This window comes from Pseudarthrobacter sp. fls2-241-R2A-168, assembly GCF_030209335.1.
Lineage (GTDB): Bacteria > Actinomycetota > Actinomycetes > Actinomycetales > Micrococcaceae > Arthrobacter.
The window spans coordinates 54989-111477 of sequence record NZ_JARVSG010000011.1; the positions used below are offsets into that span (position 1 = coordinate 54989).

A 56489-nucleotide genomic window follows, 5' to 3' on the forward strand; every position below is an offset into this window, starting at 1 on the left:
TCGGCGGCGTGGCCCAGGGCGGGGGAATCACCCTGATCTTCATCGCCATCATCAAGCTCGCCCGCGACCAGGTTGCCGCCGGCCGGATGTCCGCCACCGTCCAGGGGCTGGGCTATTGCTTCGGTGCCGTGGCTCCTCCGCTGGTGGGTTACGTGCACGACGTCTCGGGTTCCTGGACACCGGCCCTGTTGGTCATCCTGGCATCGGTGCTGACGTTCTTCGTCGCGTCCACCCTGTCCGTACGGCGGGTGCCGAAGGGGCGCTGAGCACAGCACGCCGCCGTCGTACGCCCCTCCCAGTCCCCGGACGCTCTCTCACTTAATGCTGCTTAACGGCGGACGCTCTCTCACTAAACGTGGCTTAACCGCGGACGCTCTCTCACTTTCTTCTGGAAAGTGAGAGAGCGTGGCTGGATTTCTTGCGTTAAGTGAGAGAGCGTCCGGGGTGCCGCGGCGGGTAGGGCCTTCCGGCGCCGGACTCGCCTAAAGATGCTCCGTCGCCGGGCCGGCCCTCCGGATTTCGGAGGGGCCTGTTGCGAAGGGCGTGCCGGCCCGGCAGACGGAAGTCTTGTTTCCTTGCTTGCCGCTCAGGCCGCGGCCAGCTCCTCCACAGTGGCCTTTTCACGGGCTTCGGTGAGGTAGCGGGCGTAGGCGGGGAGGGTGAGGAAGGACGGGAAGTCGTGGCCGAGGGTGACTTCTTCGAAGATGTCGCGGGCGTCTTCGAAGCGGTCGCCGTCGAAGCGTTCGAGCCGGGCGAATTCTTCGTCGAGGAGTTCTTCGATCCAGTGGTGGGTGATGATTTCGCCGTGGTCGGTGATGGCCCGGGCGTAGATCCATTGCCAGAGCTGGGAGCGGGAGATTTCGGCGGTGGCGGCGTCTTCCATGAGGTTGTGGATGGCGACGGCGCCGTTGCCGCGGAGCCAGGATTCGATGTAGCGGATCCCGACTTCGATGTTGTTCCGGATGCCCTGTTCGGTGATGGTGCCCTGGGTGGCGGCCACGTTGATCAGGGCCCGGTCGTCCGGGGTGACGTCTTCGCGGGTGCGGTCCAGCTGGTTGGGCTTCTCGCCCAGGATGGAGTCGAATACGTCGCGGCAGACCGGAACGAGGTCGGGGTGCGCCACCCAGGAGCCGTCGAAGCCGTCGTTGGCCTCACGGGTTTTGTCCGCGCGGACCTTCTCGAACGCGTTGGCGTTGGCTTCGGGGTCTTTGCGGTTGGGGACGGCTGCTGCCATGCCGCCGATGGCCATGGCGCCGCGTTTGTGGCAGGCCCGGACGAGCTGTTCGGTGTAGGCGCGCATGAAGGGGGCGGTCATGGTTACCTGGCCGCGGTCCGGGAGGACGAAGCGGGGGCCGCGGGTGCGGAAGTTCTTGATCAGGGAGAAGATGTAGTCCCAGCGGCCGGCGTTCAGGCCGGAGGCGTGGTCGCGCAGTTCGTAGAGGATTTCCTCCATTTCGAAGGCTGCGGTGATGGTTTCGATCAGCACGGTGGCGCGGATGGTGCCCTGCGGGATGCCGAGCAGGTCCTGGGCGAGGATGAAGATGTCGTTCCAGAGCCGGGCTTCGAGGTGGTTCTCGATCTTGGGCAGGTAGAAGTACGGGCCCTTGCCCTGGGCCAGGAGGCGGCGGGCGTTGTGGAAGAAGAACAGGCCGAAGTCCACGATGCCGCCGGCGATCGGGGCACCGTCGATGAGCATGTGCTTTTCGGGCAGGTGCCAGCCGCGGGGGCGGACCACGATGGTGGGCAGCTCGCCGGCGGGACGGAGCTTGTATTCCTTGCCCTCAGGGGAGGTGAAGTCGATCCGGCGTTCCAGGGCGTCGGTGAGGTTCAGCTGGCCCTTGATCACATTGCGCCAGGTGGGGGTGGAGGAGTCCTCCATGTCAGCCAGCCAGACCTTGGCGCCGGAGTTCAGGGCGTTGATGGTCATCTTCTTGTCCACCGGCCCGGTGATCTCCACGCGGCGGTCCTCCAGCCCGGGCGCCGGGGGAGCAACCCGCCAGGACGGGTCGTTGCGGATGTCCTCGGTCTCCCGCAGGAACCGGGGATCCTGCCCGCCCGCAATGTCAGCCCGCCGGGCCCGCCGGGCCTGCAACAGCTCCTGCCGGCGCTCAGCAGTAGCCCGGTGCAACCTGGCAACGAACTCGAGAGCGTCCGGGGTAAGAACCTCGTCCTGCCGGCAAATCGGCTGCGCCGTCAGGGTAATTCCGTTGATAGTGAAGCTGTCAGTAAAGCTGTTCATTTCAGTCTCCTTAAAGACGAAAAGGGAAGTTCGACGGCGGGTGGTGACGTACCTGAATAGGCGGTGAACCGGGCATCCGGCAGCGTGCGTAAAAGGGGCCCTATGACCGGCTTCGTCCTCGCTCAGCGAGGTAAGAAGCCGGCCATGGGGAATAGCACGCCGAGGATCGTCCGGTTCGCCGGCGGAGGGGTTTGGGCGAACTCAACCACCGGCCGCCGTCGGGAATTTAGTGGAATTGGCCCTCTTCGGTCGATCCGACCAGGGCGAGGGTGGATGCGTTCGGGTTGAGCGCGGTGGAGATGGTGTCGAAGTAGCCGGTGCCGACTTCGCGCTGGTGCTTGGTTGCGGTGTAGCCGCGGGTTTCGGAGGCGAATTCCTTTTCCTGGAGTTCGACGTAGGCGCTCATGCCTTCGCGGGCGTAGCCGTGGGCGAGGTCGAACATCGAGTAGTTCAGGGCGTGGAAGCCGGCCAGGGTGATGAACTGGAAGGTGAAGCCCATGGCGCCGAGTTCGCGCTGGAACTTGGCGATGGTGGCGTCGTCCAGGTGCTTGCGCCAGTTGAAGGACGGTGAGCAGTTGTAGGAGAGCATCTGGTCGGGGAACTCGGCCTTGACCGCTTCGGCGAATTTGCGTGCCAGCTCCAGGTCCGGGGTGCCGGTTTCCATCCAGATCAGGTCCGAGTACGGGGCGTAGGCCTTGGCGCGGGCGATGCAGGGTTCGATGCCGTTGCGGACCTTGTAGAAGCCCTCGGCGGTACGCTCACCGGTGATGAATTCCTGGTCGCGCTCGTCCACGTCCGAGGTGATCAGTGTTGCTGCCTCGGCGTCGGTGCGGGCGATGACCACGGAGGGGGTGCCCGCGACGTCGGCCGCCAGGCGGGCGGCGTTCAGGGTCCGGACGTGCTGCTGGGTGGGGATCAGGACCTTGCCGCCGAGGTGGCCGCACTTCTTTTCCGAGGCGAGCTGGTCCTCCCAGTGAACACCCGAGGCGCCGGCCTGGATCATGGATTTCATGAGTTCGTAGGCGTTCAGCGGCCCGCCAAAGCCAGCCTCGGCGTCGGCGACGATCGGCACCAGCCAGTCTTCAACGGTCTGGACACCCTCGGAGAATTCGATCTGGTCGGCCCGGAGCAGGGCGTTGTTGATCCGGCGCACCACGGTGGGGACGGAGTTGGCGGGGTAGAGGGACTGGTCCGGGTAGGTGTGGCCGGAGTTGTTGGCGTCCGCGGCGACCTGCCAGCCGGAAAGGTAGATGGCCCGGAGTCCGGCTTTGACCTGCTGGACCGCCTGGTTGCCGGTCAGGGCGCCCAGCGCGTTGGTGTACTTGCCTTCCTTGTGCTCCTCGGTGAGCTGCTTCCACAGCTTCTCGGCACCGCGGCGGGCCAGGGTGTGTTCTTCGGAGACGCGGCCGCGGAGGCGGACGACGTCGGAAGCTGAGTAGTCCCGGGTCACACCTTCCCAGCGGGGGTTGGCGGCCCACTCGAGCTCCAGGGCCGAGGCCTGCTGTTCGGGCGTCTGCTGGGTGGGCTCAAATGCTGCAGTCATCGTTGATCTCCTTGATTGAGCTCCGGATGGAGTAGGTGGGAACCGCGTCGTTGGGGTTCCCACCGGCTTTCCGGTGCGGTGTTTCTTTCCGTGAACACCACTTTTCAGCACTTTCACCCCCCTTTCTAGATAAAAAGTGTGGAAAGAAACGCAGTTCTTCCCGTATTCTTCAGAAATGTCACCTTCAAGCTGGAACAGGGACGTTTCCCAGCAGCCGTCCACCGCAGCACCGGAACTGGACGTCATTTCCCTAGGCCGCCGCGTCCGCCATCTGCGCAAACAAACCGGGCTCACGCTCGATGACCTGAGCGCCGCCGTCGGCACCGCGCCCAGCCAGCTCAGCCTGATCGAAAACGGCAAGCGCGAGCCCAAGCTCACCCTGCTTCAACACCTTGCGGCAGCGCTCAATGTCAGCATCGATCAACTGCTGGGGGCCGAACCTCCCAGCCGCCGGGCGGCGCTGGAAATCGAGCTTGAGCGATACCAGCGCGGGCCCCTTTATGAATCCCTGAACCTGCCCAAAATCCGCATCAGCTCGCGGCTTCCGCTCGATGTGCTGGAAGCCCAGGTGGGGCTGCTGCAGGAGCTCGAACGCAAGATGAACGAGCAGGTGGCCACTCCGGAAGAAGCCCGCCGGGCCAACGGCGAACTGCGGGCGATGATGCGGGAGCGGGGCAACTACTTTCCGGAGTACGAGGCCGAAGCGCAGAAGGTCCTCAAGGAGGTGGGTTACACCACCGGGCCGCTGAGCCAGCACGTGATCGCGGACATCGCGGCGCACCTCGGTTTTACCCTCCATCACGTGGGTGATTTGCCTCATTCGACGCGGTCAGTCACAGATTTGAAGAACCGCAGAATTTACCTGACCCAGAGCCAGCGGCAGGACCACGACCCCCGCTCGGTGCTGCTCCAGGCCCTGGGCCACTACGTTCTGGGGCATGAGACGCCCCGGAACTACGGTGATTTCCTCGCTCAGCGGGTGGCCACCAACTATTTCGCAGCCGCCCTGCTCCTGCCCGAGCAGGCAACCGTGGAATTTTTGCAAAAAGCGAAGACGGCGAAGGAAATCGCGGTCGAGGACATCCGGGACGCGTTCGCCGTTTCCTACGAAACCGCGGCCCACCGGTTCACCAACCTGGCCACCAAACATCTTGGGATCACCACCCATTTCCAGAAGACGCACCAGAGCGGGATCATCTACAAGGCCTACGAGAACGACGGCGTGAACTTTCCGCAGGACCACACCGGCGCCATCGAGGGGCAGCCGTCCTGCAAGGCCTGGACGTCCCGGGCAGTGTTCGACGTGCCGGATAAGTTCAGCGCTTACAGCCAGTACACGGACACTCCGTCCGGCACGTACTGGTGCACCGCCCGCACCGAACGGTCGCCGAGCGGCGAGTTTTCGTTGAGCATCGGCGTTCCCTACCAGCACGTGAAGTGGTTCCGCGGGCGGGAGACGACGGCGCGGGCTACGTCAAACTGCCCGGATCCCACCTGCTGCAAGCGCCCGCCTGAGTCCTTGACGTCCGAATGGGCCGGAAACGCCTGGCCGTCAGCCCGCGCCCACTCGCACCTGCTGGCCGCCATGCCGCCGGGCGCCTTCCCGGGCGTGGACGAAACCGAGGTGTACAGCTTCCTGCAGGCGCACTCCCGGAGTTAAGCGATACGGCGTCCCGCAGGCGTGGCTACTTAACGCTTTCCCCCGCAAGGCGAAACGGGGAGATTACGTCCTCGAAAATAGCAGCGCGAAGGACTGCCCGGGCCTCCAGATAGGCAGCTTGGCTGCCCGACCAGCGTTCCGAATCCCTGAGGAATCGCAGGAAGTCATAGAGGGTTGTTGCCACCAGGACGGCACATTTTTGGTGGACCACAAACAACGCTGCCATCATTTCGAGCAACCATTCAGGATCCATAGCTGTCACTGTGGTCGGACGTCGGATTGAAAGCGCATAGACCTTATGGAACCCGGTCAGCTGTTCTAGGACGAGCCTAAAATCGTTTTTACCCTCGTGCTGTCGATACCACCTGTGGAAATCTGGCAGCAGGGAGTCAAGTTCCTGCATGATCACGCTACGGGCCACGGTGTTGACACGGCTTCCTTCGTCTTTCTTGATCTTTGCCGTGTTCGTACGTGCCGCCAACCGGCGGTGCTTCCTGGTCACATTGATCCTCACCTTGCTTGTTGCGTCGGTCAGACCAAACGCTAGTGAGGAAGCGCCGCGGGCTGCCATGCACTGAAGGCCGTATGTGGATAGCTGCCGGAAGCGCAATCGGGGACCTGATTCAAACGTCGCATAGATCTTGCTGTTTGCGGATGTGATGCAAGAGTGATGGGGCGTCTGCCCGATTGATGCAGGAGGTGATGGGCGTCTGCGGGTGTGGGGCAGGAAGCGATGGGGCGTTGGGTTACCCGTGGAGCTCCCGGTACGCGGCGGCTGCTCCGGGGTGAAGGGGCAAACCTGCGGTGTTGATCAGGGATTCCGGGCTGAGGAACTGGACACCCAGGCTGGACTGGGGAATGAGCTCCTCCGCGCGATTGACCAACAGCTCCACAGTCCGCTTTACGGCGGTGTCCGCCAGATCGCTACGGCACAGCAGCAGGTTGGTCACCCCCACCGTCCAGACGGCGGGAAGCCCCTCGTACGCCCCGGCCGGGATGAGCACCCGGTCGTAAAAGGCGCCGTACTGGCCACGCAGCACTGGCAGCAGCACCGAGAGATCCAGGAAATTCAGCCCCACGTCGTGGTGGGCGGCTGCGATGGCGGCGGTGGGAACACCTCCCGACCAGAACAAGGCATCCACTGATCCCTCCCGCAGTGCTGACAACCCGTCATTGAGTCCCAGGTTCAGGACGGTCACCGCTTGTCCTCCACCGCCGGCGGCACCTTCACCGGCGTTGACGGAAGTGAGCCGGGCTGCTTCGAGAAGGCGCGGTGTTGTCAGGGACGTTCCGGACCCCGGCTCACCCACAGCCACCGTCCTGCCGGCCAGGTCGGAGATGGCGCGAAGACCGCTCGCCTGCCGCACCGCACAGTGGACGTAGTTTTCGTAGACCCTTCCCAAAGCGGTGATTCCTGCCTCGGATGCACTCTTCCCCGCTGCCCGTTGGGCAGCGGCATCAGCGAGGGCGACGGCGAACGTGGCCCGCCCGCTCATAAGGTGCGCGAGGTTGTCCAGGCTTCCGCCCGTCTGGAGGGCAGTGGCTTGCCGGGCCACCCCGTTGCGTTGCAGCGAGGCGGCAAGCAGGGTAGCGAACTCGAGGTAGAAACCGCCCGGCTCGCCACCAGCCACAACTAAAGAATCCACCCGGTCTTCCGGAGTGCAGGCGCTCAAAGCCGGCAATAGAATCCCCGCCGCTGCGGCCCCCACACCGGCCAGGATCCCACGCCTGGACAGGGAGGGTGCAATCAGAGGGGAAGAAGGCTCACCCATGCGGGCCCGCCTGCCGGTTGGTGTTCCCGCTTGGAACGTCGCCGGCGTGTGGAAATTCGAGGCAGGCACGCAGGCCGTGGGGCTCCGCCGTAGCCAATACAAGACGTCCGCCATTCGCCACGGCCAGCTTCTCCACGATGGTCATGCCCAGGCCGTTGCCGCTCAAAGTCCTGTGCCGGGGCGAGCGCCAAAACCGCTGCATGGCCGCTGACCTTTCCTCGGATGAAAGCCCCGGCCCGTCGTCGGACACTTCAATCACCACGGTGTTGCCGCGTGCGCGCACAGAAACTTTGATAGCGGCGCGGCCGGCGTATTTGATGGCGTTGTTCAACAGTTCGCCAACCATCTGCGCCAGGTCGTCCGGGCGGCAGGCGATGAGTGCCGGCTGTTGGGGCGGGCTCCCAAGCACAATGGCGGCGCCGGCCCGCTGGGCAGCGGGTCCTGCCCGTTCGGCTTCCCCCTGCAGGACGGGGAAGGGGTCAATGGGAGTCCGGTCCCCAGCGGAGGGAACTCCAGACGGGGTGCCGGCCGAGTCCTCGAAGGCCCGGTGCTCCGCCGCGGCAAGTTTCAACACGCCGTCCAGGATCTCCTCCACACGTTCAAGCTCCGTGACCACTGCGGCAGCAGCAGCCCGGTCCTTGGTTGTCTTCAGTTCCAACTGCAGCAGGTCGATCCGCAGCCGCAGCGCTCCCACTGGGTTGCGGAGCTCATGGGAGGTGTCCGCGATGAGCTGGCGCTGGGCTTCGAGGCTGTCGCTGACACTCTGCGCCATGGAGGTGAAGGACCGGCTCAGCTGCCTCAACTCGGGCGGGCCTTCCTCCGGCAGTTGACCGCTCCGGCCGGTCGTTTCAAGCTCGGCGACGGCGGCATTAAGCCGGTGCACCGGGCGCAGCACCCAGCGGGTCACCCGTTCTGCGGCGATGAGGAGCAGGGCCGCGAGGGCGGCTGCAGCCAGCCCGACGGCGAGCCAGCGTTCGCGCAGTTTCTGGCGGGCAGCGTCCTGGTTGACTTCCAGGACCGCCGCCCCGAGCACTTGGCTGGCACTTCCGAAGGAACGGGAGATCACCGCCGAACCGGTGCCGAAGGGTTGAACCGGCGCCAGCGTGGTGTCACTCAGGTTCAGGCTTGCCCTGGCCAGGGCGTCCCGTACGTCGGCCCGGTCCTCGCTGAGGCCGCCGGAGCGCAGGGTGCCTTGCTGCAGCCGGATCAGGACGCCTTCCCCATAGAGCTCGGAGTACCGGTCCATCTCAGCCTGCAGCTGGGTGGCCTCGCCGCCGTCGGCCCCGGCGTCGAAAGCGACCTGGGCGAGCCGGTTCAGGGAAGCGGCCCGGTTGATTTGAAGCTCCTGGGTAAGTTCCCTGCCGGCCGACGCCAGGATGGTGTTGGACGCGATGAGGACCAGTAGGACGGACAGGACGCTCAGGATCCCGAGGACGCGGAGCCTCACGCAGAATCCGCCTCGATGCGGTAGCCCACGCCCCGGACGTTGATGATGAAGCCCGGAAGTCCAAGCTTGGCGCGGAGGCCGGTCAGATGAACATCCAGGGCACGGGAGGAGGCGACGAACGCATCACCCCACAGCGAGTCCAGGATCTGCTCCCGCGTCACCACTGAACCTGCATGGCTGGCCAGGAGTGCGAGCAGGTCGAATTCCGTGGCCGTCAGGGGAAGGTCTTCCTTGGCGAGGACAGCCACCCGGCGTTCGAGGTCCACTTCCAGTTCGCCCAGCGTGATGAGGCGCTGCCGGGTGTCCTGCGACCTGGCCGCCCGGCGGGTCACAGCCTCAATGCGGGCGAGCAGCTCCACCAGCTTGACCGGTTTGACCAGGTAGTCGTCGGCTCCGGAGCGCAGGCCCAGCACCACGCTGCGTTCGTCGTCGCGCGCGGTCAGGATCAGGATGGGAACATCGGTGACCTGCCGCAGCTTGCGCAGGACTTCCAGCCCGTCCATGTCCGGGAGTCCCAGGTCCAGCAAGATAACTCCGAACCGCCGGTGCCCGAGGAGCGCGTCCGCGCCGCGGGACACCCTGCTGGAGGTGTGCCCGGCAGAAACCACCGCCGCTTCGAGGGCGGATGCCATGGCGTCGTCATCCTCGACGATGAGCACATCCATAGCCAGTTCCTGTTCCCTTTCGAGCGGCACGATGTCGCGGCTCCCCGGACGACTGTCCCGCACCACTCTGCCTGCCCTTGGCAGATTACCCCTTCCACCGGTTCTCCGCCGCGCGCGCAGGAGCCATCCGGCACCACGGCAAAAAGGAACGAATACCTAAGGAAGTGTTAGGAATTCCGTTTTCGCTTGGGCTGTGCCGTGGCTCACGCATAGCTTGGATGAGGTCCTCAAGCTTTGCGAGGGGACGAACAACCTCAAGGAGGAACCATGAGCAACGCTGCCATGGACAGCACAAAAATCAGGCCGGAGCGGACAGCGGGGACCGCGCAGCCAAGGAAGGTTCAGCGATGAGCAGCCAGCAAACCGCAGCAGTCAGCGAATCGGCACAGACCCGGCGCGCCGTGGGCAACATTCTGAAGGGCTCCGCGGGCAACCTGGTGGAGTGGTACGACCTCTACGTCTACACAGTCTTCGCCGCCTACTTCCAGGCGCACTTCTTCAACTCTAAGGACGAACTCCAGGCCGGCCTTGAAGCCATGGCCGTTTTCTCGACGTCCTTCCTGATGCGCCCCATCGGTGCCTGGTTCTTCGGCCGGTACGCGGACCGGAAGGGCCGCAAGGCAGCACTGACGCTCAGCGTGACCCTGATGTCTGCCGGTTCCTTCGCTATCGCCGTCCTCCCCACCCAGGACGTGATCGGGCTCTGGGCGATGATCCTGCTGGTCCTCATCCGCGTTATCCAGGGATTCTCCGTGGGCGGCGAGTACGGCACCAGCGCCACATACATGTCGGAAGCGGCCACCAGCAAACGCCGCGGGTTCTTCTCCAGCTTCCAGTACGTCACCCTGGTGGGTGGCCAGATGCTGGCACTGCTGGTCCTGGTGATTTTGCAGAACGCCATGCCCAAGGGTGATCTCACCGAATGGGGCTGGCGCATCCCGTTCGCTATCGGCGGCGTGGCAGCGCTGGTGGTCCTGTGGCTGCGGCGCTCCATGGAAGAAACCGTGTCGGCCGAGCAGATCCAGGCCGCCAAGGCCCCGGCCGCCGGGGAAGCACAGCCTGGCACCATGAAGCTGCTGTTCACCCAGTACTGGAAGCCACTGCTGATCTGCATCGGCATCACCCTCGGCGGCACCGTAGCTTTCTACACGTACACCAACTTCATCCTGAAGTTCATGAACGATACCTCAGGCATCGCCAAGACCGACACCTCCGTGATCAACTTCTGGGCCCTGTTCATCTTCATGCTGCTGCAGCCCGTCTACGGCATCATCTCGGACAAGGTTGGCCGCAAACCCCTGCTGCTCTGGTTCGGCATCACCGGCGTGCTGTTCACCTGGCCGCTGCTGTCCACGTTGGCCGGCACCAAGGATCCGTTCACCGCGTTCCTGCTCATGATGGGCGGACTGCTGATCGTGGGCGGCTACACTTCCATCAACGCACTGGTGAAGGCCGAGCTGTTCCCGGCCTCCATCCGTGCCCTGGGCGTGGGCCTGGGCTATGCGATCGCCAACTCGCTCTTCGGGGGCACCGTGCCGCTGATCGGCGCCGCCTTCCAGAAGGCGGAGCGGGAGGACCTGTTCTTCACCTACGTCACCGTTGCGATCGCCATCTCGCTGCTGGTCTACATCTTCGCGCTGAAGAACAAGAAGGCCACGCACCTGGATGACGAACAGGGCCACGCCTGGGACCAGGCGCCCACGGGCAGCGGCAAGGACAAGGACTCCCTCGGCGTGTGACGCCGGGAGAAGGAACAAAGACGGAAAAACAAAGGAGCGTACGACGGCGGGTGGGCACCCGCCGTCGTACGCCCACCACTGCAGGACGCTCTATCAGATCCTGCGGTAAATACCCGAACGCTCTATCACTCTCTTCAGGAAAGTGATGGAGCGTTCCGGGTTTTGCCGCGTTTAGTGATAGAGCGTTCCGGGGTTCCCCGCGTTAAGTGAGAGAGCGTCCTGTGGGGGACATCGCGGGGGCGTGAGACCTAAATGAGTGCAAAGCGTGACCCTACCGGCATGGTCCGCTGCCGTCGTCGCTGTTTCACTGGGATCAGGCGGATTACTGCCGTGTGATGCCGGGGGAGGCAACAGCCGTGAAGCATTTCCAGCGGGCAATGGCGTTTGGCGCCGTACTGGCCATGGCGGGTTGTGCTGCACCGGCGCCGCCGCAGTTGCTCAAGGCAGACGGCGTGGAGCGTGCCTCGGTGGACATCGCGGCCCTCAGGGATGAGGTGGCCAGTTTCCGGAATTCCGCCTTCACGCTGGGGGATGCCCTGCTGGCCAGCGGGGGAGAGTGCAACGTGGTTGCGTCGCCCGGCAGCCTGCTGATTGCCCTGGCCATGCTTCGCGCGGGCGCAACCGGGGAGGCTGCCGCGGAGATTGATGACGTGCTCGGCCTCCCGGCTGCCGCCCGGGACGAGGCCATGAACGCGTTGCTCGCCTCGTTGGAGGAGTACGACGGCGACCCGGGCTCAGTGGACGAGGAAAACCCGCCCGCCAAGCCCCTGATGCACACGGCGAACGGGTTGTTTGTGGACCGGAGCACTCCTACCGGGGAGGACTACCTGAAGACCTTGGCGAAGCACTACGGCACCGGCGTGTACCCCGTGGATTTCCCTGACGAAGCGGTCACGAAGCCGGCCATGGACGCCTGGGTCAACAGGAATACGGGCGGCCGGATCGAGAAGGCGCCCGCCAAGTACGACACCAGGAACACCTTCAGCCTCCTGAACGCCGTGTATTTTGCCGGCGCCTGGGAGACCCCCTTTGCTGCTGAGGCTACGTCCGATGCCCCGTTTGCCACGGCGCAGGGAACCGCCAGCGTGCCCATGATGCACGGCTCGCAGTACATGGCGTACGCCGAGGGTGCCGGCTGGCAGGCGGTGGACCTGCCGTATGGCGAGGGGTTTGTGATGCGGCTGGTTCTTCCCGCGAGGGGTTCCGACGGCGGTGCTGCCGCCATCAAGGCGGACCTGTTGGCCGCGGTGGCAGATGCCCTGGAAGCCGCAGATCCCGGGATGGTGGACATCGCGCTGCCCACTTGGGACCACAAGAGCAGCTTTGATTTACGGGAAGTGTTCGAGCACATGGGCCTGCGCAGAACCTTGGAAACCATCACGGATTTTGATGCAATCCAGCCGGGCATGGTGCTCACCCAGGCTGCGCAGGACGCGAACATTACCGTCGCGGAAAAGGGAACGGTGGCCGCGGCCGTCACCCAGATCAACGGCATGGCCACGAGTGCCCCGGCCGAGCCCGAAAGGTCCATCACCTTCGACCGGCCGTTCCACTACCAGATCGTGCACACGGACACTGGGCTGCCGCTGTTTATGGGAAAGGTCACCGACCCACGCTGATGGTTGCGCGGTTGATCGGTGCGGCGGGCCTGTGCGGCTTAGCGGCGGGACTTTTCCACTGCGCGGCGGACGATCGCGCCGTACGCCGCGAACAGCCGCGGCAGCACCACGTACACGGCCGCCGGGACAACCACCAGCGTGAGGGCCAGGGCACGGAGGACGGGGTGCCAGCTTTCCGTCACCGGTGCGCTCAACAGCATGCCCACGGCGACGAGGGGAAAGATGGCCAGCCACGTGATGACTGCCCGAACGTGGATGGACGGGGAGGGGACAGCAACCGGGACGGACGCGGGAGCGGCTGCTGTAGTGACGGCGGCGGGAGCGGCGGGATTGTTCACGGGAATCTCCAACTAGACGGTTGCTTTTGCTGGAATTGACAGTAGACCCCTGCCGGGCAAAGTGCAACTACCTAGTTGGAATCGCGTAGAATATCGTTATGGCCTGGGACACTGAACGCACCAAAGCGCTGCTGCTGGCTGCTGCCACCGAGGAATTCAGCGAAAAAGGGTTGGCCGGTGCCAGGGTGGACCGCATCGCGGCCGCCGCCGGCGTGAACAAGGAACGCATCTACCAGTACTTCGGCAAGAAGGACGATCTCTTTGACGCCGTCCTGGCCGCGGAACTGGTCCGGGTGATGACCGAAGTCCCCATCGAGGGGCATGGCGCTGCGGCTGTGGGAGAGTACGCGGCGAAGCTCTTTGACCGTCACACCAAGGACAGTGCGCTTGCGCGGCTGTTGTTCTGGGAAGGTCTGGAGCGCGGCCGCAACACAGTGGACCGTGCCACCCGGGCAGACCATTGTGCCGCCAAGGTGGACCAGATGCTCCGCGTCCTGACGGGCATCGACCGGACCGACGCTGCCGACCTTGTTATCACCATCGTGACGCTTTGCGACGGCTGGCCGGTGCTGCCGCAGATCGACGAACTGCTCGCCGGCGCCGCACCGGACCGGCTGGAACGTCGTCGGGCCTTCATCGCCCGGACTGCCACGCTCATCGCCGAAGCCCTCCTGGACGAGGCTCCGGTGGCGGCAGCCCGGCAATAGGGCAAGCAGCAGGGCAAGGGGGGATGCTAGCGCGGGCCGCCCTGCCACAGGGCATCAAACGGCGCACCGGAGGCCACGCGGTTCCGGATCCCGGCGGTAACAAACGCTTTCGCTGTCCGTGCCGCCTCCAGCGGCGCCGCGCCCTTGGCCAGTTCGGCGGTGACCGCGGCGGCCAAGGAACACCCTGCTCCGGACACCGCCACCTCGCCCACCTTCTCCGCGCGCAGCACCTCAAGGGTTTCACCGTCGTAGAAAACGTCGACGGCGTCCGGGCCTTCCAGCCGCACCCCGCCCTTGGCGAGCACGGCGGCACCGCTGAGCTCGTGGATACGCACGGCTGCTGCCTTCAGGGACTCCACGTCCGTGATCTCCAGGCCGGAGAGGGATTCCGCCTCGAAGTGGTTGGGCGTCACGAAGGTGGCCAGCGGAAGGATCTGTGCCTTCAGCGCCTGGTCGGTGTCCAGGGCGTGTCCCGGCTCCTGGCCCTTGCAGATCAGCACCGGGTCCAGCACCACGTTGCGGAACCCGCCCCCGTCCAGTGCGCCTGCCACAGTGCTGATGGTGGCCGGGCTGCCCAGCATCCCTATCTTCACCGTGTCCAGTACGGACGGTGCGCCCGACGACGGGCCGTACGCTGCCGTCGTTGCCTCCAGCTGGTCGGCGATCACCTGCTGGTCAACCGGCACGAAGCGGTGGTTCCAGCTGTCGTTCGGGTTTAAGGACACGATGCAGGTCAGGTTGGCAATGCCAAAGACCCCCAGCTCCTGGAAGGTCTTCAGGTCAGCCTGCGCACCGGCACCGCCGGTGGCTTCGGATCCCGCGATCGTCAGGGCGACGGCGGGAGCTGCTGCGGGGGACTGGACATCGGTGGAATCGGAAGTCATGGCACCATCCTGCCATCCGCCGTCGACCGTCCGCTTTGTGTGCCTGAACAGTGCCCCGGACAGTACCCGTTCAATGGGACAATGGGGCGGACAGTGCTAATACAGCCGGCCGCCCCATTCTCTCCGGGCCCCGAGCGAACCACTACGAACGGAACCCCATGCCCTCAGCCCCAGGCCAGAACGCCGCGCCCCAAACCACTCATGCCGGCAGCGGCGCCAGGTTCGCTTCCATCGGTTCCCCCTACTTCGGGATCATGCTGGCGGTGATGGCCGTGGTGCTGATCCTGTCCAACATCGGTGCTTCAAAGGGTGTGGCGATCGGCCCCATCATCACTGACGGTGGCTTCTTCCTGTTCCCGCTGGCGTACATCCTGGGCGACGTCATCAGCGAGGTCTACGGCTTCAAGGTGGCCCGCAAAGCCATCTTCACCACCTTCGCGCTGTCCGTGTTCGCGTCCCTCTGCTACTGGGTGATCATCGCACTGCCCGGCTTCGATGACGAGTACGGAATGTCCAAGCAGGCCGCGCTGGAAGGCGCCCTGGGCCCCGTTCCCCAGATTGTGCTCGCCTCGCTGCTGGCGTTCCTCGCCGGGCAGACCATCAACTCCTGGATCCTGGTGAAGATGAAGGCCCGCTCCGGGGAAAAGTCCTTGTGGGCGCGGCTGATGGGCTCGTCAGGTGCGGGCGAGTTCGTGGACACCCTGATCTTCTGCAGCATCGCCGCCTCCGTTATCGGCATCACCGACTTCGGCACGTTTGTGAACTACGTGGTGGTGGGCTTCGTGTACAAGACCCTGGTGGAGTTCATTTTTGTGCCGGTCACGTCCCTGGTGATCGGCTGGGTCAAGAAGCGTGAACCCAGCTACGGCGCGTAGCTAACCCTTGAGGGTGGCATCGAGCAGCGCCCGCAGCTCCCGGAAGTGACGTTCCGTCGCCTCGGCGTGGAAGGCCGAGGTGTCCGCCATGGAATAGCCGTGGGAGGCTCCGGGGTAGATCTCGTTCGACGCCTCAAGGCCGGCGGACTGGAGCGCCTCGCCCAGCCTGGCGACGGCGTCGGGAGCCATGCTTGGGTCATGGTCGGCGTGGCCGAACACAAACCGGGCGCGGGCCTGGGCAAGTCCGAGGTGGGGGCTGTCCGGGGCGTCGGTGGCCAGTCCCCCGCCATGGAATCCGGCGCATGCTGCCACCACATCCGGCCGCGCCGTTGCGGTGCGGACGGCCAGCCTGGCTCCCATGCAGTAGCCGAAGGCGCCGATCGGGCCCGGCGCTGCGCCGTCGAGCGCGCCAAGCGCCTTGACCCACGCGTCCACGTCAGCCACTGCTTTGTCCGCAGTGAGCCGACCGACCCTCGGGAAGGCGGCCTTGCCGGCGGTTTCCCTGCCGGCCGGGGTGGTCATGTCAGTGGTGGGGGCGAGCTCGGCGGCCTTGCCTTCGCGGTAGAAGACGTTCGGCGCCAGGACGATGTAGCCCCAATCGGCCACCCGCTGGGCCATGTCCTGGATGCGGGGGCGCAGGCCGAAGGCGTCCATGTAGAGGATGACGCCGGGGAAGGTGCCGGTGCCGGCGGAGGGCCGGGCCACGAGGGCCTCGGCGGTGCCAGCTGCGGCGGGAATTTCGATGGGCATGGGGTCAGGATATCGGAACCGGCGGGGGCATTACTCAGGAGTAATACTGGCCCAGCGTCTCGGCCTTGAACTCGAAGAAGGTGCCGGATTCGATGGCCAGCCGGGCGTCATCCACCATCTTCACCACAAACCGCTCGTTGTGGATGGAGATCAGGGTGGCGGAGAGCATCTCCTTGGCCTTGAACAGGTGGTGGATGTAGGCCCGCGAGTAATGCGTGCAGGTGTAGCAGTTGCAGCCGTCCTGGAGCGGGCCGAAATCGCGCTTGTACTTAGCGCCCGAGAGGTTGAAGCGGCCCTGCGGGGTGTAGAACGCCGAGTTCCTGGCCACGCGGGTGGGGGAGACACAGTCGAAGGTGTCGGCGCCGTTTTCGATGGCGGTGAAGATGTCGTCCGGCTCGGAGATGCCCAGCAGGTGGCGTGGTTTGTCCTCGGGCAGCTCCTCGTTGCACCACCGGACAATCGTTCCCAGGTTCTCTTTTTCCAGAGCCCCGCCGATGCCGAAGCCGTCAAACGGCATGGCGCCCAGGTCCCGGCACGCCTTCCGGCGCAAGTCCTCGTACTGAGCGCCCTGGATCACACCGAACAGGGCCTGGTACGGCTTCCCCACCCGCGAATCCGTCAGCCGGAAGTGCTCCGCGATGCACCGCTCCGCCCACAGCCGCGTGCGCTCCAGCGACTCCTCCTGGTAGCCCCGGGAATTCTGCAGGGTGGTCAACTCGTCAAAGGCAAACATGATGTCCGCGCCGATCTGGTGCTGCACCTGCATGGAGATTTCGGGGGAGAAGCGGTGCCTGTCCCCGTTCAGGTGCGATTTGAACCAGACGCCGTCGTCGTCGATGTGGGCCAGGCGCTCCTTGCCGGGGGCCACGGCGTCATCGGGCCCGGACGCATCAACGGACTTCATGTCGATGACTTTCTTGAACCCCGACCCCAGGCTCATCACCTGGAATCCGCCCGAGTCCGTGAACGTGGGCCCGGACCAGTTCATAAAGGCACCCAGGCCGCCGGCCTCATCGAGGATGTCCGCGCCCGGCTGCAGGTACAGGTGGTAAGCGTTGGCCAGCAGGGCCTGCGCGCCAAGGTCCGCCATGGATTCGGGCAGCACGGCCTTCACCGTGGCCTTGGTCCCCACAGCGATGAACGCGGGCGTCCGGATCTCACCATGGGGAGTGGTGATGGTACCGGTGCGGCCCAGGAATTCCCCGCCGTTGGCCGAAACCTGGGCTGCGGACGGCGGACACGCCTCCGCGAGGCGGGAACCGACGCGGAAACCGAACTCAGACTGCCGGGACAGCGCGGTTTCCCCGGCGGGGGCAGCCGCCGGGGCAGAAGGGGACGAAGCGGAAGCAGTGTTGGCTGGCACCGTACCAGTGTGCCAGCAAATGGGGCAGGCCCCTCAGCTCACCGGTTCCGCTGTGGGGTAGTTCTCAGCCCGCCAGGAGTCCCACGACGAACGGATCGCATCGACCCTGGCCGCGCCCAGGTCATAGGTGGAAATAACCACCAGGGACCCGCCGTCGGGCCGGACATCCGCAATCTTTGGCTGGTCAGCAACAATCAGCAGCCCGTCGCCGTGCTCCGCGTAGCTGTGGACGGTGAGCCCTACCTGATGGTTGCTCCGGTACCAGACCTTCCCGGAGATCTCCTCGCCGGTGGCCAAGGTCAGCGTGTACTCCTTGCCCGGGGCCGGAACGTCCGAAAGGCCAAGTTTTTCAATGGCGGAACCAGGGCCGCCGGGCACCTGGAGGAACAGGGTGTGGCGCTTGCCGTGCGGATGGCGCTCAAGGGCGAAGCGGAGTTGCTGCAGGAAGGTCAGCCAGCCCTGGGTGATGTCCTCATCCCAGGCAGCCCACTCCGAATTATGGTCCAGCGCTGCCCGGGTGATGCTGACGCGCGTCCCGTTCGGCTCAGGATGGAGCTCGAAGACGTCGCCGCCGTGGACTGTGAAGCTGGTGTGGTCCGGCGACTCCTCCTCGTCCCCTGAGAAGTAGATCTGCTTGATCTCGGCGTCAAGGTCCTCGGCCTGCCAGCCGTGCCATTGGGCAACCTTGGACGGTTCGCGCAGCATCGTCCAGACCTGCGGCGCGTCAGCATTGATCACAACGCTCAGATTGTTAGTCATAGCCCCGAATGTACAACCCCTGCCCGGCGCCGGGTAGGGGGTATTTGTCCACCCTGGAGTTCAGGAGCGGACGGCCTCAAGTTCGTTGCTGATGCGGCGCTCGAGCTCGCCGGGCAGGATGGTCTCGGAGCCTCCGTGTGCCCGCAGGAACAACAGGGATTCGAGCCGCAGCAGCCGCCATTCGCGCTCTGCCTCGTGGTTGGAGTTATCGATGGACCGGAAGATTTCCTTGTCGTACAGGTTGGGCTCGTTGAGCGAGCGCTGCCGCACCTTCGCGGCCATCCGGGCCTTGAAGGGGTCCGTTTCCTGGTTTTCCGGGGTGCGGAGCAGCTTTTCGTAGACCTCGGCCCGCGCTTCCTGGCCGTTCTGCCGGCAGATGTAGCTGGAGAGCGCCAGGGAGGCTTCCACGGAGGCCCACCGGCCGGGGTTCCCGTCATAGGGCAGCACGTTGAGCAGGTCCGCGACGGCCAGGGAACCGTCCGCGTCCTTGAGGGTGATGAAGAGTTCGTGGGCGAGGTCGCTAAGGTCTTTCAGGCAGCTGCCGGACTTGAAGTTAACCCCCTTCGCCAGCCGGTCGGCCAGCAGCAGCACACCTTCCGCGTCCGGGTGGGCTTCGGCCGTGGCTTCCACCACAGACTCCGGCGTCCCCTTCGGCGCCGGGATCAGGGCAAGTTCCTCCTCACCGGGGCCGGTGACCGCCGGCGGGACAGCAGGCAGGGGTGGCACGACGACGGCGGGAGCAGCAGGTGCCGCAGCCGCCCCTCCGCCGGGCTGCTCCAGCCCGGCCTCCTTAGCGGGTCCCGTTTCCCCGGCGGCGCCAACGGCCCCGGCAGTGCCCGCCACCACGGAGGGGGTGGCCTGCAGCGGAAGCTGCGTGACGCCGTCGAACGCTCCGTCCACCACAGTCACCGACGTGCCCACGGCGATGCGCAAGGTGCCTCCGCCGGACAGGCTGGCGAGGACCAGCGCGGGCGCGCCGAAATCGTCCTGCTCAAGCTCAACCTGGCGGATTTCCGCTGTCCGCTCACCGTCCGGCAGCAGGATGTGGCTGCCGGTGGTCAGAGATCCAGCCTGCTGTTCGCTGTAGTTCCGGGCGGCTGGTGTTTCGGTCATGGGAGTCCTTAGGTTCTCTTGCGGTCCGCCCTACAGTCTACAAAGGAGGGCGCCGGAAGTCGGGGACGCCGGGTGCTGCCGAGGGTGTCAGAACCCTACGCCCGCGAAGGCCAGCGCCTGCCGGATCAGGCCGCCGCGCCCGCCGCTGAACTCCATCTGTACGCCCGGGCTCAGGACTTCCTCGGGGGTCATCCAGGTCAGCTCCAGGGCGTCCTGGCGCGGTTCGCATTCGCCCGTTACAGGGATGACGTAGGCCAGGGACACGGCGTGTTGCCGCTCATCGGTGAAGCCGGTCTGGGACGGGGCAGGGAAGTACTCCGCCACCGTGAAGGGGACGGGGCTGATGGGCAGCTGCGGAAACGCCAGCGGGCCAAGGTCCTTTTCCATGTGCCGGAGAAGGGCTGCCCGGATGGTTTCGCGGTAGATGACGCGCCCGGACACCAGCGAACGGACCATGGTTCCGTCCTCGTCGGCCTGGAGCAGGGTTCCCACTTCGTTGACGAAACCCAGCGGATCGAGCCGGACCGGCACAGCCTCCACGTACACCATGGGCAGCCGCCCGCGCGCCTCAAAAAGGTCTTCTTCGGAGAGCCAGCCGGGATTCGGGTCAGGTGTGCGCACGTTCATGCTTAAGTTCTACCCCATGGGACGGCGCCCGGAGACCCACACCGCCCCCGGCACGTGGTCCGCGCCGGACCCGGCGTCCGGGTTGGCCACGTGGAGGGTGCTGCCAAAGGCCTCCTCCGTCACCGTTGCCTCAAACCCCGCGGAGGCGAGGCGGGCCCGCAATGGTTCCAGGCCGCCGTCGTACTCAAAACCCAGGCCGGACCGGGGCGTGCCCCCGGCCGGACGCACCAGAAGCACCCCTCCGTTTTTGGCCGTGAAGTCGGCGGTTTCGTCAGCGTCAGGCACCGGGCGGGGACGGGCGCCAATATGTTGCAGGGTCCGTGTTGCCGAGGCTGTGTCCTCCGTAAACCAGACCCCGACGACGGCCAGGGCCGGGTCAGCGTCGGCGCACTGGGCCGTGTGGACGGCTTTGTCGGCCAGGAAAGTGAATCCGTCCGGTGCTGTGATCCGGCAGGTTTCGCCGTGGCCCGCCGTGATGATTTCCGCGGGGGTGGTTCCAGCATCCCGGGCCGAGAGGTTGGTGCGGCGGGCGAACTCCGCAAGGTCACCCACCTCCACTGCGAATGCGGTGGTTCCGTCCTCGGCTGCTCCGTCCGGAACGGCGTGGAGGGCAAGGCGGCCCGAACCGGCGTCGAACACCTGCCAGCCGGGCTCATTTTCGGTGCGGACCATGCCCAACTCGGTGAGCAGCAGCTCCCAGACATCGGTCCTGGACGTGAAATGGAGCGGTCGGACACGCAGCATGGTCTTTCCTTTTGTTCGGTGAAGCGGGCGTAAGGCCATGGTGCCACGGCCGGTGTCTGCCGGGGAGGGGTTGTGCCGTCGCGGGTCACGGGCAGAATAGGGCCATGGCTGTTGAACTCGAGGAACTGCTGGTGCCGGACGCCGCCGCCTGGCGCGGCTGGCTGGAGGAAAACCACAAGACCAGCCGTGGTGTGTGGCTGGTCCTGCATAAAAAGGGCGGGCAGGTCACGGCGCTGGACTATGCGGCGGCGCTGGATGAGGCACTGTGCTTCGGCTGGATCGATGGCCAGAGCAAGAGCCGGGACAGCGAAACATCACTGCAGCGGATGACGCCGCGGGGGCCCAAAAGCCCGTGGTCTGCCCGGAATGTCGGCCATGTGGCCCGGCTGGACGCCGAGGGCCGGATGACAGACGCCGGCTGGGCAGCCGTGAATGCCGCCAAGGCGGACGGCCGCTGGGACAAGGCGTATGACGGGCAGGCCACGGCCGAGGTTCCAGCGGATCTGGCCGCCGCCATCGCCGCCGTTCCGGCCGCCCAGGCGATGTTCGATGTTCTCACCAAAACCAACCGCTTCGCCCTGATTTACCGGACCAACTCTGTCAAGCAGGCCGCCACCCGCGAACGGAAAATTGCCGGATTCGTGGAGATGCTGGCCCGCGGCGAGACGCCATACCCGCAGAAGAAGCGGCCGGCCGGGATGTAACAGTAATTGGGTCCTGGCGTGTGAACGCGTAGGGTTGATGGTTCACTTGCGCTGATGCCGCCTCCTCATCCGGGGGGCGGCATTTGTGTGTTCGGCGACGGAACGATACCCATGATCCGCAAACCCTTCAGAACTCCCCGCACTTTCCCGGGCCGGCCTTTGTGGTGGGCGGCCGCGGCGGCCGTTGCCGCTCTGGCGGTGGTCCTCTCCCTGGTCCTGTCCGGCAACGCCGGTTCCGGGGCAGGCGCCAAGGCCGGCCATGTCCTTGGCAGTGTCGCAGCTGCCCAGGCCGCTGCCCGGGAGCAGACGGGTGCCTACGCCTCGCTGTGGCTCAAGGGTAACGACCGGACGCTGGGGGAGCGCGGAAAGGACATACCGGCGGAGGGCGCGGAAGATGTGCGCAGCATTCAGTGCGGCAGCGGCTGGCTGGCCGGGGTACGGGTGGACGGCCAGGTTTTCCTGCGCAGCAGCACAGCCGACGCCGTGCGGCAGGATCCGGAAGCCGTGCAGCTTCCAGCGTGCATCCGTTCCGAGGCGCGGGACGCCCTGCTCGCGGACCTGGGTGAGGAGCGGACGTGGCCTGCGGCCGATGCGGCGCAACTGCAGGCTCCTGCCGCAAACCCGGGGTACCGCCCGGCCTACCACCTCACCCCCGAGCAGCGGTGGATGAACGATCCGCAGCGCCCGTTCTTCCTGGACGGCCAGTGGCATTACTACTACCTCTACAACGCCGACTACCCGGAAGGGAACGGCACCGAGTGGTTCCACGCCACCAGCGCGGACCTGGTGCACTGGAAGAACGAAGGCGTGGCCATCCCCAAGTTCCGTAACGGGCTGGGGGACATCGAAACCGGGTCAGCCATCGTCGACACCGAAGGTACCGCCGGCTTCGGCAAAGGCGCGGTGGTGGCGATCCTTACCCAGCAGCACGACGGCGTCCAGCGCCAGTCCATGTTCTACTCCACGGACAACGGGTACAGCTTCACCGGCTACGACGGGAATCCGGTAATGGAGAACCCCGGCGCGGAGCACTGGCGCGATCCGCGGATTGTGCGAGACGAAGCCAACAACCAGTGGCTGATGCTGCTCGCCGAGGGCCACAAAATCGGCTTCTACACTTCCCAGGACCTGAAGCAGTGGAAGTACGCATCCGGCTTTGAGCGCGAGGGCCTGGGCGTCCTCGAATGCCCGGACTTCTTCCAATTGGACATCGACGGTGATCCGGCACGGCGGACCTGGGTGCTGGCTGCCAGTGCCAACGGCGCCGCGGAAGGCCGGACCACCGGGCTGGCGTACTGGACGGGCAGCTGGGACGGCAAGGGATTCACGGCCGACGGTGGCCACCAGTGGCTCGACGCAGGATCTGACTTCTATGCCGCCGTCACCTGGGACGACCCGCGGCTGACCGACGGGCAGCGCAAGTCCTCCCGGCACGTGATCGGGTGGATGAACAACTGGGCCTACGCCCGCGAGCTGCCTACCAAGGACTGGTTCGGCGCGGCGTCAGTGGTGCGGGACATCCGTCTGGAGTCCGACGGCGGGCGGCCGGCTTTGGTGTCCACGCCCACCCCCGCCCTCAAATCCCTGGAGGGTGCCCCGACGCCGATTCCGGCGGGAATGCTCCGGGACGGGTCCGGCGAGGCGCTGTCCCTCCCGGCCAGCGGAGCGTTCAAGATGGATGTTGAACTGGCGAAGCCGGAATCGGGGAAAGGCGAAGCCCGTGTGCTCCTGCAAAGCGGCGGCAGGACCTATGCCACTGTTGGCTACGACTTTGCGACCGGCAAAGCTTTTGTTGCCAGGGACGGCGACGACGTTGCCGGCGTCCCGCGGCCTGATGCAGGCAGCGATAAGGCCGCGGGGCGCGACACGTACAGCCAGATCCAGGCGTCGGATGGCGGCCCGGGAAGTGGAGCCGTCCGCCTGACGGCCTACGTGGACAGGTCCTCGGTGGAAGTGTTTGTGGATGGCGGCAGGCAGAGCCTCACCTCGCTCGTCTTCCCGCCATCGGGCACCAAAGAGGTGCGCGTCACGGCGGCGGGCGGTCCCGTGAGCGTCAAAAGCGGCACAGTTACACCGCTCGCGGGAATCCGCTGAGGCGCAGCCCGGTCAGGGTTCGATGGGAAACGCCACGCCTTCGCCTACCACCCGGAGGCACAGCTCCATTCCGGGCCGGGCGATGGATGCGTTCCAGTGCCGGATGGTGATGATCTCGCCCCCGCCCGGGTACCGGTGGTCTGCACCGCCGGCAAGCTCGGGCGGAAGCGCCAGCTTCAGCCGCACCGTGGTTTCCGGGCCGAAGTAGTCCGTGTCCACCACAACGCCGCGGATGGGGCTGTCCTCGGCAATCCGGATCTGTTCGGGCCGGAGCATCAGCTGCACCCGGCCCTGGGCAGGCGGCCGGCGGACAGGGATCCCGCCCAGGGAACACGTGGCCAGGGAACCTTCCATCCAGGCGTCGAGGATGACGGCGTCTCCCAGAAACTCTGCGGTGGCACGGTCGGCCGGGCGGGTGTACACCACAAAGGGGTTGCCTGTCTGGGCAAGTTTCCCGCCGCGCATCACCGCCACCTGATCGGCGAAGGACAGGGCCTCGGCCTGGTCGTGGGTTACCAGGATGGTGGTGACGCCCGTTTCGGCCAGGACCTGGGCCACAGCTCTACGGGTGGCTACCCGGAGGCCGGCATCAAGGGCGGAAAACGGCTCATCGAGGAGCATCAGTTCGGGTTCGCGTGCCAGCGCGCGGGCAAGGGCCACCCGCTGCTGCTGCCCGCCGGAAAGCTGGTGCGGGCGGCGCTTCGCCATGTCCGGATCCAGGGACACCATCTCCAGCAGTTCACCCACCCTGCCGGCGACGCCGCGGCGGCCTCCGGAGAGCTTCGCCGGATCCAGTCCAAACGCGACGTTCTGGGCCACTGTCAGGTGCGGGAAGAGTGCCCCGTCCTGCGCCACATAGCCGATCTTCCGCTTATGTGCCGGCACCCAGACACCATCACCAGCCACTGTGCTGCCGTTCAGCGCGATGCTGCCGGCCAGCGGGTGCTCGAAGCCCGCTATCAGCCGCAGGAGCGTGGTTTTGCCCGAACCGGAGGGACCAACGATTGCCGTGGTTCCGCCCTTGGCCACCAAAAGGTTCACCCCCCGCAGGACGTCCTGCGAGCCGAAGTTCTTGGTGACACCGGCGATCTCAAGGTGTGTGTTGGTGCTGGCTGCCACAGACGGGGCGATCCTGGGCTCCGGCAGCCGTGAGGTGGATTGTGCTGTCACTGTCCGGCTACTTTCTTGGACTGTTGGAAAAGGAGGTACGTCATGGGTGCCGAGAGCAGGATCATCAGCAGCGCATAGGGCGCCGCTCCCGCGTAGTCGATCTCGCTGCTCTTGCTCCAGAACTCGGTGGCCAGGGTGCGCGTCCCGTTGGGGGACAGCAGCAGCGTGGCAGTGAGCTCGTTGGTGATGGCAAGGAAAACCAGGGCGGCGCCGCCGGCAGCGGCAGGTGCGGTCAACCGCAGGGTGACCCGAAGGAACGCGGCCAGCGGCGGCTTGCCAAGGGACTGCGCAGCCTCGTCCAGCTCCTTGGGTGCCTGGGCGAGCCCTGCCCGCAGGCTCACCAGGGCGCGCGGGAGGAACAACAGCACGTAGGCCGCCACCAGTACGCCGGCGGTCTGGTAGACGCCCGGAACCACGCGGATGCTGACGGTGACAAAGGCCAGGCCCACCACGATGCCAGGCATTGAGCTGGTGACGTAGTTGGAGAGCTCCAGGGACTTGCTGAACCAGCTCGGGTGGCGGACTGCGAGGTAAGCCATCGGAAACCCCACAACCGTGGTGGCGGCCGCGCCGGCAAGCCCGTAGGCCAGGGTTGTGGTGAGGGCGGGCAGGAACTCCGCAGCCGCCCATACGGGCGCGCCTCCCAGGGCAGTCCAGCGCAGGACGAAGAACAGGGGAAGCCCCACGGCGAGCAGGGTCAGCGCCAGCAGGAAGGCCTGGGCGGGAAGCTGGTATCCGCGCAGCGGCAGCCGCAGCGCCTTGGCCTGCGCCCCGGGCCCCACCCTGGCGTATCTGGCCGAGCCGCGGCTGCGGACTTCGGCCAGCAGCAGGAGCAGGCAAAAGAACACCAGGACGCTGGCCAGCATGTTGCCCGCGGCGCCGTTGAACGTGGACTGGTACTGCACCATGATCGCGGTGGTAAAGGTATCGAAGCGGATCATGGCGAATGCCCCGTACTCAGCCAGCAGGTGCAGCCCCACCAGCAGGGCGCCGCCGGTCATGGCGATGCGGAGCTGGGGGAGCACCACCCGGAAGAACGTGGCCCAGTTGCCCAGGCCCAGCGCCGCCGCCGACTGCTCGATGGCGGGGTCCAGCCGGCTCAGGGACGCGGCAGCGGGAATGTACACCAGGGGGAAGTAGGACAGCGTCGCAATGAGTACGCCGGAGCCCAGGCCGCCCAGGGACGGCACCGCCGAGACCCAGCCGTAGCTGTTGACGAAGGCCGGGATGGCCAGCGGCGCGGCCAGGAGCACTGCCCAGACCCGGTGCCCGCGCAGCGTTGTGCGTTCCACTAGCCAGGCGCCGGCCACCCCCAGGAGCAGGCACAGCGGCACCGTAATGACGGTGAGCAGCAGCGTGTTGAGCAGCAGTTCGAGCACCCTGGGCCGGAAAATCAGGCCGACGGCGGTGTCCCACCCGGTTGCCGCGGTCATGTACGCCACGTACCCCAGGGGCACGAGGGAGAAGAAGGCGATCAGTACGGCCAGGACGGACACCGCTGAAACGCCGAAAGGCGGGCGGGGCTGCTTGCCCCGGCCCGCCGTCGTCGTGCCCTTCCCTGATGGGGGAGCCGATAGATCGGTGCTCACGGTATTAGAGGAGTCCGGCCTTGGTCATCAGATCGGTGACCTTCGTGGAGTTCAGCTTGGCTGCATCAACCGTGGGGGCCTGCAGGTCCTTGATGGGAACCAGTTTGTCGTTGGCGGCAACCTCCGACGCAATGGCGTACTCGAAGGAGGTGCCGTTCTTCAGGACTTCCTGGCCCTTCTTGCCGGTGATGAACTTCAGGAACTGCTGGGCAGCTTCGGCGTTCTTGGAAGACTTCAGCACGCCGCCGCCGGAAACGGACAGGAAGGCGCCCGGGTCCTGGTTCTTGAAGTAGTACGGAGCGACGTTCTGCGAGTTCTCGCCGGTCTTGGCCTGGTCACCGTAGTAGTAGTAGTGGTAGATGAGGGCTGCATCCACTTCACCGGCGTTGACTGCCTTCATGGCCGTGCTGTTGCCCTTGTAGGCCTTGAAGTTTTCCTTCATGCCCTTGAGCCATTCCTCAGTGGCGGCCTCGCCCTTGAGTTCGAGCAGTGCCGAAACGATGGCCTGGAAGTCGGCGCCGGTGGGCGAAGCAGCCCACTTGCCCTTCCACTCCGGGTTGGCCAGGTCAAGCATGGACTTGGGGAGCTTGTCCTCGGTGAGCTTGTTCTTGTCGTACACCAGGACGGTGGAGCGGGCGGCGATGCCGGTCCACTTGCCGGTGGAGGGAACGAACTCTGCGGGGACCTGCTTGAGGGTTTCTTTGTCAACGTCGGCAAAGAGGCCCGCGTTTTCGACCTGCGTCATGGCGGGGGAGTTCTCAGTGAGGAACACATCCGCCGGCGACGCGGCGCCTTCCTGGATGATCTGGTTGGACAGCTCAGTGTCCGAACCCTGGCGCATGGTGACCTTGATGCCGGTCTCGGCCGTGAAGGCGTCGATCCATTCCTTGGTCAGGCTCTCATGCTGGGCGTTGTATACGGTGATGCCGCCCGACTCTGCTGCTTCGGATGTTCCATTGGCTGCGGGGGTGCCACTGCCGCCACAGGCGGACAGGCCGAGGGCGGCGCTGGCGGCGAGTGCGATGCCGGCCAGGGCGCGGTTGCGGATCTTCATTAAGGAGCTGCTTTCTGGGGAAAAGTCTCGGGGAACGAAGCCCCCATGGGCTTTCGGAGAAGATGCCCACGCAAGGAACTGTAGGGTAGGCAAACCTAAGAATATAGCCGGAAGGGGCTATTTGTGACGAGGCTCTCAAAAATTACGTGCCTATGGCGTGACTTAATTCCTGATTCTTGACTCCAGGGACGCGGCCGCTTCCAGCGTCATCCATGCCTGGAGCTGGGTGGACAGTTCCACGGCGATTCCGGGCGGGTACAACCGGTCCGCCGGCTGGTCCGCCTGCATCGAAAAAATGCTTGCAGCATGTCCGGGGCTGCCGGCCTCGGAGCTCTCCACAGGGCGCCGTCCGGTCCAAAAAGCAGCTGCCGTATTCCTGACCAGCCCGGCCGCTGCTTCCCGCGTACCCGCCGGGAGCCGGCTGTCTGCGGCAGCCAGGGCCAGGTACCGGCACAGGATCCCGGTGAAGAGCCCGCCGTCGCCCGTTCCTTCACAGCGAAGGACCGGCCCGGCCCCGCCTGATTCACCTGCCGGAACAGTCAGGCGGCGCTCCACCGCCGCCACCAGTGCAGCCGCCCTGGCAAGGTTCGCCTCACCGCCCAGCTCAAGGAGTGCGCCCAGGACCGGGCCCTGGTTGTAGGTGTAGACGGCCCGCTCGATCAGCACATTCCCGTCCGGGCCCAGCCGGGCGCCGTCAAGGTACAGGCCCTGCTCCTCGTCCAAGAGGGTCGCATTTAGCCAGTCCAGCAGCCGTTGCGCCTTCGCCGGCTGCCCCGTGCGGGCATAGAAGAGGGCCACGGGTGCGGTGGCCGGCGTGTTCTTGAAATCGCGTTTCTTGCTCCAAAAGGAACCGCCGCCCAGGTCATCAGTGCACGCCGCATCGAACTGAAGCGTGAGGGTCCTGCGGACGGCCTCGTTGCGCCGCCGCCCCGGCCGGCGCGTCTCCTCCGCGAGTGTGTCCAGCCGGAGGGTGGCCAGGGCAAGCCATGCCATGTCGTCGTAGTAGTTGTTGACGAACGTCAGGGCGTTGCGCAGCCGGATCCCGGTCACCATCCGGGAGGCGAGCCTTCCGGCGCTGGGATGCTCCGGGCCGTTGAACTTTGCGGCGGGGGTGGCGCCGTTGCCCAATTCCCGGCGGCCCGCATCCACCAGGCAGTCAACGTAGTGGGCCTGCCACCAGTAGTGCCAAGGCTGGAGCAGTTTGCCCTTCACGTCGTCGCGCCAGCCGGGAACGGGCCACTGGACGGCGCCAAGATGTGTGCCCGGCAAGAAGAACAGCCTTCTGCCAAAGAGTGCGGTGACTGACCGTGCGGCCTCGTTGGCCCTTTCGTGCCAGTCAACGGGAGTGGAAGCATCCGCGGAAGTCATGGCATCCACCCTAGCCGCGCCCACGGCAGGGCCGGGCAACGCCGGATGGTGCGTGGGCGGGGTAATTTCAGTTAACATTCACTAACTAACGCTACGTGGACTTCGGCCGGAGCGCGCGCACATCAAGGAGGATGTATGGACGTCACAGGCAGCGTTGCGCTGATCACGGGAGGTGCCTCGGGTCTGGGCGCAGCTACTGCCCGCAGGCTGTTCGGCGCCGGAGCCTCGGTGGTTCTTGTTGACCTTGCCTCCTCTGCCGGTGAAGCGTTTGCTTCCGGGCTGAAGGACGGGAAAGCCGGCAGCGGCGGGACGGATCAGTCCGCCGTCTTTGTACCTGCAGACGTCACCAACGAAACGCAGGTGCAGGCCGCCGTCGACGCCGCCCAGGAGCTGGGCCCGCTCCGCATCGTGGTGAACTGCGCCGGCATTGCCACGCCGGGCAAGGTGTTGGGCCGGGATGGCGTGCTTCCGCTGGAGGCGTTCAACCGGGTCATCCAGGTCAATCTCGTGGGGACGTTCAACGTGCTGCGGCTGGCAGCGGCAGCCATGGTGTCCACCGAGCCCGTCACCTCGGAACTGGGCGGACCCGAACGCGGCGTCATTATCAATACCGCCTCAGTAGCAGCTTTTGAAGGGCAGATCGGGCAGCCCGCCTACGCGGCCTCCAAAGGTGCCGTGGCGGCGATGACCTTGCCTATTGCACGGGAGCTGGCGCGCTCGCTGGTGCGGGTGGTCACCATCGCGCCGGGGATTTTCGAAACACCCATGATGGCGGGCCTGCCGCAGGAAGCCCAGGATTCGTTGGGCGCCCAGGTGCCGCACCCCTCGCGGCTGGGCAAGCCTGCCGAGTACGCGAACCTCGTGGCGCATATCGTGGACAACGCCATGCTGAACGGCGAAACCATCCGGCTGGACGGCGCCATCCGGATGGGACCGAAATGACCCTCCCTAAAACTGACGCGTTGCCGTCGGCGGATTTTTTCGCCGTCGAATCCCTGCTGAACCAGGCGGAGCGGGACAAGCTGGCTGAATTGCGGGAGTTCCTGGCCGCGGAAATCGCTCCCTATGCCGGCGACTGGTGGAACAAAGCGGAATTTCCCGCGCACATCCTGCCCAAACTCGCGGCCCTGCAGCTGAGCACCCCTGCGCAGCGGGGATACAGCCACCTGTTCGCCGGCCTGGTGATCGCCGAGATGACGCGGGTGGACACGTCCATTGCCACGTTCTTCCTGGTCCATCACGATCTCTTCGTTGAGTCGCTGTACGCCTTCGGCAGCCCCGGCCAGAAGCGGCGGCTGCTGGACGACGCCGCAAACCTGCGGATCACCGGCGCGTTCGCCCTCACCGAACCGAACCATGGTTCTGACGTGGCAGGCGGCATGGAGACGCGCGCCCGGCGGATTTCTTCCGCAACAGGCAGAACGGACGACGGCGGAGACACCTGGGTGCTGAACGGTGCCAAGCGGTGGATCGGCAACGGGACCTTCTGCGACTACATGCTGGTGTGGGCGCGCGACGAGGCGGACGGTTCGGTGCGGGGCTTCATTGTTGATGCCACCCTGCCAGGAGTTACCCGGACGCGGATCGAAAACAAGATCGCGCTGCGGACCGTGCAGAATGCCGACATCACCTTCGACGACGTCCGGGTAGCGGAGGCGGACCGCTTCGCCGCCATCAGCAGTTTCGATGACACCAACGAACTGCTGCGCGGCTCGCGCATCATGGTGGCCTGGCAGACGGTAGGCCAGCAGCTGGCGGCCTTCGACGTCGCCCGGCAGTACGCCGTGGAGCGCCAACAATTCGGCCGCCCGCTGGCACAGTTCCAGCTGGTCCAGCAGCAATTGGTGACCATGCTTGGCAATGCGGTGGCCAGCATGGGCATGATGGCCGGGCTTGCCAGGCTGCAGGATGCCGGCGCCGCGGACATGCCGCAGGTGGCGCTCGCCAAGTCCTACCTGAGCGCGCGGATGCGTGAGACCGTGGCCCTGGGCAGGTCAATCCTGGGCGGAAACGGCATTGTCACCGATTACCGGATGGCGAAGATCTTCTCGGACGCGGAGGCCATCTACACGTACGAGGGATCGTTCGAGATCAACACCTTGATCGTGGGGCGGGCCGTTACCGGACTTTCTGCCATCGTCTAGTCCTCACCGGGGTACGGCTGCATCTCGCCAGCCTCCACGCGGACGTCCAGCGAGTTGTTCTTCACCGGCATGGGGCAGGTCCCATAGGGCGTGAAGGCGCTGGGGTAGTTGATGGCCCGGTTGAAATCGAGGACCACGGATGCGTTTCCGGCTGCATCGTGCCGCGGCCGGGGCATGGTGAGCTTGCGCCAGTCGTCGGTGGTTTCGCCGTTGGTTTCGTCGTGGAACGTGACAGTCAGGGCCCCGAGCTTTTCCTCCTCAGCCTGCAGCCGCATTTCGTGCGGACTGCCCGGCACACGGAACACCACCTCGCCCACGGTGCGGTGGATGCCGTCCACCAGCGGGTTGGCAGTGGCGATCGGAACGTCCACGGGCTCCGGATAGGGCTCGAACCGGCCAGTAATTTCCCAGTCCGGGTTGTACGGGTAGGTGGGAACGCCCTGGAATTCGGTGAAAACGGGGGATTCTGAGTCCCTGGTGCGGATGGCGTAGCGGCCGCCCCGCATGGCCAGCTCAACCACCACCCGTGCGCCGTCCTTGCCGCCGAACTGGACCCACATCAGTGATTCTTCGTCGGCGAGTGACGCCGCTATGGTCCCAGCCATCGATTGCCCTGTCTCCACCAGCGTCAAACCGTCCGCGGGCACTGCGGTGAGTGACGCCGTCGTACCGTCCGTGGACCAGAGGCCGGGCACCAGTTCGACGGCGGCCGGAGAATCTTCAAGCCACTGGAAGGAGGTGAGGGTCAGCCAGCCGTGGCGGGCGGCCAGGGCCTTGTCTCGGTTGTCGCGGAAGCGCTGCCAGCGCTCCACCTTGGCGGCTGGAATGGTGTTCATGGTTCCCTTCGGAGGTTCGTTATGCCCCCGCTTCAACGGCGCTGTACCGGCTTTCATTCCGTAGAACGCGGCTCCTGGATGCCAACCCCGAGGCTGTCCGCACTGTTGAATAGTGGCGTGGACATCCTGGGAGCAATAAGCACTGACTGGCTCAAAGCCCTGACCTGGATCGCTGCCCTGGTGTGCGGGGCGGCGATGCTTGCCTGGCGGCGGCGCCGGCCGGACCAGGCGCTGCTGGCAGCCTTGCTGGTGTTTATCGCCGCGAGCGTGGGTGCCGGAATTTACGTCCTGAACCACGTGGGTGACCAGCGGTGGGGCAGCACCGGGCAGGAAGTCCGCCCGCCCAACCTGACGGAGGCCCCGGTGGTGGGGGACTTCCTGAAGCCGCTGCAAGGGGCCCTCGGGGACATGGCGGACGGCGTCAACGGCTTTATGGACTTCCAGTCCGCGCTTCCGGTGGCTCTCGGCTTTTTCGCGGCGGCCGGCTGGGCCTTTGCAGCGTGCGTGCCGGTGGGCCTGCTGGTCCTGGCAGCCAGCATGCGGGCGGCCAGGCGGCGTAATGCCGAACTTGCCGCCTATGGCAGCGAATTGGCGGATCTTCAGGCGGAACTTGAGCGCGTGAAGCGGCACGTAGGTTACCCCGCCGACGACATTATCTGAGACGGATTCCCCGGTGACGCCGCGCTGCGGGTAGCATCTTTAGCTAGTAACGTGGCTCACAGTATCCAGCGCAGTGTACGAGCCCGGTCCGAAACCCTCGAAAGATAGCTTCCATGGCTCACACTGCAGCACATCCCGAATCAGACCTTGCCTCCGAACTGAGGGCAGACGTCCGCCGTGTCTCCACCCTGCTGGGCGAATCCCTGGTCCGCCAGCACGGGCCTGAGCTCCTGGACCTGGTGGAGCAGGTCCGCCTCCTCACCAAGGAATCCAAGGAAGCCGCCCGCGGCGGCGCCGATGCCACCGGCCCCTGGAGCGCGCACGACGTCGTGGCCCAGGTCCGCGAGCTCCTCGGCTCCCTGCCCATCGAGCAGGCCACGGACCTGGTGCGTGCCTTCGCCTTCTACTTCCACCTCGCCAACGCCGCCGAGCAGGTCCACCGGGTGCGGGGCCTGCGGACCCGCGCGGAGAAGGACGGCTGGCTGGCCAAGACCGTCAACGAGATCGCTGCCCAGGCCGGGCCCAGCGTCCTTCAGGAAGTAGTGAACGGGCTTGATGTGCGGCCCATTTTCACCGCCCACCCCACCGAAGCCTCCCGCCGTTCGGTGCTGGACAAGATCCGCAAGCTTTCCGACGTCCTGGCCCAGCCCACGGCCGAAGGCACCACGGCCCGCCGCCGCCAGGACCGCCAGCTGGCTGAAATCATCGACCAGATGTGGCAGACCGACGAACTCCGTCAGGTCCGGCCCACCCCGGTGGATGAGGCCCGGAACGCCATCTACTACCTGGGCGGCATCCTCACCGACGCCATGCCCGAGATGCTGGCCGAATTCTCCGAACTGCTGGGCGAGCACGGCGTCAGCCTGGCGTCCAAGGAAGCCCCCATCCGGTTTGGGTCCTGGATCGGCGGCGACCGCGACGGCAATCCCAACGTCACCGCCGCAGTGACCCGGGAAATCCTGCAGATCCAGAACCAGCACGCGGTCCGGATCAGCATCGCCATGATCGACGAACTGATCTCCATCCTCTCCAACTCCACTGCGCTCGCCGGCGCGGACCAGCAACTGCTCGAGTCCATCGACGCGGACCTGAAAAAACTGCCGGGCCTGGACCGCCGTGTCCTTGAGCTGAACGCGCAGGAGCCCTACCGGCTGAAGCTCACCTGCATCAAGGCCAAACTCATCAACACCGGCAAGCGCGTGGCCGCAGACTCCAACCACGAGCACGGCCGGGACTACAACGGCACCGACGAACTCCTGGCGGACCTCGAACTGCTGGAACTCTCGCTCCGCAACCACTCGGCGTCGCTCGCCGCGGACGGTGCCCTGGCCCGCGTCCGCCGCGCCATCGCCTCCTTCGGCCTGCACCTGGCCACCCTGGACATCCGCGAACACGCCGACCACCACCACGACGCCGTGGGTCAGTTGATGGACCGGATCGGCGGCCCCGGCCTCCGTTACGCCGAACTGAGCCGTGAGGAACGCTTCGAGGTGCTCGGTTCCGAGCTTGCCTCCCGCCGTCCGCTGTCCGGCCACCCGATCAAGCTCGACGGCGCCGCTGACGGCACGTACGACGTCTTCCGCGAGATCCGCCGTGCCCTGCGCACGTACGGTCCGGATGTCATCGAGACGTACATCATCTCCATGACCCGCGGCGCGGACGACGTCCTCGCCGCCGCCGTCCTGGCGCGCGAAGCCGGCCTGGTGAACCTCTTCGGCGAAAAGCCCTACGCGAAGATCGGGTTCGCGCCGCTGCTGGAAACAGTGGAGGAGCTCCGCGCCTCGGCCGAGATCGTGGACCGGCTGCTGTCCGATCCGTCCTACCGGGAACTGGTGCGGCTGCGCGGGGACGTCCAGGAGATCATGCTGGGCTACTCGGACTCCAACAAGGAATCCGGCGTGATGACCAGCCAGTGGGAGATCCACAAGACCCAGCGGAAGCTGCGGGACGTGGCTGCCAAGCACGGCGTCCGCGTGCGCCTGTTCCACGGCCGCGGCGGATCCGTGGGCCGCGGCGGCGGACCCACCTACGACGCCATCCTGGCCCAGCCCAACGGCGTCCTGGAAGGCGAGATCAAGTTCACCGAGCAGGGCGAAGTCATCTCGGACAAGTACTCGCTGCCCGAACTGGCCCGCGAAAACCTTGAACTCAGCCTCGCCGCCGTGCTCCAGGGCTCGGCCCTGCACCGCGATCCCCGGACCTCCGCGGACCAGCGCGAACGGTACGGGCACGTCATGGAAACCATCTCCGATGCCGCCTTTGATCGGTACCGGAAGCTGATCGATGATCCGGACCTGCCCGCGTACTTTATGTCCTCCACCCCCGTGGAGCAGCTGGGATCGCTGAACATCGGCTCCCGCCCCTCAAAGCGCCCGGATTCCGGTGCGGGCCTCGGCGGCCTTCGTGCCATCCCGTGGGTTTTCGGCTGGACCCAGTCCCGTCAGATCGTGCCGGGATGGTTCGGCGTCGGCTCAGGGCTCAAGGCTGCCCGCGAGGCCGGCAACACCGCCCAACTGGTGGACATGTGGGAGAACTGGCACTTCTTCCGGTCGGTGCTCTCAAACGTGGAGATGACGCTGGCCAAGACGGACATGGACATTGCCGGATACTACGTGTCCACCCTGGTCCCGGAAGACCTGCACCACATCTTCCGGGCCATCCGGGAGGAGTACGAGCTGACCGTCGCCGAGGTCCAGAACCTCACCGGCGAGCGGCTGCTCCTGGACGCCCAGCCCACGCTCAAGCGCTCCCTCGAGATCCGCGACCAGTACCTGGATCCGATCAGCTACCTGCAGGTGGAACTCCTGCGCCGCGTGCGGGCCGAAAGCGGCACCATCAGCGAAGGCGAGATCGATGAACGCCTCCAGCGGGCCATGCTGATCACGGTCAACGGCGTCGCAGCAGGCCTCCGCAACACCGGGTAACCACCAACGCTCTCTCACTTGATGCGGCTTTTTCCTTATCCCTCTCTCACTCAGGAGAGAGGGATAAGGATTTCCCGACATTAAGTGAGAGAGGGTCTGGGTAGGGTTGAAGGCATGCCTTCGTTCCAGACCCGCCTGAAGATCACCGGGCTGCGCCCCGGCAACCCGCCCGAAGCCGTGATGGACGCGGCGGTGGAGGCGCTGGGAACACGGCACCACGTGGAGTCCAACCAGCTGCAGATTGCCGGCGGCGTGCCGCAGCTGAACCTGCGCTTCCTCGTGGAGGCGACCGAATACAGCGGCGAGAACCGCCAGGCGGTCGAGTCGGCAGCCATGATGCGCGACGCCGTCGAACGCGTTGCGCTGACAGGTTCCCTCACGGTCCTGCGGCGCAGCCGCGGCCGCTGGATGCCGCTTTAGAACCGCTACGGCAGGGGCGGCTCGGGTTCTTCGACGACGGGGGACCGGTTGCCGCGGCGCCGCGTAACAATAATTCCGACGACGACGCCGATCACCAGCCCCAGCGCCACCCCGATCAGGGAGCTGGCCCAGAACGGCAGGCCGGTGGCCGATCCGGTGAAGTAGCCCAGGCCCACCAGCCAGCATGCCCAGAACACGGCGCCGAGTCCGGCGCACAGGCTGAAGCCGCGGACGGAAACGTTGGCGATCCCGGCGGCAGCCGAGGTGGCCAGCCGTCCGCCGGGAATGAACCTGGCTCCGATAATGGCGCCGTAGGTGGAAGATCGCCCGGCCTTGGCCAGGGCTTCGTGGATCCCGGAATGGACGCGGCGGCCCCATCTCCAGCGGTCAAGGACGTGGCTCAGCCGGCGCCGGAACAGCTGGAACACCACCATGTCGCCCAGCCAGGAGGCCAGGGCAGACAGTGCGACCACCAGGAACACGTTGGCCCGGCCGTCGGCGGACAGCGCTCCGCCGGTGATCACCACCATTTCGGACGGGATGGGCGGGAAGATGGCGTCGCCCAGCACGACGGGGATGATCCAGAAATAGATGGCCGCCCCCCAGCTGTCAGCGCTGCCAAAGTCCATGGCCACAAGGTACCGCAGATTGGTCCTGCCGGGACCACAGTTAACCACAGCGGTGCGTCCACTGGGCCTTTCCGCAGGTCAGGCGCCCGCGGCCTCGCTGAGCTGCAGGCCGCTGCGGTACTCCACCGGTTTCCCGGACATCGGGTCCACAAACCGGATGCCCCGGGCCAGGAGCTGCAGGGGTTTGGTGTAGTCGTCCGGAGCTTTGTCCAGCAGGTCCGGGTAGAAGGCATCGTTGATGATGCCCAGCCCGAGCGAGGCCATGTGCACCCGCAGCTGGTGGGTCTTGCCGGTGTGCGGCTCCAGCCGGTACAGCGCGCGGCGGGGGTTATCAACCGGCCCGGCAGTGCCGGTGCCCGCGGCACGCGCTGCAGGGCCGACGTCGAACGTTGCCAGCTGCTCAATCCGCGTCTCCGCGTTGGGCTCGCCCTCGATCACTTCGGCGAGCAGGTAGCTGCGCGACTTGGTCATCCGGTTGCGTACCACCACGGGAAATTCGACGCCCGGGTACCCCTCCGCAGGCTCGGCTGCGGACACGCACTCGTATTCCTTCTGGACTTGGCGCTTCTCAAAAAGCACCTGGTACTTGCCCCGGGTGTCCGGGTTGGTGGAGAACAGCAGCACGCCTGCGGTCATGCGGTCCAGCCGGTGCATGGGAATCAGGTCCGGAAGAGCCAGTTGGTTGCGCAGCCGCACCAGGGCGGATTCCTGGATGTAGGTCCCGCCGGGGGTGGTGGGCAGGAAGTGCGGTTTGTCCACCACCAGGAGGTGTTCGTCCTGGTGCAGGATGGACAGCTCCACGGGGATGCGGGTCTCGGGCGGCAGGGTCCGGTAGTACCAGATGAAGGTGTGGTCCGTCAGGGGAGTACCCCGGTCCAGGGGAACGCCGCCCTCGCCGACAATCTCGCCGGCGTCGAACCTGTCTTCGATGCCCTGCGGATCGATGTGGCCCCAGCGGTGCATCATGTAGTCCATCGCGGTGTCCCAGGGCCCCTCACCGGGCAGGCGCAGGCGGGTCGCGTTCACGCCTTCGCGTACGGGGAGGGGGGATTGCATCACCGGACAATTCTACGTGGCGCGGCCCAATCATCGATCAGGCAACCGATAATAAAAAAGTTCTTGACAATAAAAGTTGTCGGTAGACACACTTGAAGCATGTTGGACATAGCAGTTATCGAGGACCCGGCTGCGGCAGAAGCTTCCCTGGATCCTGTGCGCACGCGGATCCTGCACGAGCTGTCCCATCCTGGGTCGGCAACGCAGATCGCGGTCAAGGTGGGGCTGCCCCGGCAGAAGGTCAACTACCACCTCAAGGCCCTCGAACGGCATGGCCTGGTGGAGCTGGTGGAGGAGCGTCGGAAGGGCAACGTGACCGAGCGGGTGCTTCAGGCCACCGCGGCCTCCTACCTGATTTCACCGCAGGCCCTGTCCTCGGTATCGCCGGATCCGCACCGGTTCTCAGACCGCTTCTCCGCCTTCTGGCTGCTGGCACTTGCCGGCCGGATGGTCCAGGAGATGGGCAAGCTGATCGCCGGCGCCGCCGCTGCCCGGCAAAAGCTGGCCACCTTCGCCATTGACGGCGAGATTACCTTCCGGACCGCAGCTGACCGCGCCGCCTTCGCAGAGGAGCTTGGCGTGGCGGTCACGCGGCTGGTGGACAAGTATCACGACGGCGGCGCCCGGCCAGGTGCCGGGGCGTCAGGCGGCAGGCGGCACCGGCTGGTGGTGGCACTGCATCCCGTCCTCAAGGCAACCACCCTAAAGACAACCAAGGAGACCCCGGAAAGCCCGGAAATCCCTACAGCAAAGGAGCAGGACAATGACTGACAAGCGCGAATTCGAAATCGTCTACGACACCGAGCTGCCCGGCACGCCGGAGCGGGTGTGGGAGGCGGTCACTGCCGGGACGCCGGCCTGGATGTTCCCCACGGACCAGTGGCCGGACGTCAAAACGGTCCAGGAATACCCGACCCACCTCGTGTCCCGGATGGACGGCCCGGACGGCTGGTTCAACCAGCTCGAGCACGTTTTGGAGCCCCTCGAGGGCGGCCGCGCCCGCCTCCACTACGTGCACAGCGGCATCTTCGGGGACAACTGGGACGGGCAGTACGACGGCGCCTCACGCCACACCGAGTTCTACCTGCACACCCTGGGCGAGTACCTGCAGTACTTCGACGGCCGCCCCGTGGTCTTCACGGATATCCAGGCGCCCGCGGAGTCGCAGGCTGCCGACGGTTTTGCCCAGCTGCGCCGGGCCCTGGGCGTGGAGTCCTCCGCCGCGGGGTCGGGCGTGGAGCTGGAGCTCGACGGCGTGGGCCGGCTGAGCGGCGAAGTGGACTTCTCCAACGAGCACTTCCTGGGGATCCGCACCTCGGACGCGCTCTACCGGTTCTTCGGCCGCAACGCCTTTGGTGCGCCGGTGGGAATGACCGTCCACGATTTCAGCGGGGCCGGCGACACTGAAACCACTGCCAAGGCCTGGGGCAACTTCCTGGAGAAGGTGTACGCCTAAACGGTTCTGGCGCGGCAGCGGCGCGTCTTGTACGGGCAGCGACGCGCAAATCAGATCGACTCGCAAAATACCTGGCGCGATGGTATATCCGCCGCGCCAGGTATTTTGCGTGTCGCGGACGAACAAGCCCCTCGGAAAGCAGTGCCGTCAGGCGGCCCAGCCACGGGCCATCGCGTCCAAGGCGGAGTTGTAGGCGGCGGCCCAGTCGGCGCCGGGCGGGCCAACCTGCGCCAGTTCCAGGCTCACCAGGCCGTGCACCTGGCCCCAGATGGCGAAAGCCACTACTTCCACAGGTTCAGCCCGCAGGGCGCCCGCCGCCTGGGCCGAAGCCACCGCTTCCATCAGGGGATCCATGGCCCCTGCTGAAACTTCAGGGCTCGGCTGGCAATCCACGTACGCGGCCAGTGCCCCGCCGAACATCAGCCGGTACAGCGCCGGGTGCTCAAGCGCCCACGCCCGGTAGGCAACGCCGAGGCCCTGCAGCCCCGCCGGGGCCGCGGCCACCTGGGAGTCCCGGAAGGACCCGAACCCGTGGTCCACCACGGCCGTGAGGAGCTGGGATTTCCCACCAAACAGCGAGTAGACGGCGGTGGTGGACGTCCGTGCGGTTGCTGCCACATCGCGCAGCGTCACCTTGGCGGGCCCGTCACGGTCCACCAGTTCAGCGGTGACAGCGAGCAGTTCCTGCCGCAGGGAATCGTTATGGATCACAGGTCTTGCCATGGGTCCCATTGTTTCATAACCTTGTTTCGTAACGTCGTTACAAAACAAGGTTATGAAACAAGCCCAAGGAGCCTGCCATGGCGCAGAGTGTTTTTCCGGGTCGGTACACCGCCGATCCAAGCCGGGACTCAGTGACGGTCTTCCTGATCGGTATGCGGGCCAACCGGTGGTGGAAGCTGGGAACAATCGGCAAGGTGGCGGGCGCCATGCCCCGCATGCTCCAGCATCTGGCCGCGGATCCGGCGTCCGGGATGCTGGGGTACCAGCAGTGGTTCGGCAGGACCACCATGCTGCTTAGCTACTGGGAGAGCCCGGAACACCTGCGGCAATTCGCCGCCGACAGGGAATCGCCGCACCTTGAACCCTGGCGCCGGTTCATGAAGGAGACTGCCGGAAGCGGTGATGTCGGCGTGTGGCACGAGACCTACCAGGTGCCTGTTGCCGGAATTGAAGTCATTTACAACGGGATGCCGCTCTTTGGCCTGGCCAAAGCGACGGCCCATGTTCCGGTGGGAGCCGGGACCAATACTGCCAAGCAACGCATGGGCCGGTTTGGCAGGCATCCGGGACCGGTCAGGCAATAGCCAGGTCGGGGGCCTTCTTGAGGCTCCGACGCAGCTGCGGGGCGGCGTCGAGCCGGTCCTGGGCTGACCGCAGTGCCAGGACTGCGGTTTCCAGCTTCCCGGGCGGAAGCGTGAACGGTACCCGGAGGTAGCGCTCGAAGGCGCCCCCGATCCCGAACCGCGGTCCGGCGGCCAGCCGGATGCCAAAGTCGGGAGCGATCACCGTCAGGGCGGTGCTGATGGGGGCGGGAAGTTTGCACCAGGCGGACAGTCCGCCCGAGGGGTAGAGCGTTTCCCACTCCGGCAAGTGTCCGGATAGGAGCTCCAGCAGGGCCGCCCGGTTCTCCCGGAGGGCGGCGAGCCGTGCCGGTAATGGTTCGTCCATGGCCCGGACCAGGTGGGCCGCCGCCAGCTGTTCCATCACCGGGCCGCCGAGGTCCAGGGAGGTCCGCGCCGCCGCGAACCTCTGGATCATGTCCCGCGAGGCCCTGATCCATCCCGTGCGCAGGCCGCCCCAGTGCGACTTGCTGAGTGTTCCGATGGTGACCACCGCCGGACTGAAAGCTGCAACGGGCGTGGTGGCTGCGCCGTCGAGATTCAGCTCCCGCAGGGTCTCATCCACTACCAGGGTGGTCCCGGCGGCCGCGGCAGCTTTGACCAGCTGGCGGCGCTGGAGGTCCGGCATCAGCTGGCCGGTGGGGTTGTGGAAATCGGGCACCACATACGCCAGCCTGGGCCGCTGCTGCGCCAGCGCCGCCTGGAGTCCGTGCATGTCCCAGGCAACCGTGGCCCTTCCCTCGGGTTTGCCGGCGATGGGCGCTGCGAAGGCTACCGGAACGGCACGGCACCCCGCTGCGCGGATGGCGTCCAGCGCGTTCGGATAGCTCGGGTGTTCCACCAGCACCCGGTCATGGCGGCCTGCCAGCGCGCGAAGCACTATGTTCAGGGCGTGCTGCGCTCCGGAGGTCACCAGGACCTGGTCCGCGGCAGTAGGGACACCGGCGGCCGTGTAACGTGCTGCCACCGCTTCCCGCAGGGGCAACAGGCCCATGGCGTCATAGCCGAAGCCCGGGAGCAGGGCGGGCAGTTCGGTCAGCGCTGCTGCGAACGCCCGATGGACCAGCTCGCCGCTGGCCGGCAAGGATGAATATGCCAGGTCGATCAGTCCTGGCGGTGCTGCCAGGCCGGGTGCGGCGAGTCCCGGCGCCAGTCCGGCGGCAGCAAGTCCGCCCGAATCGGGAGTATTCGGCAGGGGCCCCCTGGACATTGTGGTGCCGGCCGTCGCCGCGCGCGGAATCCTGGTCCGGCTCCTGCTGCCCTGCCCGCTGCTGAGGAATCCCTGGTCGCGGAGCAGGCCGTAGGCCGCCGTGACGGTGGTCCGGCTGACGGCCAGGGCTTCGGCGAGGGCTCGCTCGCTGGGCAGTGCCGTATCCAGCGCCACTCTTCCGTCCAGCACTAGAAGGCGTACGACGTCGGCCAGCTCGCGGTAGGCGGGCGCGGCGCCGAGGTTCCACGCGCCCAGGAGGCGGGCAAGGGCGGAGGCGGTCAGGGAAGACATCAGGCCAGTATCTCAGACTGGCTATGTATTTCAAGGCCAGTTGCTTGACAGTGTTAAGGGCATGTTGACCCGCAGACTCCTCCAGCTCTTTATTGGCCTCGCCATGTACGGCATTTCCCTTGCCATGTTCATCCGCGCCGGCCTTGGCCTCGACCCGTGGGACGTCTTCCACCAGGGCGTGGCGGGCAGGACGGGTCTTAGCATCGGGGCGGTGGTCATCATCGTGAGCTTCCTGGTGTTGCTGCTGTGGATTCCACTGCGCCAGTGGCCGGGGTTCGGCACGCTGTGCAATGCGGTTCTGGTGGGTGTCTTTGCAGACATCGGGCTCGCGGTGATTCCCGCCTTCTCCCACCTGGGCGGCCAGATCGGTATGCTCGCAGGCGCCGTCCTGCTCAATGCAATCGCCTCTGCCTGCTACATCGGCGCGCGGTTCGGTCCCGGTGCCCGTGACGGCCTGATGACCGGGCTGGCCCGGCGGACGGGCTGGTCGGTGAGGGTGTCCCGGACGTTGATCGAAGTTGTGGTTCTCGCTGCCGGCTGGTTCCTCGGTGGCTCGGTGGGGGTGGGCACTGTTGTCTACGCCCTTGCCATCGGTCCGCTGGTCCAGTTCCTGCTGCCGGTGTTTATGGTGCCTGCGGCGCTGCCGGCCCAGCCCGACCCACAGGAGGGCGTAGCCGCTGCCGCCGCAGCGGATGCCTCAGCGCCGCGCTAGGCTGGCGCCGGCTGGCAGCGCGGGCAGAAGTAGATGTCCCGTTCCTCCTCGCCGTTGGGTTTGCCGAGGGTGCCGCGCCGCACGGGGGTCCCGCATTTGAGGCAGGGCCGGTGCTCCCGGCCGTAGACCCAGTACCCCGGCCGCCCCGCCATCCTGCCCACCGGCATCCCTTTGGGGTTGAGGATGGTGACGCGCCGGCCGGGACCGAGGTTGACCTCGAGCAGCTGCTTCGCGTCGGTCATCAGGGTCCGGACGTCCTCCACGGCGGATACGGGTGCCGCCGGATGCACTCCGGACAGGAAACACGTTTCGCAGCGGTAGATGTTGCCTATGCCGGCGAGGTTGCGCTGGTCGAGCAGCGCCACTCCGATGGGGACGTCCGGAGCTGCCCGGACCCGGCGCTCTGCTTCGTCGAGGTCCCAGTCCGGGCCCAGCAGGTCCGGGCCGAGAAAACCGACAATGGAGTCTTCGTCTGCGGTGGCCACCACTTCGACGATCCCCAGCGAGAACCCGACGGCGTCCGCCACCGGGGTGCGCAGCACGCACCTGGCGGTGTAGCCCGGTTTCCGCCACTTGCCGCCGGGCGGGTAGACCTGCCAGGCGCCTTCCATTTTCAGGTGTGAGTGGATGGTGAGCTTTTTGTCCTCCGGGCTTACCACCCGCATGAGCAAGTGCTTGCCGCGGGGGACTACCTCGGCCACGGTCCAGCCGGCGAGGTTCAGGGTGGCGAAGCGGGGTACCCGGAAGTCAGAACTGATCAGCTTTTGCCCTGCCAGGGCCTGATGCAGCTGGTTGGCGGCGCGCCAGACGGAATCCCCCTCAGGCACGGATCCTCAGCCCCTTGGGTGTGGAGTAGGCCCCGGCCGCGCTGAGCGCGGCTGCAACGGGAGTATCCAGGATGTCGTGTCCGTTGACTTTCTCCATAATCAGCTTGTCCACGGCGCCGCGGGTCACCACCCCCACCAGTGCCGCGCCGGCCGCGGCAAGGATGTTTTCGTCGTCGCTGAAGGCGAGCAGCGTTTTGCCGCCCCGTTCCACGTACAGGACCAGCGCCCCGTCCACGAGCACCACCAGGGCGCCGGCCTTGCGTCCGGGACGGTGGCCGGTTCCGGCTTCGTCATGCTGGGCGGGCCAGGGGAGAGCCGCACCGTAAGGGTTGGCAGGATCGGTGGCGGCCAGGGCGAGGGCAACAGGTTCCGGCTTGGCGAGCTGGGTGTCCTCCGAATAGGAACGCAGCCGGTCCACGGTTGCGGGAACAGCGAACTGCGCCGCGCCGAGGTGTTCGATGAAGTAGCCGCGGCGGCACCGGCCGGCCTCCTCCAGCCGGGCAAGGACCTTGTACATCAGGCCGAATCCGCCCAGGATCTGTTCGGCCATCACCGAACCGCGGGTCACCACGCCGTAGCGGTCCAGCAGGAGCTCTGCGGTGGCGCGGGCGTGGATGGTGGCGTCCAGTTCGGGCTGCGGAAGGGCTGACCAGCGGCCCGCCGCCATGGGAGGGGTGGCTGCTGCCGTTGAGGACGCGCCATAGCGGCCGCTGCCCAGGCCGGCAGAACCCATTAACCCGGTGCCGTGTGAACGCCCCAGCCGGCTGAGACGGGGGGCCCGGGCACGGGGTGCGCGGGCTACCTGCCGGTGGGCGGTGTGGCCCCCGGCGATCAGTGCCCGCACCGGTGCAAAGGTGTCGCCGGTGATGCGGCCCGCCCATGCCAGATCCCACAGGGCGGTGACCACTTCCTGGTCGGTCAGGACGGAGTCCATGCCGCCGGCCACGTCTGTCAGCTGCCGGAAGAAGTAGCCGCCGCCGTTGTTGCGCAGGTGCTCCAGGAGCCGCAGCTGGGCGTCCCCGGGTTCGTAGTCGATGGCCGGGTTCAGGGTCAGTTCCGCCGAGTCGGCCAGGTGCAGGCTGATCCAGCCGTCATTTCCGGGCAAGGCTCCTGCCCCGGACCAGAGCACCTCGCCGGCGGCCATGAGCTCGTCGAGCATGGCGGGCTGGTAGTTGGATACCCGGCTGGCCAGGATGAGCGGCTCCCAGGCCGAGGCCGGAACAGGAACTCCAGAGAGCTGGTCGATGGCCGTGACGATGCCGTCCAGTCCCCGCAACGACGGCTGACCGCGGCCGCCGCCCGGGGTCCGGACGTGCTGCCAGGCCGGAAGGAACCGGCCGTAGGCGGACGCGTCCACCGGTTCCACCTCCGCGCGCAATGCTGCCAGCGACCGCCGCCGCAGCCTGCGGAGCACCTCAGCATCACACCACTCGCTGACGGGGGTGCGATTTTGTGTCTCGGGGTGCTGAGTCTCGGGGTGCTGCCCATCAGCGGCTGGTGCATCCAGGGCGGCCGGTACGTCGGGTGCCGCAGTTCCACCGCCGTGGGGCCGGAATTCGCCTTCCACCACCCGGCCGTCGGCGGCGAGGCGTTTCAGGGCAGTGCTGACCACGGCCACACCCAGGCCCAAGCGGGCTGCCGCTTCGTCCGCCGTAAAAGGTCCGTGCGTCCGGGCGTACCGGGAGACGAGGTCACCCAAAGGATCCGCCACGGGTTCAATGAACGCGAGCGGAACCCCCATGGGCAGGGGCACGCCGATGGCATCCCGGAGGCGGGCGGCATCCTCCACCGCGGCAAACCGTTCCACGCCGCCAATGTTCACCTTGATGGCGCGGTTGGCGCGCTGCAGGGCGACCAGGTGGGTGGTGGCTGTTTCCGTGCTGGCGTGGGCTGTGTCGGTTTGGGCAGGCTCGGTTTCGACAGGCTCAACCACCGGGGAGTCGGCAGGCTCGGTTTCGACAGGCTCAACCACCGCGGCCGGTTCCAGCCGGGCGGCAGCTTCCTCCGGCGCCAGCGGTCCAAGGAGCCGCAGCAGGTCCGCCACACCTTCGAGCCCGCGGGCCCGGCGGTCCGGCGCCAGGCGCTGCAACTCCCGCTCGGTGGCGTCGATTACCTTCGCGTCCAACAACTCCCGCAGTTCGACGCGGCCCAGCAGTTCGTTCAGCAGTGTGGAGTCCAGGGCCAGTGCTGCAGCCCGCCGCTCCGCGAGCGGCGAATCGCCCTCGTACAGGAACTGGGCAACGTATCCGAACAGGAGTGACTTTGCGAACGGTGACGGCTGGGTGGTGGTGGTCTGCACGATGCGCAGCTCACGCCGCTCCACGGACGCCGTGATGTCTTTCAGCGCGGGAAGATCGTAAACATCCTGCAGGCATTCGCGCACCGTTTCCAGGACGATGGGGAACGTAGGGTACTTCCGGGCCACATCCAGCAGCTGGGCGGACCGCTGCCGCTGCTGCCACAGCGGTTGCCGCTTGCCGGGAGTCTGCCGCGGCAGCAACAGGGCCCGCGCAGCACATTCACGGAAGCGCGAAGCGAAAAGTGCGCTGCCGCCAACTTCTGCGGTGACGATCTGTTCCAGTTCGTCGGGATCGAACAGGAACAGCTCGGCGCCGGGCGGCTCGTCCTCCATCATGGGCACCCGCAGCACGATCCCGTCGTCGGCTGCCATGGCCGACCCGTCCAGGCCATACCTCTGGTGCAGCCGCTGGCCCACCGCCAAAGCCCACGGCGCGTGGACGGGCATGCCGAAGGGACTGTGCAGGATCACCCGCCAGTCGCCCAGTTCGTCGTGGAACCGCTCCACCACCAGGGTGGTGTCGTTGGGGACCACCTCGGTGGCCTGTTTCTGTTCGCCCAGGTACTGGATGAGGTTGTTGGCGGCGAAGTCGTCCAGGCCGCTGGCCTTGCAGCGTTCGGTGGCGGGCCCGACGTCGGACGCTGACAGTTCGCGGACGAAGGCGCCCAGGGCGCGGCCGAGGTCCACGGGGCGGCCGAGGGAGTCGCCCTTCCAGAAGGGCAGCTTCCCGGGCTGGCCGAACGCGGGGGAGACCAGGACGCGGTCGTGCGTGATGTCCTCGATTTTCCAGCTGGTGGCACCGAGCGCGAAGATGTCGCCAACGCGGGATTCGTAGACCATCTCCTCATCCAGTTCCCCTACCCGCCGGCCGCCTTTGGGCGCAGGCGCGGGCTTGCCGTCCGTTGCGGGGGAGGCTGTTCCCTCCACCTCGGTGCCGATGATGTAGACGCCGAAGAGGCCGCGGTCCGGGATGGTGCCGCCGGACGTGACCGCCAGGCGCTGGGCCCCTGGCCTGCCTTCGATGGTGCCGGCGTTGCGGTCCCAGATGATCCTCGGGCGCAGCTCGGCAAACTCATCGGACGGGTAGCGGCCGGCCAGCAGGTCCAGTGTTGCTTCGAACGCGGACCTCGGAAGGGACGCAAAGGGGGCTGACCGGCGGACGGTGGCAAACCATTCTTCAACGTCGATGCTGCCCAGCGCCGTGGCGGCCACGGTTTGTTGGGCAAGGATGTCCAGGGGGTTGGCGGGGATGCTGAGGCGCTCGATCTTTCCGCTCAGCATCCGTTCCACGGTGATTGCCGTATGCACCAGGTCTGCCCGGTGCTTCGGGAAGAGGACGCCTTGGGAAACCTCGCCCACCTGGTGGCCGGCCCGGCCCACCCGCTGCAGTCCGCTGGCCACGGAAGGCGGCGATTCCACCTGCACCACCAGGTCCACGGCACCCATGTCGATGCCCAGTTCCAGGGATGACGTGGCCACCACGCAGCGCAGCCGGCCGGACTTGAGGTCGTCCTCGATCAAGGCACGCTGGTCTTTTGAAACGGAGCCGTGGTGGGCGCGCGCCAGCACCGGGTCCGATCCGGCCGAGCTTCCTGCCTGCGCCATCATGTGCGCCGGAGTGGCCGTGGACGCGGGAACGCCGGCCTGCTGCGGCTCGGGATCGTCCCAGCCGCCCCCGGCCGATACCAGCTGCCGTTCGGCGTAGATCTCGTTGAGCCGCGCCGTGAGCCGTTCGGACAGGCGGCGGGAGTTGGCAAAAACGATGGTGGACTGGTTGGCCAGCACCAGGTCGACAATTTTTTCCTCCACATGCGGCCAGATGGACGCCTGCGGCTGCAGTCCGGACGCCGGGCCGGAATCGAAGGCGCCGGCGGCACCCTGGAGGTCTGACATGTCCTCGACAGGGACGGAAACGGTGAGGTCCCAGTTCTTCTTCGCCGGCGGGGCAACGATTTCCACGGGTGCGGTCCCGGCCAGGAACTGGGCCACCAGTTCCCGCGGCTCAACGGTGGCGGAGAGCCCGATCCGCTGTGCCGGTTTGGGCAACAGGGCATCCAGCCGTTCCAGTGAGACGGCCAGGTGCGCGCCGCGCTTGGTTCCGGCCACGGCGTGGACCTCATCGATGATGATGGTGTCCACTTCGGTGAGGGTTTCGCGGGCCCGCGACGTGAGCATCAGGAACAGCGATTCCGGCGTGGTGATCAGAATGTCCGGCGGGTTGCTCAGCAACGCGCGCCGGTCCGCCGTGGTGGTGTCGCCGGAACGGACGCCCACGGTGATCAGCGGGGCGGGCAGCCCGAGCCGCTTGGCGGTCTGGGTGATGCCGATGAGCGGCGAGCGAAGGTTCCGCTCCACATCCACGCCGAGTGCTTTCAAGGGTGAGATGTACAGGACACGGGTCTTGCGTTTTGGCGCCCGGGGACGCCGTCCCTTTGCCGGTGCCTCCAGTGCCGGTACGGGGCTTTCCGGCAGTACGGAACCAGACACCAGGAGCCGGTCCAGAGCCCAGAGGAACGCGGCCAGGGTTTTCCCGGAGCCAGTGGGCGCGACTACCAGCGCATGCGAGCCGGAGGAGATGGCCTGCCACGCACCGTCCTGGGCAGGGGTTGGCTCCGAAAAGGCGCCAAGGAACCACTCCCGGGTGGGCCTGCTGAACTGCGCCATGGGCGTACCGGAGGCGGAGGCGTCCGGCGTCGAGCCCTGTTCCTGCTGCATGCTCCCATCATGCCCTAACCCACTGACAGCCCACCCGGCGTCTGACCTGCCCGGATCATGCGGCTGTCCCGGAGGTGCGCGGCTGCTCAAGCCTTCCCTGCAGGGGGAAGATTCCGGGTGGCCGGGCCCTCCAGGAGCTCTCCCTCATTGCTGAAGCGGGAGCCGTGGAGCGGGCAGTCCCACGTCCGCTCGCTGTCGTTCCAGTGCACAATGCCGCCCAGGTGGGTGCAGACAGCGGACAACTTGCAGGTGGTTCCGTCCACGGTGGAGACGGCAACCGGGCGGGTGCCCTCACGGTACACCTGCCCCTGGCCCTCGTCCGGGACCACAGGGGCGGGAGCCGGGGGCAGCTGGTCCTTGTCCTTTTTGAGGACCTTCCCACCTTCCGTTTTCAGCCCTTCGGCGGCAAGCTGCCCCCAGCCGGAGGCCAGCTTGGCTGCCACCCCGGCGTTGAGGGAAACCGCCGAGAGTGCTCCGGACGGTGACGTGATCCGGTGGTGGATGGTGTTGGCCCACGGCACATGCCCGCCGAGGATGTCGGCAGCAATCCCCAAAGACGCCGCCACGGCGTTGGTCATGCCCCACTTGTTGTAGCCGGTGCCGAAGTACACGTGGCCTTTGCCCCGCGGCAGCTTGCCAAAGAAAGGCATCAGGTTCACGGCCATGTAGTCCTGCGCCGACCACGTCTGCGTCACCTGCGAGCCGGGATACTGCTGCGCGGCCCAGTCCAGGAGGCTCCCGAGGTGGTGTTTTTCCGATCTCGCCCGCCCTACATGGTGCCCGTGCCCGCCCACCAGCAGCAGCCTGCGGCCGTCCCTCTCGTAGTCCCGCAACGAGTGGGTTGGCTGTTCCACCGAGATGTACATTCCCGGGGGCGGCGCCTGGTCCTCCTGCAGCTGCAGTGCTGCCGCGTAGGAGCGGCTGGGCTTGAGCTTGGCGAAGTACAGCCCGCGGTCCAGCACGGGAATCCCGGTGGCCAGCACCACTTCGTTGGCCGTGACGGTCCCATGGTCGGTGTGGACGGTGGCCGGGCGGCCGCCAGTGACGTCCTGCAGCCGGACGCCGCCCACCACTGACCCGCCGCGCCCGCGGATGTCCGCCACCAGCGCGTCCAGCACGTCGACGGGGTGGATCTGCGCCTGGTCCGCGAGGCGGATGGCGCCGTGCACCGGGAACGGCAGGCCGGCGTCGCGCACGTATTCCATGTCCAGGCCCGCTGTCGTGGCGGCGCTGACCTCCTCGCGGAGTTTTTCCGTCCCCTGCGCGGACGCCGCATAAGTGTAGGCATCCCGGATCTGGTAGGGCACGTTCTGCTCATCGAGGTACCGCAGGAGCCAGGCCTGGCCCTCCCGGTTGCCGTCCACGTACGCCTGCACCTGCTTTTGCGAGTACTGGCGGGACAGTTGGGACAGGAAAGTGCCCTGCAGCAGGGTGACCTTGGCCGTGGTGTTCCCGGTAGTCACGGCACCGGGAAACCGTGCTTCCAACACCAGGACGTTCTGCCCGGAACGAGCCAGCAGGAGCGCGGTCACAAGGCCGGTCAGTCCGGCCCCTGCCACCACGGTGTCGTAACTGCTTCCGGGCTCGAACGGATCCGATGCGAATGCTTCCCGGCCGTCCAACCAAATCGACGTCATCCCTGTTCAGCCTGCCTTTGGTCCGGGCCCTGGCGGGCCTTTTGTGATGGGTCTGTTACCGGCCCTGATCTATGCGTGGCGTAGGTGATAAGTATACTTATGATGTCGGTGTTTAAGTCTATGGTCAGGCGCAACCCGGCAGCCATGATGTAAACGGAAACGACAAAACAGCAGGAGTGATCATGACAAGTATGAGTTCGAACGGTCGCACCGTGGGCCGTACTAATATCCAGAAAGCGACCCTTGCGGTGGGCGCAGTGTTCCTCCTGGTGGGCATCCTGGGGTTCATCCCGGGCATCACCAGCAACTACGAATCCCTGGGTTTCGCCGGCCATGACTCTGAAGCCCTGCTGCTGGGCATTTTCCAGGTGTCGATTCTTCACAACATCGTCCACCTGCTGTTTGGGGTCGCCGGGATCGCCTTGGCCCGGAATGCTGCACAGTCGAGGAACTACCTGATCGTTGGCGGCGCCATTTACCTGGTTCTCTGGCTTTACGGCCTGCTGATCGGACATGACACGCCGGCGAACTTCGTCCCGCTGAACACCGCCGACAACTGGCTGCACTTTGTCCTGGGCGTCGGCATGATCGGGCTGGGCGTGGCGCTGTCCCGCGGCACCGCGCGTGCCGGCCGAACCACCACCGCCCACTAGGAAGACCTCCACTAGGAAGACCTCCACTAGGAAGACCCGCGACCCAAACCAGGCTGAAGGCGGTCCGGCACATGCCGGACCGCCTGCAGTTCTCTGTGCTGAGGGCTCTCGCCTTGTGTTTCGGGGACCTAAGCCGGCTGGAACGCTCCGATGGTGAGCAGCGTAATCTCCGCGTTGCTGCAGGCCCTGGTGGGCTGGGGCAGGAAGAGCGACGCCGTATCTTCCGGCGGATAGATCCGGTAGCCGGCGGCGTCCACCATGGCGCAGTCGGGATAATTGCCGGCCTGGGTGTAGCGCAGGACGGCCGAGCCTGTCTGGCCGGGTGCCAGCAGGACGTCGGTGGGTGCGGTGGCCTCGTCGCGGATGGCCGGCGCACCGATGGGGGCGCCGGCTGCGTCGGCGGTCAGGGATACGCCGGCAAAACCCCGGAGCAGGCAGGGCTCGGAACCGGTGTTGGTGAGGTTGAGCTTCATGTAGACGCTGCCCGCAGCCCCGCCGCCGGACGCGTCCGTGGCTGCAGAGAGCCCGGCGGCCTTGCAGAGCGCCGGTCCTGCGGGGGGAGCGGTAGCCGGAGCAGTTGTGGACGGCGGGTCCGACGGCGTCCCGGACGCGGTGGGCGACGCGGATGTCGCGCCGGGGCTGGCAGAGCTGGTGCCCGGGGTGGGGGTGGTTGATGATTGCGGCTGGCTGGGGCCGCACCCGCTGAGCAGCAGTGCGGCGGCCGCTGCCGCCGTCGTGATGGCAAGCCCGTGTGAAATTCGCTGAGACCTCATGGCACCACCTTCGCGGCAGTGGTGGGCCGCGTCAACGATGCGGCGAGGTGGCGCGGCAATTTGATGCCCGGATCGTGATGATCCGGGCACCAACGCCCTTGCCCTACTTGGCCGCCGGGTCCGCGGAGGTCTTGCTCCTGGCGCCGCTGCGGAAGAATGCAACGCCGCCGAGAACCAGGCCGCCGATGCCCGCGGCCAGGCCCGCCCAGCTCCGGGCATCGGCCCCGCTGTCCGTCACCAGGGCTTCCTCGGTGGAGGCGGCGCTGGAGTGCGAATCCGAGGCAGTGGCGGCTTCGCTGTGTGCTGCGCCCGCTGCCGGGGTGACCGTAATCGAGGGCGCCGGCGCCTTCAGGGCGTGCGGGTCCTGGCCGTCTTTCGCGATCTCCGACCAGTCCGTCTGCCCGGTTTCGCAGCTCTGGAGGGTGGGGAAGTACAGCGTGCTGCCGGCAGCGTCAGGTAGCTTCACGGAGAGCACCAGGGCATCCCGGAGCTCGTGGGCCAGGGGCGCTTTGGCGGTGTAGACAATCTGGCTGGTCCGCTTGGTAATGGAGGTGCCGTCGGGCAGCTTCTTCGGCTCGGCGAGTTGTTCGGTGACCTTTTCCACGGTCCAGTTGGGATTGACCGTGGGCTGGGCATCGTTGAGTTCCTGCGGCAGCGTGATGGCCACTTTGGTGGTGCTTGAGGTGTCGCAGCCGTGCGGGATTCCGAAGGTGAGCAGGGCGTACGAGTTGGCATCGGTCTTGTCCGGCGTCACGCCGACGTGGGCCGAGGCCCCGCCTGCTACGGCGAGCAGCAGGGCTGCAGCGCCTCCGGTGGCGGCGGCTGTTTGCAGGGTGCGGCGAAGTGCTGAGGTGTTCATGGTGTTGCCTTTCCGGCGCGCCGTCCCGTCAGGAACAGGAATAGGAGCAAGGCGCGCAAAAGTATGGGTGCCGCCGGCGGGAGTGCGGGGGCGGTTCTAGCGGGAAAGTACGACGGCGGGCGGCGGGCCGCGCCGGCTGTCTTGACGCAGGTTCCGCCAGGGTGGCCGTGGCGCGGCAGCGGTGGGAAAGGAAGCGAAAGCCGGTGGAACGGCGTCGGGAGCCACCGCGTGGGGGAGGGCCGCCAGGGGCCGCAGCCAGGCCGCGAGTGCCCACAGGGCCTCCTCGCCCTTTGCCAGCAGGAGCGCGCAAACGAGCGTTGCCACGGCGTGCGCGGCAAGCATCAGGGGCCCGGACGCAGGTTCCGCGGCATGGGCGTGGCCCAACGCCGCGGGAAGTACATCCGCGCCGGCGAGGTGTCCGGCGTGAAGGGTGGGTGCTCCCGCCGCCGCGGCGCCCGGAGTACCAAAGGCAGTAAACACTTCGTGCAGCGCCAGCTGTCCGCCGCCCAACAGTCCGGCCATGGCTGGAAACCCCAACCTCAGGCGGGTGGCTGTGGTGCTGCCGAGCGTGATCAGTGCCAGCACCGCCAGCAGGATGGCCGGGGCCGGCAGTTCCCCGCCGCCGGCAAGGTGGGCGCCGGAGGCAAGCGTCAGGATGACAGTGGCCAGCGCGGATGTCCGGAGGAAGTGGAAGGGCGCGCGCGGGCGGTGTGTTCGCACGGATCATCCCTTCCCGGTGCCGGAACCAGGCGCGGGCAGGCGGCGCCGGTCAGATATCGTTCAGATTCTATCGGTGATTCGGTGTCCGGCTGATGGTGGATGGGGCACGCGGTCCGGGAACAGCATCTGGCTGCAACCTAAGGCGGCCGGCCGGCCCGCTCAGGCTCAGGCCAGCAGTTCGGCGAGGACCTCTGCTGCGGTGTGGTGCCGGAGCAGCGGCGCCGACTGGCCGGCCCACAGGGACATCAGGTCCGTGTTTCCCTGGGCGGCGGCCTGCGGACGGAACCGCCCCGTCAGCCAGTTCTGCACCGGGAAAGGGGCCACTTCGCCGGTTTCTTCAAGCTCAGCAATGATCCGGTTGGGAATGCCGCGGGCCAGCCGGCCGCTGAGGGCGCGGGTCAACACAGTGTGTGAAGCGGCGGGGCTGTGCAGGACCTCCCGGTAGGCGGGCACGGCGGCGGATTCGCGGGTGGCCAGGAAGGCCGTTCCCACCTGCACGGCATCAGCGCCCAGTGCCATGGCGGCAGCGAAACCGCGGCGGTCCGCGATGCCGCCCGCCGCGATGACCGGAACGGACACGGCGTCGGCCACCTGCGGGACCAGCGCAAACGTACCCACCAGCGATTCTTCGGCGGGCTTCAGGAAGGACACCCGGTGGCCGCCGGCCTCCATCCCGGTGGCCACCACCGCATCAACACCTCCTGCCTCCAGCGCCACCGCCTCGGCGGCGGTGGTAGCGGTGCCCACCACCTTGATGCCGCGGCGGTGCGCCTCCTCCACGACGTTGGGGCCAGGAACACCAAAGACAAAACTGACGACGGCGGGACGCGCCTCGAGTGCGGCCTCCACCTGCTCGCCGTGATCCGGCATGTACCGGTCCGGCATCTCAGGGTACGGAAGGCCGAGCTCGTCAAAGTAGGGTTTCAGCGTGGCGGTGTAGCGTTCGAAATCTTCGGTCGGGAGGGCGTCGATTTCGCTTCCGGTAGGCACCCAAAGATTCAAGGCGAACGGCTTGGCTGTCGCCTCCCGAAGTTGGGCTGCGGTCTTATGGATGGCAGCGGCGTCGTACCCGTAGAGCCCGAACGAACCCAGCCCGCCGCCCTCGCTCACTGCGGCGGTGAGCGCCACTGAGGAGACACCGCCGAAGGGGCCAAGCACCACCGGAACGTCGATGCCCAGGAGGCTGGTGAAGCGGTTGGAACTCTCGGCTGGGTGATGCGCGGTCATGGCAGCTCCTGGTGGTTCTACTGAGGCGTTGGACCCAGTCTTGCAGCTTGCGGCATTGCGCCCAAGCCCGTCAGGAGGCGGTGATTGCGAGCTCGTAGCCGTCGGAGATGTGGAAAAGGCGGCGGCCTCCCACGGGGGTTCTGACCCACACCACGTCTCCGTCGGCAGTGCGGTCATCCACCAGGCCTGCGTAGGCTGCCCGGCCGTTCCTGCTCAGTTCCACGGGGTCGCCCACTTGTACGTCTTCCCAGAGGCCGGGACCTTTGACGCGATTCGTCATCGAAGCCACGCTGCTTTCTTTGGTTGAGGATTTGGGGAACGGGTAATGCCGGCCCTCCTCCATCAAACCGGGCCGGTGGGGCCGTGTTCAATGGAGGACTGGCCACGCAGGACGGCGCAGGTTTGTGCACCGCACCAACACGTTGCCGGCGGGATGTGCCGGGGCAGGGAGGTGTACCGGGCGATCGGGGCGAGGCTAGACTGCAGGCGTAGATGCCCGCCCGACCTGAGGAGTAGTTATGGAATACACCGGAAGCCAGTCGGAAAAGGTTGTTCCCGCTGGTGAACTTGGCCGCAGCCATATCGGCCAGACCATCAGCTTCCAGCCCAACGAGTTCACGGTGGTTTTTGGCAAGCTTGCCGGAATCGCCCGCACCGAGGCCATGGTTTACCTGTCCCTGACCGGGGTGGGAAACGGCACGCACCTGAAGGACGAATACGACCTGCCGCTCAACCATGATGTCTATGTGCCGGTGGACGTTATCTCCAACGCCGAGTCCACCATCAAGGACCTGTTCGGCAAGGTCCAGGAGAACCTGCGCGGGGCAACCCACAAGGGCGACGACAAGACGGACCGGCTCTAGCAGCAGTCATTCCCGGGGAGCCCCGGCGGCAGCGCCGCCGGGGCTTTCTGCTTAGTGCCTACGATCTTGATTGTCCCGTCAGGCCTACGCCGGCGCAGGACCCGTGGAGGCGCGGATGGTCAGGTGCGTAGGCATAACCGCCAGCTGGCGGCTGGAGCGGCCGGGAACAGGATTCAGCTGGGAAAGAAGCATGGAGACAGCCACCCGCCCTGCCTGTTCGATGGGGCTGGCGATGGTGGTTAGCGGCGGGTTGCAGAAATCAGCGCCGAAAATGTCATCCGACCCAACGATGCTCATGTCCTCAGGCACGCGGATTCCGCGCTCGCGAAGCCTTTGGAGCATTCCAATCGCCAGGAGGTCGTTGAATACGATGCATGCGGTGGCGCCGGTTCGTGCCGCCGCATCCGCCGCCGCCGCGCCCGATGTTGTCTTGGGAGTAAATGGGCCGATGTGATGGACTTCCAGGCCGCGTTTGGATGACTCCTCCTCGAAGACATTCCAGCGTGCCCGGTTGGACCAGGAGGTGGACGGACCGCTGACGTAGCAAACGCGGTGATGACCCAACGAAGCCAGGTGCTCCAGGGCCTGTACAACGGCGGACGGGGTGTCAATAACAACTGTGGGAGTGCTGGCTGATGCCCGGTTGATGGTTACCACCGGCTGGATCCCGGAAACCTCGGCCAGTTGCGTGTCCGTCAAGCGGGAGGCCGCGAGGATGAAGCCGTCTGCGGACCGTCGCATCTTGTGCAGTGCCTCAAGTTCCATCTCGCTGGACTCTTCTGTGTCCACAAGGAGCTGTGTGTATCCCGCGGCCTTGAGTTGGTGCTGGGTGCCGCGAATGATGTCGAAGTAGAACGGGTTGGTAATGTCCGGCACGAGGACGGCGACGGCGTTGGTGCGGCCCGAGCTGAGGCCCTGCGCCTGTGAGCTGGGCACGTAGTTCAGCTGTGCTGCTGCTGCTTCAATCCGTTCCCGGGTATGGCGGTTCACCCGTTCCGGCTTGGAGAGCGCGCGGGAAACCGTTGATGTGGCTACTCCTGCCAGCAGGGCGACGTCGCGGATGGTTGGCATGCGTTCCGGAACCGCACTCCCTTCTCTCGGCTCGCCCCCTGATCCGGGTGTAACCATGGCCATTCCTTTCGCGCCGGGCAGCCCGGCCGATGAAACAAGAGATCGACGTCCATAGGGAGGACGTGACTTCATCAAAACATCTTTTGGCAACTTTTGGCAACCGCTTGCCGCAACTGTTGCCCTCTTCCTAGACTGAATTTCGAATCGCCTGCAGGGATGTCCGCCACTAGACGTTGTGGCCATGCGGGTTTCCAAAGAGGAGAAAACAATGAGGTTTAGATCATCTTCCGGGCTCGCGGCAATCGTTACGGCTGCGGCATTGGCTTTGACCGGTTGCGGCG

The 56489-nt window shown here is 66.4% G+C and carries 52 protein-coding genes (2 of these 52 running past the window's edge); 20 read left to right on the forward strand and 32 right to left on the reverse strand.

The annotated features are described in order from the left end of the window. A protein-coding gene (locus QRN11_RS08515; RefSeq protein WP_285250626.1) for an MFS transporter crosses the window boundary here: on the forward strand, nt 1-266 show its 3' end. Its footprint begins 931 nt before the window's first position; the window shows 266 of its 1197 coding nt (coding positions 932-1197); its start codon lies beyond the left edge, outside the window; the stop codon is at nt 264-266. Between the two features lie 320 nt (nt 267-586). Here QRN11_RS08515 and aceB read toward each other — a convergent pair whose 3' ends face one another. Both aceB and aceA read right to left on the reverse strand, forming a co-directional pair. Beyond that, a complete protein-coding gene (aceB, locus tag QRN11_RS08520; RefSeq protein WP_285250627.1) occupies nt 587-2239 on the reverse strand; it encodes a malate synthase A in 1653 nt (550 codons plus the stop codon). Between the two features lie 226 nt (nt 2240-2465). Then, a complete protein-coding gene (gene aceA / locus QRN11_RS08525; RefSeq protein ID WP_285250628.1) occupies nt 2466-3782 on the reverse strand; it encodes an isocitrate lyase in 1317 nt (438 codons plus the stop codon). 175 nt (nt 3783-3957) lie between these two features. Between aceA and QRN11_RS08530 the strand changes: the two genes are divergently transcribed. Further along, nucleotides 3958-5442 (forward strand): XRE family transcriptional regulator, encoded by a 1485-nt coding sequence (locus QRN11_RS08530; RefSeq protein ID WP_285250629.1) that lies wholly within the window; start codon nt 3958-3960, stop codon nt 5440-5442. A gap of 25 nt (nt 5443-5467) precedes the next feature. Here QRN11_RS08530 and QRN11_RS08535 read toward each other — a convergent pair whose 3' ends face one another. From QRN11_RS08535 to QRN11_RS08550, 4 genes are all read right to left on the reverse strand, one after another. Continuing rightward, nucleotides 5468-5944: a hypothetical protein gene (locus QRN11_RS08535; protein ID WP_285250630.1), complete on the reverse strand. Its 477-nt coding sequence runs from the start codon at nt 5942-5944 to the stop codon at nt 5468-5470. Between the two features lie 244 nt (nt 5945-6188). Continuing rightward, the gene (locus QRN11_RS08540) at nt 6189-7214 is read right to left on the reverse strand and encodes a TAXI family TRAP transporter solute-binding subunit (RefSeq protein ID WP_285250631.1); all 1026 of its coding nucleotides are present in this window, start codon (nt 7212-7214) and stop codon (nt 6189-6191) included. Next, entirely contained in the window at nt 7207-8661 is a 1455-nt protein-coding gene (locus QRN11_RS08545) for a sensor histidine kinase (RefSeq protein ID WP_285250632.1), read from the reverse strand. The genes QRN11_RS08540 and QRN11_RS08545 overlap by 8 nt, the downstream gene beginning before the upstream one ends. Then, nucleotides 8658-9326, reverse strand: coding sequence for a response regulator transcription factor (locus QRN11_RS08550; RefSeq protein ID WP_285250689.1), 669 nt, complete (start codon nt 9324-9326; stop codon nt 8658-8660). Before QRN11_RS08550 ends, QRN11_RS08545 begins: the two co-directional genes overlap by 4 nt. Nucleotides 9327-9673: 347 nt before the next feature. Between QRN11_RS08550 and QRN11_RS08555 the strand changes: the two genes are divergently transcribed. Together QRN11_RS08555 and QRN11_RS08560 are read left to right on the forward strand one after the other, a co-directional pair. After that, complete coding sequence (locus QRN11_RS08555) at nt 9674-11065, forward strand: MFS transporter (protein ID WP_285250633.1); 1392 nt, start codon at nt 9674-9676, stop codon at nt 11063-11065. A gap of 377 nt (nt 11066-11442) precedes the next feature. After that, nucleotides 11443-12684, forward strand: a complete 1242-nt coding sequence (locus QRN11_RS08560) for a serpin family protein (protein WP_285250690.1) — start codon at nt 11443-11445, stop codon at nt 12682-12684. Between the two features lie 38 nt (nt 12685-12722). Here QRN11_RS08560 and QRN11_RS08565 read toward each other — a convergent pair whose 3' ends face one another. Beyond that, nucleotides 12723-13022, reverse strand: coding sequence for a putative antibiotic biosynthesis monooxygenase (locus tag QRN11_RS08565; protein WP_285250634.1), 300 nt, complete (start codon nt 13020-13022; stop codon nt 12723-12725). A gap of 98 nt (nt 13023-13120) precedes the next feature. Here QRN11_RS08565 and QRN11_RS08570 point away from each other — a divergent pair, with 98 nt between their 5' ends. Then, nucleotides 13121-13729: a TetR/AcrR family transcriptional regulator gene (locus QRN11_RS08570; protein WP_285250635.1), complete on the forward strand. Its 609-nt coding sequence runs from the start codon at nt 13121-13123 to the stop codon at nt 13727-13729. A 26-nt stretch (nt 13730-13755) separates the two neighbouring features. On the opposite strand, the gene QRN11_RS08575 is transcribed toward QRN11_RS08570, so the two are convergent. Further along, nucleotides 13756-14613 carry a hydroxymethylpyrimidine/phosphomethylpyrimidine kinase gene (locus QRN11_RS08575; protein ID WP_285250636.1) on the reverse strand — a complete coding sequence of 286 codons (858 nt, stop codon included), beginning with the start codon at nt 14611-14613 and terminating at the stop codon, nt 13756-13758. A gap of 158 nt (nt 14614-14771) precedes the next feature. On the opposite strand from QRN11_RS08575, the gene QRN11_RS08580 reads away from it, so the two are divergent. After that, a complete protein-coding gene (locus QRN11_RS08580; RefSeq protein WP_285250637.1) occupies nt 14772-15488 on the forward strand; it encodes a queuosine precursor transporter in 717 nt (238 codons plus the stop codon). Here the strand turns inward: QRN11_RS08580 and QRN11_RS08585 are convergent, their stop codons facing one another. The 6 genes from QRN11_RS08585 to QRN11_RS08610 all read right to left on the reverse strand — a co-directional run bounded on the left by QRN11_RS08585 (nt 15489) and on the right by QRN11_RS08610 (nt 20844). Continuing rightward, nucleotides 15489-16238 (reverse strand): dienelactone hydrolase family protein, encoded by a 750-nt coding sequence (locus tag QRN11_RS08585; RefSeq protein WP_285250638.1) that lies wholly within the window; start codon nt 16236-16238, stop codon nt 15489-15491. Nucleotides 16239-16272: 34 nt separating this feature from the next. Beyond that, nucleotides 16273-17601, reverse strand: a complete 1329-nt coding sequence (tgt, locus tag QRN11_RS08590) for a tRNA guanosine(34) transglycosylase Tgt (RefSeq protein WP_285250639.1) — start codon at nt 17599-17601, stop codon at nt 16273-16275. A gap of 33 nt (nt 17602-17634) precedes the next feature. Next, nucleotides 17635-18360, reverse strand: coding sequence for an SRPBCC family protein (locus tag QRN11_RS08595; protein WP_285250640.1), 726 nt, complete (start codon nt 18358-18360; stop codon nt 17635-17637). Between the two features lie 60 nt (nt 18361-18420). Continuing rightward, entirely contained in the window at nt 18421-19473 is a 1053-nt protein-coding gene (locus QRN11_RS08600; protein ID WP_285250641.1) for a DUF6707 family protein, read from the reverse strand. A gap of 87 nt (nt 19474-19560) precedes the next feature. Then, nucleotides 19561-20100, reverse strand: coding sequence for an NUDIX hydrolase family protein (locus QRN11_RS08605; RefSeq protein ID WP_050056434.1), 540 nt, complete (start codon nt 20098-20100; stop codon nt 19561-19563). Nucleotides 20101-20109: 9 nt separating this feature from the next. Continuing rightward, entirely contained in the window at nt 20110-20844 is a 735-nt protein-coding gene (locus QRN11_RS08610) for a VOC family protein (protein ID WP_285250642.1), read from the reverse strand. Nucleotides 20845-20948: 104 nt separating this feature from the next. Between QRN11_RS08610 and QRN11_RS08615 the strand changes: the two genes are divergently transcribed. Continuing rightward, nucleotides 20949-21548 carry a YdeI/OmpD-associated family protein gene (locus tag QRN11_RS08615; protein WP_285250643.1) on the forward strand — a complete coding sequence of 200 codons (600 nt, stop codon included), beginning with the start codon at nt 20949-20951 and terminating at the stop codon, nt 21546-21548. 111 nt (nt 21549-21659) lie between these two features. Then, nucleotides 21660-23642, forward strand: a complete 1983-nt coding sequence (locus QRN11_RS08620; RefSeq protein WP_285250644.1) for a glycoside hydrolase family 32 protein — start codon at nt 21660-21662, stop codon at nt 23640-23642. A 12-nt stretch (nt 23643-23654) separates the two neighbouring features. On the opposite strand, the gene QRN11_RS08625 is transcribed toward QRN11_RS08620, so the two are convergent. The 4 genes from QRN11_RS08625 to QRN11_RS08640 form a co-directional block, all read right to left on the reverse strand. Next, nucleotides 23655-24812 carry an ABC transporter ATP-binding protein gene (locus tag QRN11_RS08625; RefSeq protein WP_181762558.1) on the reverse strand — a complete coding sequence of 386 codons (1158 nt, stop codon included), beginning with the start codon at nt 24810-24812 and terminating at the stop codon, nt 23655-23657. Then, nucleotides 24809-26401, reverse strand: a complete 1593-nt coding sequence (locus QRN11_RS08630) for an ABC transporter permease (protein WP_285250645.1) — start codon at nt 26399-26401, stop codon at nt 24809-24811. Before QRN11_RS08630 ends, QRN11_RS08625 begins: the two co-directional genes overlap by 4 nt. Nucleotides 26402-26405: 4 nt before the next feature. Then, the gene (locus tag QRN11_RS08635) at nt 26406-27455 is read right to left on the reverse strand and encodes an iron ABC transporter substrate-binding protein (RefSeq protein WP_285250646.1); all 1050 of its coding nucleotides are present in this window, start codon (nt 27453-27455) and stop codon (nt 26406-26408) included. A gap of 162 nt (nt 27456-27617) precedes the next feature. After that, nucleotides 27618-28823 (reverse strand): glycoside hydrolase family 76 protein, encoded by a 1206-nt coding sequence (locus QRN11_RS08640; protein ID WP_285250647.1) that lies wholly within the window; start codon nt 28821-28823, stop codon nt 27618-27620. 135 nt (nt 28824-28958) lie between these two features. On the opposite strand from QRN11_RS08640, the gene QRN11_RS08645 reads away from it, so the two are divergent. Further along, nucleotides 28959-29765: an SDR family NAD(P)-dependent oxidoreductase gene (locus QRN11_RS08645; protein ID WP_285250648.1), complete on the forward strand. Its 807-nt coding sequence runs from the start codon at nt 28959-28961 to the stop codon at nt 29763-29765. Further along, nucleotides 29762-30967: an acyl-CoA dehydrogenase family protein gene (locus QRN11_RS08650; protein ID WP_285250649.1), complete on the forward strand. Its 1206-nt coding sequence runs from the start codon at nt 29762-29764 to the stop codon at nt 30965-30967. The genes QRN11_RS08645 and QRN11_RS08650 overlap by 4 nt, the downstream gene beginning before the upstream one ends. Here QRN11_RS08650 and QRN11_RS08655 read toward each other — a convergent pair. Next, a complete protein-coding gene (locus QRN11_RS08655) occupies nt 30964-31803 on the reverse strand; it encodes a DUF1684 domain-containing protein (RefSeq protein WP_285250650.1) in 840 nt (279 codons plus the stop codon). The two genes, QRN11_RS08650 and QRN11_RS08655, sit on opposite strands and share 4 nt — an antisense overlap. A gap of 117 nt (nt 31804-31920) precedes the next feature. Between QRN11_RS08655 and QRN11_RS08660 the strand changes: the two genes are divergently transcribed. The 3 genes from QRN11_RS08660 to QRN11_RS08670 all read left to right on the forward strand — a co-directional run bounded on the left by QRN11_RS08660 (nt 31921) and on the right by QRN11_RS08670 (nt 35807). Then, nucleotides 31921-32463 carry a hypothetical protein gene (locus tag QRN11_RS08660; RefSeq protein WP_285250651.1) on the forward strand — a complete coding sequence of 181 codons (543 nt, stop codon included), beginning with the start codon at nt 31921-31923 and terminating at the stop codon, nt 32461-32463. 113 nt (nt 32464-32576) lie between these two features. After that, complete coding sequence (gene ppc, locus QRN11_RS08665) at nt 32577-35387, forward strand: phosphoenolpyruvate carboxylase (protein WP_285250652.1); 2811 nt, start codon at nt 32577-32579, stop codon at nt 35385-35387. Between the two features lie 114 nt (nt 35388-35501). Beyond that, nucleotides 35502-35807: a hypothetical protein gene (locus tag QRN11_RS08670; protein WP_091422388.1), complete on the forward strand. Its 306-nt coding sequence runs from the start codon at nt 35502-35504 to the stop codon at nt 35805-35807. Nucleotides 35808-35812: 5 nt separating this feature from the next. Here QRN11_RS08670 and QRN11_RS08675 read toward each other — a convergent pair whose 3' ends face one another. Beyond that, nucleotides 35813-36436 (reverse strand): DedA family protein, encoded by a 624-nt coding sequence (locus QRN11_RS08675; RefSeq protein ID WP_285250653.1) that lies wholly within the window; start codon nt 36434-36436, stop codon nt 35813-35815. A 78-nt stretch (nt 36437-36514) separates the two neighbouring features. Next, complete coding sequence (locus QRN11_RS08680) at nt 36515-37492, reverse strand: RluA family pseudouridine synthase (protein ID WP_285250691.1); 978 nt, start codon at nt 37490-37492, stop codon at nt 36515-36517. Between the two features lie 99 nt (nt 37493-37591). Here QRN11_RS08680 and QRN11_RS08685 point away from each other — a divergent pair, with 99 nt between their 5' ends. Further along, complete coding sequence (locus QRN11_RS08685) at nt 37592-38263, forward strand: winged helix-turn-helix domain-containing protein (RefSeq protein ID WP_285250654.1); 672 nt, start codon at nt 37592-37594, stop codon at nt 38261-38263. Further along, on the forward strand, nt 38256-38948 hold the full coding sequence (locus QRN11_RS08690; protein ID WP_285250655.1) for an SRPBCC family protein: 693 nt from the start codon (nt 38256-38258) through the stop codon (nt 38946-38948). Before QRN11_RS08685 ends, QRN11_RS08690 begins: the two co-directional genes overlap by 8 nt. Before the next feature lie 147 nt (nt 38949-39095). Here QRN11_RS08690 and QRN11_RS08695 read toward each other — a convergent pair whose 3' ends face one another. Next, nucleotides 39096-39671 (reverse strand): TetR-like C-terminal domain-containing protein, encoded by a 576-nt coding sequence (locus QRN11_RS08695; RefSeq protein ID WP_285250656.1) that lies wholly within the window; start codon nt 39669-39671, stop codon nt 39096-39098. Between the two features lie 77 nt (nt 39672-39748). On the opposite strand from QRN11_RS08695, the gene QRN11_RS08700 reads away from it, so the two are divergent. Then, on the forward strand, nt 39749-40255 hold the full coding sequence (locus tag QRN11_RS08700) for a DUF4188 domain-containing protein (protein WP_285250657.1): 507 nt from the start codon (nt 39749-39751) through the stop codon (nt 40253-40255). On the opposite strand, the gene yczR is transcribed toward QRN11_RS08700, so the two are convergent. Then, nucleotides 40245-41795 carry a MocR-like transcription factor YczR gene (gene yczR, locus QRN11_RS08705; RefSeq protein ID WP_285250692.1) on the reverse strand — a complete coding sequence of 517 codons (1551 nt, stop codon included), beginning with the start codon at nt 41793-41795 and terminating at the stop codon, nt 40245-40247. The two genes, QRN11_RS08700 and yczR, sit on opposite strands and share 11 nt — an antisense overlap. A 58-nt stretch (nt 41796-41853) precedes the next feature. Here yczR and yczE point away from each other — a divergent pair, with 58 nt between their 5' ends. Beyond that, the gene (yczE, locus tag QRN11_RS08710) at nt 41854-42504 is read left to right on the forward strand and encodes a membrane protein YczE (protein ID WP_285250658.1); all 651 of its coding nucleotides are present in this window, start codon (nt 41854-41856) and stop codon (nt 42502-42504) included. Here yczE and QRN11_RS08715 read toward each other — a convergent pair. The 3 genes from QRN11_RS08715 to QRN11_RS08725 all read right to left on the reverse strand — a co-directional run bounded on the left by QRN11_RS08715 (nt 42501) and on the right by QRN11_RS08725 (nt 49982). Beyond that, on the reverse strand, nt 42501-43331 hold the full coding sequence (locus tag QRN11_RS08715; RefSeq protein WP_285250659.1) for an Fpg/Nei family DNA glycosylase: 831 nt from the start codon (nt 43329-43331) through the stop codon (nt 42501-42503). The genes yczE and QRN11_RS08715 overlap by 4 nt on opposite strands. Further along, nucleotides 43324-48345: a DNA glycosylase AlkZ-like family protein gene (locus QRN11_RS08720; RefSeq protein ID WP_285250660.1), complete on the reverse strand. Its 5022-nt coding sequence runs from the start codon at nt 48343-48345 to the stop codon at nt 43324-43326. The genes QRN11_RS08715 and QRN11_RS08720 overlap by 8 nt, the downstream gene beginning before the upstream one ends. An 86-nt stretch (nt 48346-48431) precedes the next feature. Continuing rightward, nucleotides 48432-49982 carry an FAD-dependent oxidoreductase gene (locus QRN11_RS08725; RefSeq protein ID WP_285250661.1) on the reverse strand — a complete coding sequence of 517 codons (1551 nt, stop codon included), beginning with the start codon at nt 49980-49982 and terminating at the stop codon, nt 48432-48434. A gap of 182 nt (nt 49983-50164) precedes the next feature. Here QRN11_RS08725 and QRN11_RS08730 point away from each other — a divergent pair, with 182 nt between their 5' ends. Beyond that, nucleotides 50165-50635, forward strand: a complete 471-nt coding sequence (locus QRN11_RS08730) for a DUF4383 domain-containing protein (RefSeq protein ID WP_502686308.1) — start codon at nt 50165-50167, stop codon at nt 50633-50635. Nucleotides 50636-50763: 128 nt separating this feature from the next. On the opposite strand, the gene QRN11_RS08735 is transcribed toward QRN11_RS08730, so the two are convergent. The 5 genes from QRN11_RS08735 to QRN11_RS08755 all read right to left on the reverse strand — a co-directional run bounded on the left by QRN11_RS08735 (nt 50764) and on the right by QRN11_RS08755 (nt 54494). After that, a complete protein-coding gene (locus QRN11_RS08735; RefSeq protein WP_285250662.1) occupies nt 50764-51408 on the reverse strand; it encodes a DUF4232 domain-containing protein in 645 nt (214 codons plus the stop codon). Nucleotides 51409-51511: 103 nt separating this feature from the next. Continuing rightward, on the reverse strand, nt 51512-52267 hold the full coding sequence (locus QRN11_RS08740) for a YcnI family copper-binding membrane protein (protein WP_285250663.1): 756 nt from the start codon (nt 52265-52267) through the stop codon (nt 51512-51514). 96 nt (nt 52268-52363) lie between these two features. Then, nucleotides 52364-52987, reverse strand: a complete 624-nt coding sequence (locus tag QRN11_RS08745) for a hypothetical protein (RefSeq protein ID WP_285250664.1) — start codon at nt 52985-52987, stop codon at nt 52364-52366. Between the two features lie 165 nt (nt 52988-53152). Beyond that, the gene (locus QRN11_RS08750) at nt 53153-54214 is read right to left on the reverse strand and encodes an NAD(P)H-dependent flavin oxidoreductase (RefSeq protein WP_285250665.1); all 1062 of its coding nucleotides are present in this window, start codon (nt 54212-54214) and stop codon (nt 53153-53155) included. 70 nt (nt 54215-54284) lie between these two features. Then, nucleotides 54285-54494: a hypothetical protein gene (locus QRN11_RS08755; RefSeq protein ID WP_285250666.1), complete on the reverse strand. Its 210-nt coding sequence runs from the start codon at nt 54492-54494 to the stop codon at nt 54285-54287. A gap of 238 nt (nt 54495-54732) precedes the next feature. On the opposite strand from QRN11_RS08755, the gene QRN11_RS08760 reads away from it, so the two are divergent. Continuing rightward, the gene (locus tag QRN11_RS08760; protein ID WP_091422354.1) at nt 54733-55077 is read left to right on the forward strand and encodes a hypothetical protein; all 345 of its coding nucleotides are present in this window, start codon (nt 54733-54735) and stop codon (nt 55075-55077) included. Between the two features lie 84 nt (nt 55078-55161). Here QRN11_RS08760 and QRN11_RS08765 read toward each other — a convergent pair whose 3' ends face one another. Next, complete coding sequence (locus QRN11_RS08765) at nt 55162-56205, reverse strand: LacI family DNA-binding transcriptional regulator (RefSeq protein WP_285250667.1); 1044 nt, start codon at nt 56203-56205, stop codon at nt 55162-55164. Between the two features lie 211 nt (nt 56206-56416). Here QRN11_RS08765 and QRN11_RS08770 point away from each other — a divergent pair, with 211 nt between their 5' ends. Further along, nucleotides 56417-56489: the 5' portion of an ABC transporter substrate-binding protein gene (locus QRN11_RS08770; RefSeq protein ID WP_285250668.1), read on the forward strand. The gene runs 1286 nt beyond the window's last position; the window shows 73 of its 1359 coding nt (coding positions 1-73); its start codon is at nt 56417-56419; its stop codon lies off the right edge, out of view.

Coding starts and splice junctions, on each gene's coding strand:
- aceB (WP_285250627.1), bottom strand. CDS start 2,239: ATGAACAGCTTTACTGACAGCTTCACTATCAACGGAATTACCCTGACG.
- aceA (WP_285250628.1), bottom strand. CDS start 3,782: ATGACTGCAGCATTTGAGCCCACCCAGCAGACGCCCGAACAGCAGGCC.
- QRN11_RS08530 (WP_285250629.1), top strand. CDS start 3,958: ATGTCACCTTCAAGCTGGAACAGGGACGTTTCCCAGCAGCCGTCCACC.
- QRN11_RS08540 (WP_285250631.1), bottom strand. CDS start 7,214: ATGGGTGAGCCTTCTTCCCCTCTGATTGCACCCTCCCTGTCCAGGCGT.
- QRN11_RS08550 (WP_285250689.1), bottom strand. CDS start 9,326: ATGGATGTGCTCATCGTCGAGGATGACGACGCCATGGCATCCGCCCTC.
- QRN11_RS08555 (WP_285250633.1), top strand. CDS start 9,674: ATGAGCAGCCAGCAAACCGCAGCAGTCAGCGAATCGGCACAGACCCGG.
- QRN11_RS08560 (WP_285250690.1), top strand. CDS start 11,443: ATGGCGTTTGGCGCCGTACTGGCCATGGCGGGTTGTGCTGCACCGGCG.
- QRN11_RS08570 (WP_285250635.1), top strand. CDS start 13,121: ATGGCCTGGGACACTGAACGCACCAAAGCGCTGCTGCTGGCTGCTGCC.
- QRN11_RS08575 (WP_285250636.1), bottom strand. CDS start 14,613: ATGACTTCCGATTCCACCGATGTCCAGTCCCCCGCAGCAGCTCCCGCC.
- QRN11_RS08580 (WP_285250637.1), top strand. CDS start 14,772: ATGCCCTCAGCCCCAGGCCAGAACGCCGCGCCCCAAACCACTCATGCC.
- QRN11_RS08585 (WP_285250638.1), bottom strand. CDS start 16,238: ATGCCCATCGAAATTCCCGCCGCAGCTGGCACCGCCGAGGCCCTCGTG.
- QRN11_RS08595 (WP_285250640.1), bottom strand. CDS start 18,360: ATGACTAACAATCTGAGCGTTGTGATCAATGCTGACGCGCCGCAGGTC.
- QRN11_RS08600 (WP_285250641.1), bottom strand. CDS start 19,473: ATGACCGAAACACCAGCCGCCCGGAACTACAGCGAACAGCAGGCTGGA.
- QRN11_RS08605 (WP_050056434.1), bottom strand. CDS start 20,100: ATGAACGTGCGCACACCTGACCCGAATCCCGGCTGGCTCTCCGAAGAA.
- QRN11_RS08610 (WP_285250642.1), bottom strand. CDS start 20,844: ATGCTGCGTGTCCGACCGCTCCATTTCACGTCCAGGACCGATGTCTGG.
- QRN11_RS08615 (WP_285250643.1), top strand. CDS start 20,949: ATGGCTGTTGAACTCGAGGAACTGCTGGTGCCGGACGCCGCCGCCTGG.
- QRN11_RS08620 (WP_285250644.1), top strand. CDS start 21,660: ATGATCCGCAAACCCTTCAGAACTCCCCGCACTTTCCCGGGCCGGCCT.
- QRN11_RS08635 (WP_285250646.1), bottom strand. CDS start 27,455: ATGAAGATCCGCAACCGCGCCCTGGCCGGCATCGCACTCGCCGCCAGC.
- QRN11_RS08640 (WP_285250647.1), bottom strand. CDS start 28,823: ATGACTTCCGCGGATGCTTCCACTCCCGTTGACTGGCACGAAAGGGCC.
- QRN11_RS08645 (WP_285250648.1), top strand. CDS start 28,959: ATGGACGTCACAGGCAGCGTTGCGCTGATCACGGGAGGTGCCTCGGGT.
- QRN11_RS08650 (WP_285250649.1), top strand. CDS start 29,762: ATGACCCTCCCTAAAACTGACGCGTTGCCGTCGGCGGATTTTTTCGCC.
- QRN11_RS08655 (WP_285250650.1), bottom strand. CDS start 31,803: ATGAACACCATTCCAGCCGCCAAGGTGGAGCGCTGGCAGCGCTTCCGC.
- ppc (WP_285250652.1), top strand. CDS start 32,577: ATGGCTCACACTGCAGCACATCCCGAATCAGACCTTGCCTCCGAACTG.
- QRN11_RS08670 (WP_091422388.1), top strand. CDS start 35,502: ATGCCTTCGTTCCAGACCCGCCTGAAGATCACCGGGCTGCGCCCCGGC.
- QRN11_RS08675 (WP_285250653.1), bottom strand. CDS start 36,436: ATGGACTTTGGCAGCGCTGACAGCTGGGGGGCGGCCATCTATTTCTGG.
- QRN11_RS08680 (WP_285250691.1), bottom strand. CDS start 37,492: ATGCAATCCCCCCTCCCCGTACGCGAAGGCGTGAACGCGACCCGCCTG.
- QRN11_RS08685 (WP_285250654.1), top strand. CDS start 37,592: ATGTTGGACATAGCAGTTATCGAGGACCCGGCTGCGGCAGAAGCTTCC.
- QRN11_RS08690 (WP_285250655.1), top strand. CDS start 38,256: ATGACTGACAAGCGCGAATTCGAAATCGTCTACGACACCGAGCTGCCC.
- QRN11_RS08695 (WP_285250656.1), bottom strand. CDS start 39,671: ATGGCAAGACCTGTGATCCATAACGATTCCCTGCGGCAGGAACTGCTC.
- QRN11_RS08700 (WP_285250657.1), top strand. CDS start 39,749: ATGGCGCAGAGTGTTTTTCCGGGTCGGTACACCGCCGATCCAAGCCGG.
- yczE (WP_285250658.1), top strand. CDS start 41,854: ATGTTGACCCGCAGACTCCTCCAGCTCTTTATTGGCCTCGCCATGTAC.
- QRN11_RS08720 (WP_285250660.1), bottom strand. CDS start 48,345: ATGCAGCAGGAACAGGGCTCGACGCCGGACGCCTCCGCCTCCGGTACG.
- QRN11_RS08725 (WP_285250661.1), bottom strand. CDS start 49,982: ATGACGTCGATTTGGTTGGACGGCCGGGAAGCATTCGCATCGGATCCG.
- QRN11_RS08730 (WP_502686308.1), top strand. CDS start 50,165: ATGACAAGTATGAGTTCGAACGGTCGCACCGTGGGCCGTACTAATATC.
- QRN11_RS08735 (WP_285250662.1), bottom strand. CDS start 51,408: ATGAGGTCTCAGCGAATTTCACACGGGCTTGCCATCACGACGGCGGCA.
- QRN11_RS08740 (WP_285250663.1), bottom strand. CDS start 52,267: ATGAACACCTCAGCACTTCGCCGCACCCTGCAAACAGCCGCCGCCACC.
- QRN11_RS08750 (WP_285250665.1), bottom strand. CDS start 54,214: ATGACCGCGCATCACCCAGCCGAGAGTTCCAACCGCTTCACCAGCCTC.
- QRN11_RS08755 (WP_285250666.1), bottom strand. CDS start 54,494: ATGACGAATCGCGTCAAAGGTCCCGGCCTCTGGGAAGACGTACAAGTG.
- QRN11_RS08760 (WP_091422354.1), top strand. CDS start 54,733: ATGGAATACACCGGAAGCCAGTCGGAAAAGGTTGTTCCCGCTGGTGAA.
- QRN11_RS08765 (WP_285250667.1), bottom strand. CDS start 56,205: ATGGTTACACCCGGATCAGGGGGCGAGCCGAGAGAAGGGAGTGCGGTT.